General features: G+C 72.0%; 53 protein-coding genes (2 of these 53 only partly in view). 19 read left to right on the top strand and 34 right to left on the bottom strand.

Going from position 1 to position 55,904, the window contains the following annotated elements; genetic code table 11:
- The 4 genes in view from ACLJQF_RS33265 to ACLJQF_RS33280 are tightly spaced (at most 4 nt apart) and all read left to right on the top strand, a layout consistent with a single transcriptional unit that may run on beyond the window.
- Positions 1-121, top strand: partial view of a DUF6191 domain-containing protein gene (locus ACLJQF_RS33265; RefSeq protein ID WP_410614301.1) — the final stretch only. The gene continues 194 nt to the left of window position 1, outside the view; only the last 121 of its 315 coding nucleotides appear in the window; the start codon falls outside the window, past its left edge; its stop codon occupies positions 119-121.
- A gap of 4 nt (positions 122-125) precedes the next feature.
- Positions 126-1,199, top strand: a complete 1,074-nt coding sequence (locus tag ACLJQF_RS33270) for a precorrin-3B synthase (protein ID WP_410614302.1) — start codon at positions 126-128, stop codon at positions 1,197-1,199.
- On the top strand, positions 1,196-1,819 hold the full coding sequence (locus tag ACLJQF_RS33275; RefSeq protein ID WP_410614303.1) for a precorrin-8X methylmutase: 624 nt from the start codon (positions 1,196-1,198) through the stop codon (positions 1,817-1,819). The genes ACLJQF_RS33270 and ACLJQF_RS33275 overlap by 4 nt, the downstream gene beginning before the upstream one ends.
- On the top strand, positions 1,816-3,318 hold the full coding sequence (locus tag ACLJQF_RS33280; RefSeq protein ID WP_410614304.1) for a precorrin-2 C(20)-methyltransferase: 1,503 nt from the start codon (positions 1,816-1,818) through the stop codon (positions 3,316-3,318). The genes ACLJQF_RS33275 and ACLJQF_RS33280 overlap by 4 nt, the downstream gene beginning before the upstream one ends.
- Positions 3,319-3,378: 60 nt before the next feature.
- Here ACLJQF_RS33280 and ACLJQF_RS33285 read toward each other — a convergent pair whose 3' ends face one another.
- Genes ACLJQF_RS33285 through cbiE form a run of 6 tightly spaced genes read right to left on the bottom strand, consistent with a single transcriptional unit; the run spans position 3,379 to position 10,873 of the window.
- Positions 3,379-6,471, bottom strand: coding sequence for an arabinosyltransferase domain-containing protein (locus tag ACLJQF_RS33285; RefSeq protein ID WP_410614305.1), 3,093 nt, complete (start codon positions 6,469-6,471; stop codon positions 3,379-3,381).
- Positions 6,472-6,489: 18 nt separating this feature from the next.
- The gene (gene bluB, locus ACLJQF_RS33290) at positions 6,490-7,149 is read right to left on the bottom strand and encodes a 5,6-dimethylbenzimidazole synthase (RefSeq protein WP_410614306.1); all 660 of its coding nucleotides are present in this window, start codon (positions 7,147-7,149) and stop codon (positions 6,490-6,492) included.
- Positions 7,146-7,865 carry a cobalt-precorrin-6A reductase gene (locus tag ACLJQF_RS33295; RefSeq protein ID WP_410614307.1) on the bottom strand — a complete coding sequence of 240 codons (720 nt, stop codon included), beginning with the start codon at positions 7,863-7,865 and terminating at the stop codon, positions 7,146-7,148. The genes bluB and ACLJQF_RS33295 overlap by 4 nt, the downstream gene beginning before the upstream one ends.
- Complete coding sequence (locus ACLJQF_RS33300) at positions 7,862-8,878, bottom strand: Gfo/Idh/MocA family protein (RefSeq protein WP_410614308.1); 1,017 nt, start codon at positions 8,876-8,878, stop codon at positions 7,862-7,864. Before ACLJQF_RS33300 ends, ACLJQF_RS33295 begins: the two co-directional genes overlap by 4 nt.
- Positions 8,875-9,636 (bottom strand): precorrin-4 C(11)-methyltransferase, encoded by a 762-nt coding sequence (cobM, locus tag ACLJQF_RS33305; protein ID WP_410614309.1) that lies wholly within the window; start codon positions 9,634-9,636, stop codon positions 8,875-8,877. The genes ACLJQF_RS33300 and cobM overlap by 4 nt, the downstream gene beginning before the upstream one ends.
- A 52-nt stretch (positions 9,637-9,688) precedes the next feature.
- A complete protein-coding gene (gene cbiE, locus ACLJQF_RS33310) occupies positions 9,689-10,873 on the bottom strand; it encodes a precorrin-6y C5,15-methyltransferase (decarboxylating) subunit CbiE (protein WP_410614310.1) in 1,185 nt (394 codons plus the stop codon).
- A 67-nt stretch (positions 10,874-10,940) separates the two neighbouring features.
- Here cbiE and ACLJQF_RS33315 point away from each other — a divergent pair, with 67 nt between their 5' ends.
- The 5 genes from ACLJQF_RS33315 (at position 10,941) to ACLJQF_RS33335 (ending at position 16,327) form a co-directional block, all read left to right on the top strand.
- Positions 10,941-12,902, top strand: a complete 1,962-nt coding sequence (locus ACLJQF_RS33315; RefSeq protein WP_410614311.1) for a putative cobaltochelatase — start codon at positions 10,941-10,943, stop codon at positions 12,900-12,902.
- On the top strand, positions 12,902-13,516 hold the full coding sequence (gene cobO, locus ACLJQF_RS33320) for a cob(I)yrinic acid a,c-diamide adenosyltransferase (protein WP_410614312.1): 615 nt from the start codon (positions 12,902-12,904) through the stop codon (positions 13,514-13,516). Before ACLJQF_RS33315 ends, cobO begins: the two co-directional genes overlap by 1 nt.
- On the top strand, positions 13,510-14,847 hold the full coding sequence (locus ACLJQF_RS33325; RefSeq protein WP_410614313.1) for a cobyrinate a,c-diamide synthase: 1,338 nt from the start codon (positions 13,510-13,512) through the stop codon (positions 14,845-14,847). Before cobO ends, ACLJQF_RS33325 begins: the two co-directional genes overlap by 7 nt.
- A complete protein-coding gene (cobC, locus tag ACLJQF_RS33330; protein WP_410614314.1) occupies positions 14,834-15,889 on the top strand; it encodes an Rv2231c family pyridoxal phosphate-dependent protein CobC in 1,056 nt (351 codons plus the stop codon). Before ACLJQF_RS33325 ends, cobC begins: the two co-directional genes overlap by 14 nt.
- Positions 15,890-15,970: 81 nt before the next feature.
- Complete coding sequence (locus tag ACLJQF_RS33335; RefSeq protein ID WP_410614315.1) at positions 15,971-16,327, top strand: VOC family protein; 357 nt, start codon at positions 15,971-15,973, stop codon at positions 16,325-16,327.
- Here ACLJQF_RS33335 and ACLJQF_RS33340 read toward each other — a convergent pair.
- From ACLJQF_RS33340 to ACLJQF_RS33365, 6 genes are read right to left on the bottom strand one after another with little or no spacing between them, the layout of a single operon-like run.
- Complete coding sequence (locus tag ACLJQF_RS33340; RefSeq protein WP_410614316.1) at positions 16,311-17,006, bottom strand: helix-turn-helix transcriptional regulator; 696 nt, start codon at positions 17,004-17,006, stop codon at positions 16,311-16,313. The genes ACLJQF_RS33335 and ACLJQF_RS33340 overlap by 17 nt on opposite strands.
- A gap of 27 nt (positions 17,007-17,033) precedes the next feature.
- Entirely contained in the window at positions 17,034-17,513 is a 480-nt protein-coding gene (locus ACLJQF_RS33345) for a hypothetical protein (protein WP_410614317.1), read from the bottom strand.
- Positions 17,510-18,019 carry an RNA polymerase sigma factor gene (locus ACLJQF_RS33350; RefSeq protein WP_410614364.1) on the bottom strand — a complete coding sequence of 170 codons (510 nt, stop codon included), beginning with the start codon at positions 18,017-18,019 and terminating at the stop codon, positions 17,510-17,512. Before ACLJQF_RS33350 ends, ACLJQF_RS33345 begins: the two co-directional genes overlap by 4 nt.
- A gap of 14 nt (positions 18,020-18,033) precedes the next feature.
- A complete protein-coding gene (locus tag ACLJQF_RS33355; protein ID WP_410614318.1) occupies positions 18,034-18,777 on the bottom strand; it encodes an adenosylcobinamide-GDP ribazoletransferase in 744 nt (247 codons plus the stop codon).
- Positions 18,774-19,787 (bottom strand): nicotinate-nucleotide--dimethylbenzimidazole phosphoribosyltransferase, encoded by a 1,014-nt coding sequence (gene cobT / locus ACLJQF_RS33360; RefSeq protein WP_410614319.1) that lies wholly within the window; start codon positions 19,785-19,787, stop codon positions 18,774-18,776. The genes ACLJQF_RS33355 and cobT overlap by 4 nt, the downstream gene beginning before the upstream one ends.
- 13 nt (positions 19,788-19,800) lie before the next feature.
- Complete coding sequence (locus ACLJQF_RS33365; protein ID WP_410614320.1) at positions 19,801-20,442, bottom strand: bifunctional adenosylcobinamide kinase/adenosylcobinamide-phosphate guanylyltransferase; 642 nt, start codon at positions 20,440-20,442, stop codon at positions 19,801-19,803.
- A gap of 36 nt (positions 20,443-20,478) precedes the next feature.
- Here ACLJQF_RS33365 and ACLJQF_RS33370 point away from each other — a divergent pair, with 36 nt between their 5' ends.
- Complete coding sequence (locus ACLJQF_RS33370; RefSeq protein ID WP_410614321.1) at positions 20,479-21,402, top strand: cobalamin biosynthesis protein; 924 nt, start codon at positions 20,479-20,481, stop codon at positions 21,400-21,402.
- Positions 21,399-22,880, top strand: coding sequence for a cobyric acid synthase (locus ACLJQF_RS33375; protein ID WP_410614322.1), 1,482 nt, complete (start codon positions 21,399-21,401; stop codon positions 22,878-22,880). The genes ACLJQF_RS33370 and ACLJQF_RS33375 overlap by 4 nt, the downstream gene beginning before the upstream one ends.
- 156 nt (positions 22,881-23,036) lie before the next feature.
- Here ACLJQF_RS33375 and ACLJQF_RS33380 read toward each other — a convergent pair whose 3' ends face one another.
- Entirely contained in the window at positions 23,037-23,786 is a 750-nt protein-coding gene (locus tag ACLJQF_RS33380; protein ID WP_410614323.1) for a CbtA family protein, read from the bottom strand.
- A gap of 18 nt (positions 23,787-23,804) precedes the next feature.
- On the bottom strand, positions 23,805-24,014 hold the full coding sequence (locus tag ACLJQF_RS33385) for a CbtB domain-containing protein (protein ID WP_410614324.1): 210 nt from the start codon (positions 24,012-24,014) through the stop codon (positions 23,805-23,807).
- Between the two features lie 194 nt (positions 24,015-24,208).
- Between ACLJQF_RS33385 and ACLJQF_RS33390 the strand changes: the two genes are divergently transcribed.
- A complete protein-coding gene (locus ACLJQF_RS33390) occupies positions 24,209-25,105 on the top strand; it encodes an ROK family protein (protein ID WP_410614365.1) in 897 nt (298 codons plus the stop codon).
- A 40-nt stretch (positions 25,106-25,145) separates the two neighbouring features.
- Here ACLJQF_RS33390 and ACLJQF_RS33395 read toward each other — a convergent pair whose 3' ends face one another.
- Both ACLJQF_RS33395 and ACLJQF_RS33400 read right to left on the bottom strand, forming a co-directional pair.
- Positions 25,146-26,543 (bottom strand): Dyp-type peroxidase, encoded by a 1,398-nt coding sequence (locus tag ACLJQF_RS33395; protein WP_410614325.1) that lies wholly within the window; start codon positions 26,541-26,543, stop codon positions 25,146-25,148.
- A gap of 222 nt (positions 26,544-26,765) precedes the next feature.
- Entirely contained in the window at positions 26,766-27,338 is a 573-nt protein-coding gene (locus ACLJQF_RS33400; RefSeq protein ID WP_410614326.1) for a TetR/AcrR family transcriptional regulator, read from the bottom strand.
- Positions 27,339-27,420: 82 nt separating this feature from the next.
- Between ACLJQF_RS33400 and ACLJQF_RS33405 the strand changes: the two genes are divergently transcribed.
- Positions 27,421-28,293 (top strand): SDR family oxidoreductase, encoded by an 873-nt coding sequence (locus ACLJQF_RS33405; protein WP_410614327.1) that lies wholly within the window; start codon positions 27,421-27,423, stop codon positions 28,291-28,293.
- 58 nt (positions 28,294-28,351) lie between these two features.
- On the opposite strand, the gene ACLJQF_RS33410 is transcribed toward ACLJQF_RS33405, so the two are convergent.
- Both ACLJQF_RS33410 and gltB read right to left on the bottom strand, forming a co-directional pair.
- Positions 28,352-29,800, bottom strand: coding sequence for a glutamate synthase subunit beta (locus ACLJQF_RS33410; RefSeq protein WP_410614328.1), 1,449 nt, complete (start codon positions 29,798-29,800; stop codon positions 28,352-28,354).
- On the bottom strand, positions 29,793-34,364 hold the full coding sequence (gene gltB / locus ACLJQF_RS33415; RefSeq protein WP_410614329.1) for a glutamate synthase large subunit: 4,572 nt from the start codon (positions 34,362-34,364) through the stop codon (positions 29,793-29,795). Before gltB ends, ACLJQF_RS33410 begins: the two co-directional genes overlap by 8 nt.
- A gap of 536 nt (positions 34,365-34,900) precedes the next feature.
- Here gltB and ACLJQF_RS33420 point away from each other — a divergent pair.
- Both ACLJQF_RS33420 and ACLJQF_RS33425 read left to right on the top strand, forming a co-directional pair.
- Positions 34,901-35,530 carry a YigZ family protein gene (locus ACLJQF_RS33420; RefSeq protein ID WP_410614330.1) on the top strand — a complete coding sequence of 210 codons (630 nt, stop codon included), beginning with the start codon at positions 34,901-34,903 and terminating at the stop codon, positions 35,528-35,530.
- Between the two features lie 354 nt (positions 35,531-35,884).
- Complete coding sequence (locus ACLJQF_RS33425) at positions 35,885-38,587, top strand: GH92 family glycosyl hydrolase (RefSeq protein ID WP_410614331.1); 2,703 nt, start codon at positions 35,885-35,887, stop codon at positions 38,585-38,587.
- On the opposite strand, the gene ACLJQF_RS33430 is transcribed toward ACLJQF_RS33425, so the two are convergent.
- The 3 genes from ACLJQF_RS33430 to ACLJQF_RS33440 form a co-directional block, all read right to left on the bottom strand.
- Positions 38,578-39,177: a GNAT family N-acetyltransferase gene (locus ACLJQF_RS33430; protein ID WP_410614332.1), complete on the bottom strand. Its 600-nt coding sequence runs from the start codon at positions 39,175-39,177 to the stop codon at positions 38,578-38,580. The genes ACLJQF_RS33425 and ACLJQF_RS33430 overlap by 10 nt on opposite strands.
- Before the next feature lie 40 nt (positions 39,178-39,217).
- Positions 39,218-39,475: a hypothetical protein gene (locus ACLJQF_RS33435; RefSeq protein ID WP_410614333.1), complete on the bottom strand. Its 258-nt coding sequence runs from the start codon at positions 39,473-39,475 to the stop codon at positions 39,218-39,220.
- Positions 39,476-39,597: 122 nt separating this feature from the next.
- On the bottom strand, positions 39,598-40,059 hold the full coding sequence (locus ACLJQF_RS33440; RefSeq protein WP_410614366.1) for an Lrp/AsnC family transcriptional regulator: 462 nt from the start codon (positions 40,057-40,059) through the stop codon (positions 39,598-39,600).
- 80 nt (positions 40,060-40,139) lie between these two features.
- Between ACLJQF_RS33440 and ACLJQF_RS33445 the strand changes: the two genes are divergently transcribed.
- Entirely contained in the window at positions 40,140-41,201 is a 1,062-nt protein-coding gene (locus tag ACLJQF_RS33445; RefSeq protein WP_410614334.1) for a Glu/Leu/Phe/Val dehydrogenase dimerization domain-containing protein, read from the top strand.
- Here the strand turns inward: ACLJQF_RS33445 and ACLJQF_RS33450 are convergent.
- The 8 genes from ACLJQF_RS33450 to ACLJQF_RS33485 all read right to left on the bottom strand — a co-directional run bounded on the left by ACLJQF_RS33450 (position 41,143) and on the right by ACLJQF_RS33485 (position 48,707).
- Complete coding sequence (locus ACLJQF_RS33450) at positions 41,143-42,393, bottom strand: ABC transporter substrate-binding protein (protein ID WP_410614335.1); 1,251 nt, start codon at positions 42,391-42,393, stop codon at positions 41,143-41,145. The two genes, ACLJQF_RS33445 and ACLJQF_RS33450, sit on opposite strands and share 59 nt — an antisense overlap.
- Positions 42,390-43,547 carry a branched-chain amino acid ABC transporter permease gene (locus tag ACLJQF_RS33455; RefSeq protein ID WP_410614336.1) on the bottom strand — a complete coding sequence of 386 codons (1,158 nt, stop codon included), beginning with the start codon at positions 43,545-43,547 and terminating at the stop codon, positions 42,390-42,392. The genes ACLJQF_RS33450 and ACLJQF_RS33455 overlap by 4 nt, the downstream gene beginning before the upstream one ends.
- Positions 43,540-44,418: a branched-chain amino acid ABC transporter permease gene (locus ACLJQF_RS33460; RefSeq protein WP_410614337.1), complete on the bottom strand. Its 879-nt coding sequence runs from the start codon at positions 44,416-44,418 to the stop codon at positions 43,540-43,542. The genes ACLJQF_RS33455 and ACLJQF_RS33460 overlap by 8 nt, the downstream gene beginning before the upstream one ends.
- Positions 44,415-45,188 carry an ABC transporter ATP-binding protein gene (locus ACLJQF_RS33465; protein WP_410614338.1) on the bottom strand — a complete coding sequence of 258 codons (774 nt, stop codon included), beginning with the start codon at positions 45,186-45,188 and terminating at the stop codon, positions 44,415-44,417. The genes ACLJQF_RS33460 and ACLJQF_RS33465 overlap by 4 nt, the downstream gene beginning before the upstream one ends.
- Positions 45,185-45,994, bottom strand: a complete 810-nt coding sequence (locus ACLJQF_RS33470) for an ABC transporter ATP-binding protein (RefSeq protein ID WP_410614339.1) — start codon at positions 45,992-45,994, stop codon at positions 45,185-45,187. The genes ACLJQF_RS33465 and ACLJQF_RS33470 overlap by 4 nt, the downstream gene beginning before the upstream one ends.
- Positions 45,995-46,112: 118 nt before the next feature.
- Positions 46,113-46,934 carry a PHP domain-containing protein gene (locus ACLJQF_RS33475; protein WP_410614340.1) on the bottom strand — a complete coding sequence of 274 codons (822 nt, stop codon included), beginning with the start codon at positions 46,932-46,934 and terminating at the stop codon, positions 46,113-46,115.
- A 13-nt stretch (positions 46,935-46,947) separates the two neighbouring features.
- The gene (locus ACLJQF_RS33480) at positions 46,948-47,571 is read right to left on the bottom strand and encodes a response regulator (protein ID WP_410614341.1); all 624 of its coding nucleotides are present in this window, start codon (positions 47,569-47,571) and stop codon (positions 46,948-46,950) included.
- Positions 47,568-48,707, bottom strand: a complete 1,140-nt coding sequence (locus ACLJQF_RS33485; RefSeq protein WP_410614342.1) for a GAF domain-containing protein — start codon at positions 48,705-48,707, stop codon at positions 47,568-47,570. The genes ACLJQF_RS33480 and ACLJQF_RS33485 overlap by 4 nt, the downstream gene beginning before the upstream one ends.
- Before the next feature lie 84 nt (positions 48,708-48,791).
- Here ACLJQF_RS33485 and ACLJQF_RS33490 point away from each other — a divergent pair, with 84 nt between their 5' ends.
- Positions 48,792-51,527 (top strand): FAD-binding and (Fe-S)-binding domain-containing protein, encoded by a 2,736-nt coding sequence (locus tag ACLJQF_RS33490; protein WP_410614343.1) that lies wholly within the window; start codon positions 48,792-48,794, stop codon positions 51,525-51,527.
- Positions 51,528-51,607: 80 nt separating this feature from the next.
- On the opposite strand, the gene ACLJQF_RS33495 is transcribed toward ACLJQF_RS33490, so the two are convergent.
- The 4 genes from ACLJQF_RS33495 to ACLJQF_RS33510 are packed head-to-tail and all read right to left on the bottom strand — an operon-like array spanning position 51,608 to position 54,135.
- The gene (locus tag ACLJQF_RS33495) at positions 51,608-52,171 is read right to left on the bottom strand and encodes a TetR family transcriptional regulator (protein ID WP_410614344.1); all 564 of its coding nucleotides are present in this window, start codon (positions 52,169-52,171) and stop codon (positions 51,608-51,610) included.
- A gap of 41 nt (positions 52,172-52,212) precedes the next feature.
- Positions 52,213-52,410, bottom strand: coding sequence for a ferredoxin (locus tag ACLJQF_RS33500; protein ID WP_410614345.1), 198 nt, complete (start codon positions 52,408-52,410; stop codon positions 52,213-52,215).
- Between the two features lie 4 nt (positions 52,411-52,414).
- Positions 52,415-53,629: a cytochrome P450 gene (locus ACLJQF_RS33505; protein ID WP_410614346.1), complete on the bottom strand. Its 1,215-nt coding sequence runs from the start codon at positions 53,627-53,629 to the stop codon at positions 52,415-52,417.
- Entirely contained in the window at positions 53,626-54,135 is a 510-nt protein-coding gene (locus tag ACLJQF_RS33510) for a PadR family transcriptional regulator (RefSeq protein ID WP_410614347.1), read from the bottom strand. Before ACLJQF_RS33510 ends, ACLJQF_RS33505 begins: the two co-directional genes overlap by 4 nt.
- A gap of 115 nt (positions 54,136-54,250) precedes the next feature.
- Between ACLJQF_RS33510 and ACLJQF_RS33515 the strand changes: the two genes are divergently transcribed.
- Positions 54,251-55,441 carry a cytochrome P450 gene (locus ACLJQF_RS33515; protein ID WP_410614348.1) on the top strand — a complete coding sequence of 397 codons (1,191 nt, stop codon included), beginning with the start codon at positions 54,251-54,253 and terminating at the stop codon, positions 55,439-55,441.
- On the top strand, positions 55,435-55,659 hold the full coding sequence (locus ACLJQF_RS33520; protein ID WP_410614349.1) for a ferredoxin: 225 nt from the start codon (positions 55,435-55,437) through the stop codon (positions 55,657-55,659). The genes ACLJQF_RS33515 and ACLJQF_RS33520 overlap by 7 nt, the downstream gene beginning before the upstream one ends.
- A 7-nt stretch (positions 55,660-55,666) precedes the next feature.
- Here the strand turns inward: ACLJQF_RS33520 and mtnA are convergent, their stop codons facing one another.
- A protein-coding gene (gene mtnA / locus ACLJQF_RS33525; protein ID WP_410614350.1) for an S-methyl-5-thioribose-1-phosphate isomerase crosses the window boundary here: on the bottom strand, positions 55,667-55,904 show its 3' end. Its footprint extends 728 nt past the window's final position; the window shows 238 of its 966 coding nt (coding positions 729-966); its start codon lies beyond the right edge, outside the window — the gene reads right to left on this strand; it ends in the stop codon at positions 55,667-55,669.

A 55,904-nucleotide genomic window follows, 5' to 3' on the forward strand; every position in this document is an offset into this window, starting at 1 on the left:
GCTCGTCGAGCAGGACGCCGAAGGCGCGCCACCCTGGCGTGACGTGGACCTGGACGCCGGCACCGCCCGGATCCGCCCGCGTTCGGACCCGCCGGAGCCGCAGAACCGCCAGCTACAGTGACCCCATGCCGACCCCAGCACGCGTGCGAGCCGACGCGTGCCCCGGTGTTTTCGCACCCCACGACGCCGCGGACGGGCCGTTGGCCCGGGTACGGCTGCCCGGCGGCACGATTTCCGCAGTGCAGCTGCGCGCGCTGGCCGACGCGGCCGAGGCGTGCGGCGACGGCGATCTCCACCTCACCTCGCGCGGCAACGTCCAGCTGCGTGGCGTCACCAGGCCCGGCCTGGCGGCCCGGCTGACCGACGCGGGCCTGCTGCCGTCGCCGTCGCACGAACGGGTCCGGAACGTCCTCGCGTCGCCGTTGAGCGGCGTGCGCGGCGGCCTCGCCGACGTCCGCGGCCTGGCGGCTGCGCTGGACCGGGTGCTGTGTTCGACGCCGGAGCTGGCGGACCTGCCCGGGAGGTTCCTCTTCGCCTTCGACGACGGCCGTGGCGACGTCGCCGGCGAAGGCGCCGACGTCTGCTGGCGGGCGACCGGCTCCTCCGGGGGAACGCTGCTGCTCGCGGGCGGCGACACCGGACGGCGGGTGGCCCGCGCCGACGCTGTGGCGACGCTGGCCGAGGTCGCGCTCGACTTCCTCCGCGTGCGCGGGTCGGCTTGGCGGGTCGCGGAACTCGACGACCCGGCTTGGCGCGGGACGCCGGTCCCGCGGGCCGGCGTCGAGGTTCCGGCCGGGCTTCTTGAACGCGACGGCGGCTTCGCGGCCGGTGTCGTGCCGCGCTTCGGGCACCTGTCCGCAGCGCAGGCGCGGGCCTTGGCGGAGTACGGGACGGCGCTGGTCACGCCGTGGAAGTCCGTGGTCCTGCCGGACGTGCCCGCCGACGTCTTCGAGCGGCTGGGGTTCGGCGGTGTCCCGTTGGGGACCACCGCGTGCATCGGCCGTCCGGGCTGCGCGAAGTCGCGCGCCGACGTCCGGGCCGACGCGGTGTTCCGGCCGGGCCTGCGCGCGCACTTCTCGGGCTGCGAACGGCGGTGCGGGAAGCCGTCGCAGTCCCATGTGGACGTTGTCGCCGAGGCGGGGGGCTACCGCATCGACGGCCGCTGGGTGCCGCTCGACGAGAGGGAAGGGAACCTGTGATCGACTACCTGCGGGACGGTGCCGAGATCTACCGGCACTCGTTCGCCACGATCCGCGAGGAGGCGGACCTGGCGATCCTGCCCGACGACGTGGCGGGGTGCGCGGTCCGGATGATCCACGCCTGCGGCATGGTCGATCTGGTCGACGACCTGCGCTACACGCTCGACGTCGTCGAGTCCGGTCGCGCCGCGCTGGAAGCCGGCGCGCCGATCCTGTGCGACGCGCGGATGATCGCCAGCGGCGTCACCCGCCGCCGCCTGCCCGCGGCCAACGAGGTGCTCTGCACGCTCTCGGACCCCAGCGTGCCTGCGCTGGCCGAACGCATGGGCACCACGCGCTCGGCCGCGGCGCTGGAACTGTGGCGCGACAAGCTGCCCGGTTCGGTCGTGGCGATCGGCAACGCGCCGACGGCGCTGTTCCGCCTGCTGGAGATCCTCGACGAAGGCGTCGGCGCACCCGCGGCGATCATCGGCGTCCCGGTCGGCTTCGTCGGCGCCGTGGAGTCCAAAGTGGAGCTGGCGAAGCGGGCCCCGGCACCGTACCTGGTGGTGCACGGACGGCGTGGCGGCAGCGCGATGGCCGTCGCGGCGATCAACGCACTCGCGAGCGCCGAAGAATGACCGGCACCCTGTACGGCGTCGGGCTCGGCCCCGGCGACCCGGAACTGATGACGGTCAAGGCGGCGCGCCTGATTTCCGAAGCGTCGGTGATCGCGTACCACTGCGCGCGGCACGGCCGGAGCATCGCGCGCTCGGTCGCCGAGCCGTACCTGCGCGAGGGACAGATCGAGGAGAAGCTGGTCTACCCGGTCACCACCGAGACGACCGACCACCCGGGCGGGTACGAGGGCGCGATCGCCGACTTCTACGAGCTGAGCGCGAAGCGCCTGGCCGAGCACCTCGACGCGGGCCGCGACGTGGTCCTGCTCTGCGAAGGCGACCCGTTCTTCTACGGCTCGTACATGTACATGCACGAACGCCTTTCCGGCCGCTTCGAGGCGGTGGTCGTCCCGGGCGTGACGTCGGTGAGCGCGGCGTCGTCGGTCTTCGGCCGCCCACTGGTCCAGCGCGACGAGGTGCTGACGGTGCTCCCGGGCACGCTCCCGGCCCCCGAGCTGGCCCGCCGTCTCGCGGACACCGACGCGGCGGCGGTCCTGAAGCTGGGCCGGACGTTCTCGGCGGTGCGGGAAGCGTTCGCGGAGGCGGGAAAGCTGGACGACGCCGTCTACGTCGAACGTGCGACGTGGGGGCAGCAGCGGGTCGAGCCGCTGGCATCGGTCGACCCTTCGACGGTGCCGTACTTCTCGCTGGCGTTGCTGCCTTCGCCGGGTTACGCGGCACGCCAGTCTTCGCCTGCTCCTTCTCCTGCTGCTACTGCTGCTTCGGAGCCTTCGGGCGGCGAGGTCGTCGTCGTGGGTCTCGGTCCGGCTGGTCCGGAGTGGCTGACGCCCGAGGCAGCAGTGGAACTTTCGGCCGCGGAGCACATCGTCGGGTACGGCCCGTATGTCGCGCGGGTGCCGCAGAAGGCAGGTCAGCAGCGGCACGCGTCGGGCAATCGGGTGGAGGCGGACCGGGCGCGCGAGGCGTTGTCCCTGGCGTTGGGGGGCGCTCGCGTGGCCGTGGTGTCGTCGGGCGACCCCGGGGTGTTCGCGATGGCGTCGGCGGTGCTGGAGCAGGTCGCCGCGGGCCACGGCACCGGCGTCCGCGTCCGGATCGTCCCGGGCGTGACGGCGGCCCAGGCGGCGGCGTCCCGGGTGGGAGCGCCGCTGGGTCACGACTACTGCGTGCTCTCGCTGTCGGATCGGTTGAAGCCGTGGGAGATCATCGAGAAGCGCCTGGATGCGGCGGGCGCGGCGGACCTGGTGCTGGCGCTGTACAACCCGGCCTCGCGGTCCCGGACGACGCAGCTCGCCGACGCCCGTGACGTCCTCCTCCGCCACCGCGCCCCGGCGACCCCGGTGGTGGTCGCGCGGGACGTCGGCGGCCCGGAGGAGGACATCCGCGTCACGACCCTGGGCGACCTCGATCCGTCCACAGTAGACATGCGCTGCCTGCTGATCGTGGGTTCGTCGCGAACCCGCGCGGACAACGGCATCGTCTGGACCCCCCGCAGCTACTGAAGTTCGTGAAGGCCACCTTGAGGAAGTTGTAGTTCCTCAAGGTGGCCTTCACGAACTGGGTCAGCGGGTCGGGTCCTTGCCGTTCGGCTGGCGTGGGCCCGGGCCTGGGGACCACCAGCCCGGGACTGTTTTCTCCCCGCGGATCACCGTGGGGGCGATGCCCTCGGTGAACGGCTCGATCTGCAGCAGCTGGCCCCACGACTGGCTCGGCTGGCCGATCAGGTAGCTCGGCACCTCGGGCTCCTCGGCCAGCTCTTCCAGCCAGCCGATCGGGCCGCCGTTGGTCGAGGACGCCCACTGGGCCTCGTCCGCCAGGCCGCCCGCCGTGATGCGGTAGTCCGGGACCTGGGAGATCCCGTCGTGGGACGTCACCGGCTGGACGCACGGGTACACGAACGACGCCGGCCAGTCCACGTACACCGGCTTCGAGCCGATGCGGTCCGTCAGCGTCGTGAACGTCGGTACGCGCGGGGCCGACGCGGCGATCCAGCCGTCTTCGGTCAGGTCGTTGTCGACGATGTTGATGCGGACCGCGTTCGTCTCCGGCGGGAGGTCGCGCAGGTTGATGCGGGTGTCGTTCCAGCCACCCGTGCCCGAGCCCGGCGGGAGCATGAACTGGCTGCGCAGCACCTTCACGCCGTCCGGGGTGTCGACGCCGTAGTCGAGGCTGACCGACGTCGGGCGCCGGGGCGCACCGGCCGTGGCCACCACGACCTGGCCGTCCGCCGGCTTCTCCGTCAGCGCGTACCAGTCGCTGCGCAGCCGCCCGGCGCGCGTCTCCGGGTCCAGGTAGCTCGACCACATCGGCACCCGGTCCGGGGTGAACCCGTGCGGCGGTTCGGCCAGCGGGTCCTTGTCGTCGACCGGGCGGGTGTGGAAACCGGTCTGGACGCGGCCGTTGTCCTGGTCGGGGTTCGGCAGCGGCGAGTCCGTCTCCTTGGGCTTCTCCGCGACGGTCCGCTGCTCGGCCTGCGGGCGCAGGATGCTCGTCGCCGCGTCGCGCTCGACCATCACGTGGTCGGAGAGGTTGCAGCTCTTGCCGAACAGGTGCCCGATGTTGGCCGCGCCCAGGCTGTAGCTGCCGGCCTGGTTGTGGATCGCCCACGCCATCGTGACGAACTCGCCACCCGCCACCAGGCCGCAGACCACCACCAGCGACAGCGACCCGCGCCGCAGCGCACGCAGCCGGCCTTCCTGGGGTTGGTCCGGCAGGCCCGGCCGGTGCGCGCGGACGTTCTCGACGAACGCGTAGATCCCGGCGACGGCGGCCGCCACCAGCAGGATCGTGGACAGGCCGATGCCGCCGATCGACGGCGCCACGTTCGTCCACTGGACGCCGAGACGCGAGACGAACCAGTACGTGTTGGGCCCGGTCGCCGCCAGCGCGCCGACGACCAGCAGCCCGGCGAGGAAGGCCGCGCGGTTGCGTTTGGACCGCAGCACGGTCGAGCTGGTCGCGAGCGCGGTCAGCGCCGCCATCGACGCGCCGACCGCGGCGAACGCGCCGAAGTGGTGCGTCCACTTCGTCGGCGTCAGGGCCAGCAGCAGGAAGAACAACGCCGTCGTGCCGATCAGCCGCCGCGCGGGGCCGAGCGACGCGCCCTGGATACGGCCGCGGCGCAGCAGCATCACCAGGCAGGTGGCCGTACACAGCACGACCAGCAACACCGGGAACCGGCGTGGCGCCGAACCGTCCGGAAGGTCGGCGAACAACAGCTGGTAGCGCGCGAGTTCCTGGAACCACGACAGGTTCGGGCCGACCTGCGTGCGGATCCGCGTCGCCTCCTGGACCGTGGCGAAGGTCTGGTCGGCGAACACCACGACCAGCACCAGGAGCCCGGCCGCGGCGACCGGCGCGAGCACCGGCAGCCAGCCGTTCTCGGTGGCGCGCTGACGGATCAGCTTGAACAGCGGGCGCGCGGCGACCAGGTACGGCGCCACCGCGATCAGCCCGGTCGGCGTCGCGGCCAGGGTGAACCCGGCCGCGGTCAGGCCGAGGCACAGGGGCAGCAGCCGCCGGGTCACGAGGGTGCGTTCGACGGCGCAGATCGCCAGCAGCGAGCCGAGCGCGGCGACCGGTTCGGGCCGGACGCCGTTGTTGTAAGGCATCCACCAGACCAGGAAGACCGTCGCCGCCGCCCAGCTGGCCGGGCGGCTGGTGCGGACCTGGGCGCCGAGGCGCGGCATGACCTCGCGGCTGATCAGCAGCCAGCTCAGGACACCGAGCAGAAACGACGGCAGCCGAATCCACGGCGGCACCACGCTGACGTGCGCCATCAGCTCGAAGACGTGGTAGAACCAGCCGAACGGCGCCTCGGCGACGCCGAACCAGCGGTGGTAGTTCGTCAGGTAGCCGGTCGACTCGGTGACCCGGGCCATCGTGAGGATGTAGCCGTCGTCCGAGGTCACCGGCCCGATGAAGACCCACGCGCCGAGTGCGACGATCACCGTCGCGTCCCGCGCCGTCAGCCGCCACCAGCCGACCGGCGCCCAGCGCGGCGCGCGTCTCGCGAAGCCGGAGTCGCGGCGCCACACCGCGATCAGGCAGCCGATCAGCGACAGCACGGCGAGCACGCCGACGACGATCTTCAGCGCGGTCGGCGACGTCTGGTACCGCGTGTCCGGCACGATCGAGACGTGCATCCCGGCGATCGGGTCCTTGAGCGAGTTGATCGAGGAGTAGATGCCGACGACGCGGGGCCGGACGTCGCCGCCGGCGTGGAAGATCGGCGTCCCGGCGACGGCGAGGGTCATCTGCGTCGCGTCGACGTCCAGCTCGACATCGCACTTCTCGGCGGGCAGCGGCTGCTGGGCGATCTGCTGGCCCTGGCTCGAGGCCAGCAGCACGCCGTTGTCGACGCGCAGCTGCAGGCCGACGCCGTTGCCGGCCTTCGGGTCGGTGCGGCCGTCCGGCACGGTGGCGAACAGCAGGCCGGGGCCGTTCGTGCGGGCGTCGACCGAGCGGATGGTCGCGCACGGAACCTCAGCCCGCAGGTCCTGGGCCCAGTACCCGGTCAAGGGCGCGTTGACGGAGCGGGTGTCGCTGCCGGTCGGCCAGACGACCTCCGCCGTGTCCTGCACCACCGGCAGGAAGGGGAAAGCCAGCGCGCACAAGGCCGAGAGCAGCCCCAGCGCTACGGCAATCAGACGCATCGGCGCAACGCTAACGGGTCAGACGTCGGCGGCTGACGCAGCCCCCGGGTCACGCGGGGTGAACCGCCCGTGGTGCACCGCCGCGGCCAGAGGACGGCGACGGCGCCAACCGTGGCGCTCCAGGTCCGGTACGGTCTCCAGCTTGCCGACCGGCCCGGCGCAGAGCCACGCGACCGGCCGGACGCCGTCCGGGATGCCGAGCAGCTCGCTCAGGAACGGCTCGCGGTAGAAGCTGACCCAGCCGACGCCCAGCCCTTCCGCGGTCGCGGCGAGCCAGAGGTTCTGGATCGCGAGGCACACCGAGTAGAGGCCGGCGTCGGCGATGGCGTGCCGGCCGAGTACGTCGGGCGCGCCCCGCGCCGGGTCGTAGGTGACGACGATGCCGAGGCTCGCCTCGAGGATGCCCTCGATCTTGATGTTCGCGAAGGTGCTCGCGCGGTCTTCGCCGAGCTGTCCGGCGAAGACCTCACGCTCGTCGTGGACGTGCTTGGCGAACTTCTCGCGCGTCGCGACGTCGTCGACCAGCACGAAGTCCCACGGCTGGGTGAGCCCGACACTCGGCGCGGCGTGCGCGGCCTCGAGGATCCGCGTCAGCGTGGCTTCGGGGATCGGCTCGCCGGTGAATTCGCCGCGGACGTCCCGCCGCTTGCGCAGGACTTCGTAGAACTCTTCGATCATCGGTGCAGGACCCATTCGACGGCTTCGGGGACGGTTTCGGCGGTCGCCGTGCGCGGCCGGGCCGGCCGCCGGATCACGACGACGGGCTTGCCGAGCTCGCGGGCCGCGGTCAGCTTCGCGCTGGTCTGCGCGCCGCCGGAGTCCTTGGTGACCAGGACGTCGACCCGGCCGAGCAGCGCGCGCTCGGCGGCCACCTCGTACGGCCCGCGGGCGAGGAGGAGTTCGTGGTGCCGCGGCAGCGGCGGCTCGGGCGGGTCGACGCAGCGGATGAGGAACCACAGGTCGTCAAGGTGCGCGAAGGCCGGGAGACCCTGGCGGCCGCTGGTGAGGAACACGCGTTTGCCCAGTCCGGGGAGTTGCCGGGCGGCGTCGGCGAGGTCGTCGGCCCAGTGCCAGACGTCCTCGGGGCCCGGTCGCCAGCCGGGCCGCGCGAGCCGGAGCAGGGGCGTTTTCGTCAGCTCGGCCGCTTCCGCCGCGTTCGCGCCGATGCGTTCGGCGAAGGGGTGGGTCGCGTCCACGACGGCGTCGATCCGGTTCTCGCGCAGGTACCGGGCGAGGCCCTCCGGGCCACCGAAGCCGCCTACGCGTACTTCGCCGACGGGGAGCCTCGGTCGTGCGACGCGTCCCGCCAGCGAAGAGACAACGGGCACGTCGCGCGCGGAGAGCGTTTCGGCGAGCTGCCGGGCTTCGCCGGTCCCGCCGAGGATGAGGATCACGAAGAACGTCCGTAGCCGACGGCTTCGCGCCAGCGGTCCAGCGTACGCAGGTTGGCGAGGGTCTCCGCCCAGGTCAGCTCGGGCGCCTGCCGGTCATCGACGTGCGCGGCAACGTGGTCCGCTTCGCGCGCGAAGACGCCCTGCGTCGCTTCGACCTCGATGACCTCCGGCTCGCCGCCGGCCGGGGTCAGGATGATCTGCGAGACGCCGGGGTCGCGCAGCGGGTGGATCCACGCGGGCTGCGGGATGTGGATCTGCCCGCCCGAGCCGAAGACGCGGATGCCGTCCTCGCGGGTCAGCCGGATCCCGCACGAGATCGTCGCGAGGATGTCCCCGGGCAGGCGCAGCAGGCCGGTCGCCCACTCGTCGACGCCGGTGGCGGACAGGTGCGCCATCCCGCTGACCTCGGTCGGTTCGACGACGTCCTGCCCGGTCGCGGCCTGCGCGACCAGCCGCGCCAGCGACGTGCAGTAGCAGCCGACGTCCAGGATCCCGCCGCCGCCGAGCGCCGGATCGCTCAGCCGGGCGGTCTCCTCCGGGTTGCTGTCGAAGGAGAAGGTCGTGTCCACCGCGCGGACCTCGCCGATCGCACCGGACGAGATCAGCTCGGCCAGCCGCCGCGTCTGCGGGTGCAGCCGGTACATGAACGCCTCCATCAGGAAGACGTCGTGCGCCCGGGCCGCGGCGATCACCTCCTCGGCGTCGGCCGCGGTGATCGTCAGCGGCTTCTCGCACAGCACGTGCTTCCCAGCTTCGGCGGCGGCGATGGCCCACTGCTTGTGCAGCGCGTGCGGCGTCGAGACGTACACGGCGTCGATGTCCGGGTCGGCGAGCAGATCTTCGTAGCTGCCGTACGTCTTCGGGATGTCGAAGCGCGTGGCGAAGTCCCGCGCCCGGTCGGCGTCCCGTGCGGCGACGGCGCCGAGGACGCCGTGTTTGCTTTCGTCGACGCCCGCGGCGAAGTGGGCGGCGATCGTCCCGGCGGCCAACAGGCCCCAGCGCAGTTCCGTCACAACGACTCCGGTTGGTTCGCCCGGTCACGGGCACTCGAGTAGAGGAAGCTGTCGGGGAAGTTCGTGGCCGCGAGCACCCGCCCGACGAAGATGGTGGCAGCGCGCGTCATCCCGGCTTCGCGGACCAGCGCGGGCAGCTCGCCGAGCACCCCGCGCACGACGGTTTCCCCGGCCTGGCTCGCGAGCGCGACGACGGCGACGGGACAGTCTTCGCCGTAGTGCGGCCGCAGTTCCTCGGTCACCCGCTCGACGTGGTTGACGGCGAGGTGCAGCGCGAGCGTGGCTCCGGTCGCGGCGAAGGCGGCGAGGGTCTCCCCGGGCGGCATCTTCGTGGAGCGCGCCTGGACCCGGGTGATCACCAGGCTCTGCCCGATTTCGGGCACGGTGAGCTCCCGCTTCAGCGCGGCGGCCGAAGCGGCGAAGGCGGGCACGCCGGGGACGACCTCGAAGGGAACGCCGGCCGCATCGAGCCGTCGCACCTGCTCGGCGACGGCGCTGTAGAGCGACGGATCCCCCGAGCACAGCCGCGCGACCTCGTGCCCGGCACGGTGGGCCTCGACCAGCTTCGCGACGATCTGCTCGAGGCTGAGGTCCGCCGTGTCGACGAGCTCGGCCCCGGGCGGGCAGTACGCGAGCAGATCGGGCGGGGTCATGCTGCCGGGGTAGAGGCAGACACCGCAGCGGGCGAGCAGGTCCCGCCCCCGCACGGTGATGAGGTCGGCGGCCCCGGGCCCGGCGCCGATGAAGTGCACGGTCATCGGCAGCTCCCCGGGCACGGCCGGCCGGCCGGTGACCGCCGGTAGAGCCCGGTCATCGGCTGCTCCACTGCGTCACGACCCGCGCCGGGGTCCAACCCGTGAAGCCGCCCAGCGGGGCCGCCTTCTCCACGCCGATCCGCAGCAGCTCCCCTCCGTGCTCCTCATACGCCCTCGCCAGGACCTGCTCGGCCTCCAGCGTCACCCCGTGCGCCACCACCCGTGCGCCGGTGGCCACGCACGCGTCCAGTACGCCCGGCGCCGTCACGCCGCCTCCGATGAAGACCGCGTCCGGTGCGGGCAGCGCGCTCAGCGCTTCCGGTGCTTCCCCCGCCACCACCTCCAGTTCCGGTACTCCCAGGTCCAATGCGTTCCGGCCGATCCGCTCGGCTCGCTCCGCGGAGCGCTCGATCGCGATCGCGCGGTTCAGCCCGTTCAACCGTGACCACTCGATGCCGACGCTGCCCGCGCCCGCGCCGACGTCCCACAACAGCTCGCCGGGACTCGGCGCGAGGCGGGCCAGCGCCGACACTCGCAGGTCGCGCTTGGTCAGCTGCCCGTCGTGGGCGTACACGTCGTCCGGGATGCCGATCAGTGGCAGTGCCGGACCCGCGCACTCCATCGCGAACACCGTCAGCGGTCCGGGATCGCCGGCCCAGCCGTCGGAGACGCGCTCGTCGGGCCCGCCCAGGTTCTCCAACGCGATCAGTTCGCTCTCGCCATAACCCCGCACGGTGAGCAGGGAGCGCAAAGCGGGCGCGTCGGCACCCAGGACGAGCACTCGCCGGCGCGGCGCCAGAACCCGGGCGACGCGGGCCGACGACCGGCCGACGATGGTGACCACCTCGGTCTCCTCGGCGGACCAGCCCAGCCGTGCCCGGGCCAGTGTCACCGAAGAGACCGCGGGCAGCGCCTCGACCTCGTATCCATGGGCCACCAATGTAGAACCCACCCCCGACAAAAACGGATCGCCGCTGGCCAGGACACAGATCCGGGCGCCTTCGTGCTCGGCGATGACCGCGTCCAGCCCCGGCAGCAACGGCGTCGGCCACGCCTGCGCCGGGACCTCCTCGGGCAGGTACGCCAGCTGCCGGGGTGCCCCCAGCACGATGTCGGCGGCGAGCACCACGGCTCTCGCCTGTTCCGCCAGGCCGGGCCAGCCGTCGGCCCCGATCCCGACCACGGTCAGACGGTTGGCGGAGCCCGCTTCCGCCGCGGATCGACGTGATTCTTCGCGCACGATTTCCCACCCTAAGCGAGGCGGGCGCTGTGCGATGATCGGCCGGTCGCCGACCTCAGGAGCGCTGTTGAAGCCGTACCCGTTCACCGCCGTCGTCGGGCTGCCGGACCTGCGCCTGGCGCTGGTCCTCTCGTCGATCTCGCCCGCTGTCGGCGGGGTGCTGGTGCGCGGTGAAAAGGGCACCGCGAAGTCGACCATGGTCCGCGCGCTGGCGGGCCTCCTGCCCGGCGTCGACGTCGTCGACGGCTGCCGGTTCTCCTGCGATCCGGCGGCTCCCGACCCGCTCTGCCCGGACGGCCCGCACGACGGTGCGAAGAGCCACCGGCGGCCCGCGAAGCTGGTCGAACTCCCCGTCGGCGCCGCCGAAGACCGCGTCATCGGCTCCCTGCACCTGGAACGCGCGCTCGCCGAAGGCGTCACGGACTTCCAGCCCGGCCTGCTGGCCGCCGCGCACCGCGGGCTGCTCTACGTCGACGAGGTCAACCTGCTGCACGACCACCTCGTCGACACCCTCCTGGACGCCGCCGCGATGGGCCGCGCGACCGTGGAGCGCGAAGGGGTTTCGGTCTCGCACGCGGCGCGGTTCGTGCTGATCGGCACCATGAACCCCGAAGAGGGCGAGCTGCGGCCGCAGCTGCTGGACCGGTTCGGGCTGACCGTCGAGGTCGCCTCCAGCCGCGATCCGGAGCAGCGCGTCGAGGTCGTCCGCCGTCGCCTGGCCTACGAAGCCGATCCCGACGCCTTCGCCGCGCAGTACGCGGACGAAGATGCGCAACTCGCTGCGGACATCGAGGCGGCACAACGGCTTCTGCCCGCCGTCAAGCTCCCCGACGAGTCGCTGCGTCAGATCGCCGAGGTCTGCGCCTCCTTCGAGGTCGACGGCATGCGCGCGGACATCGTCACCGCGCGGACGGCGGTCGCGCACGCGGCCTGGGCCGGCCGCGACGAGGTGACCACCGAGGACGTCCGCGTCGCCGCGCGGCTCGCCCTGCCGCACCGGCGCCGCCGCAACCCGTTCGACGCGCCGGGTATCTCCGAAGAGCAGCTGGAGCAGGCGCTCCAGGACGCCCAACCCGACCCGGGGCCCGAGGACGACGGCCCTGGCTCAGGCTCGACGCCCGAGGATGCCCCGCAGGAAGCCCCGCAAGAGGTTCCGCAAGGTGACGCGCCGGAGGGCCAGGCCCAGCAGTCCCAGGGTGGCGGGCAGCAGAAGACGGTGGGCGCCGGCGAGACGTTCAAGGCCCGCGTCTTCCGCGTGAAGGGCATGGGCGAAGGCGAGCGCGGCCGCCGTTCGCGCGCGATCACCGACAGCGGCCGGACCATCGGCGTCCAGCCCGCCAGCGTCCGCGAAGGCCGGCCCCACCTGGTCGCGACCGTCAAAGCCGCGGCGCCGCACCAGAAAGCCCGCGGCCGCACCGGCGCCGGGCTGAAGCTGCGGCCGGAAGACGTCCGCTACGCACTGCGCGAAGGCCGCGAAGGCAACCTCGTCCTGTTCTGCGTCGACGCGTCCGGCTCGATGGGCGCGAAGGCCCGGATGCGCGAGGTCAAGTCCGCCGTCCTCTCCTTGCTGCTCGACGCCTACCAGCGCCGCGACAAGGTCGGGCTCGTCACCTTCCGCGGCGACGCCGCCGAACTCGCGCTGCCGCCGACGATCAGCGTCGACGCGGCCGCGTCCCGCCTCGAAGGCCTGCCGACCGGCGGCCGGACGCCTCTCGCCGAAGGACTCCTGGAGGCGGCGCGCGTGCTGCGGGTCGAGGAGATCCGCGATCCCCGGCGCCGTCCGCTGCTCGTCGTCGTCACCGACGGCCGCGCCACCAGCGGTCCCGACGCCGTCGCGCGCGCCCGGGCCGCGGCCGGGCTCCTGGCCGGCGTCACGACGATCGTCATGGACTGCGAGAGCGGCAGGATGCGGCTCGGCCTCGCCGCCGACCTCGCCGTCCACCTCGGCGCGGAACACGTCCCCCTCGCCGACGTCGCCGCCGAATCGCTGGCGGCGGCCGTCCGCTCCCGGACCGGAAAGGCTGCCTGATGCCGCAGGGAAAACCGTCGGCGGTGCCGGTGGACGGCCTGACCACGCGCCAGCGCCGCAACCGGCCGCTGCTCGCCGTGCACACCGGCGAGATGAAGGGCAAGTCGACGGCCGCGTTCGGGATGGCGCTGCGTGCCTGGAACCAGGGCTGGTCGATCGGCGTGTTCCAGTTCGTCAAGTCGGCGAAGTGGCGCGTCGGCGAGGAAGCCGCGTTCCGCGCGCTGGGCAAGCTGCACGACGACACCGGCCAGGGCGGGCCGGTCGAGTGGCACAAGATGGGCGAAGGCTGGAGCTGGGCGCGCAAGTCCGGCACCGACGAGGACCACGCGGAGAACGCGCGCGAAGGCTGGGCGGAGATCAAGCGCCGGCTCGCCGCCGAGACGCACGACTTCTACGTCCTGGACGAGTTCTCCTACCTGCTCAAGTGGGGCTGGCTCGAAGTCGACGACGTGGTGTCGACCTTGGTTTCGCGGCCCGGGCACCAGCACGTCGTCATCACCGGCCGGTACGCGCCGCCGGAGCTCGTCGAGGCCGCCGACCTGGTCGCCGAGATGACCAAGGTCAAGCACCCGATGGACGCCGGTCAGAAGGGTCAGCGGGGGATCGAGTGGTAGCGCGGGTGGTCGTCGCCGCGCCCGGTTCCGGGCACGGCAAGACCACGATCGCCGCCGGGCTGATGGCGGCGCTGCGCGCGGCCGGTCACCGGGTGTCCGGGCACAAGGTCGGGCCGGACTTCATCGATCCGGGCTACCACGCGCTCGCCACCGGGCGGCCCGCGCGCAACCTGGACCCGTTCCTGCAGGGCGAAGATCGGCTGGCGCCCTTGTTGCGGCACGGTTCCGCCGGCGCCGGCATCGCCGTGATCGAGGGCGTGATGGGCCTGTTCGACGGGGCGCTGGGCACCGAGGGGTACGCGTCGACCGCCCACGTGGCCCGGGTCTTGGACGCGCCGGTGGTGCTGGTCGTCGACGCCTCGGCCGCTTCCCGCAGCGTCGCCGCGACCGTGCTCGGCTTCGCCCACTACGACAACCGCGTGCGGCTCGCCGGTGTCATCCTCAACAAGCTCGGTTCACAGCGGCACCTCGACGAGATCGCGTCCGCGCTGGAAGCCACCGGCGTCCCGCTGCTGGGAGCGTTGTACCGCAACGAAGAGATCCACGCGCCGAGCCGGCACCTCGGGCTCGTCCCGGCGGCGGAACGGGCCGCGGAAGCGCAGAACGTGCTGCCCGCGCTGGCCGCGTGGGTACGCGACGGCGTCGATGTCGAAGCAATCGTCCGGATCGCTTCCGGGGCACCGCGGCTTTCGGTTCCGTCGTGGGAGCCGTCCGGTGTGGATGGTCCGCCGGTGACGATCGCCGCCGCCGGCGGGCCGGCGTTCACCTTCCGGTACACCGAGAACATCGAGCTGCTGGCGGCGTGCGGCGTCGAGGTCGTGGACGTCGACCCGTTGCGGGACCAGGCCCTGCCCGACGGGTGCGCCGGCCTGTACTTCGGCGGCGGATTTCCCGAGGTGCACGCGGCCGAGCTGTCGGCGAACACGGCGTTGCGTTCTGCGGTGGCTTCGGCCATTCAAGCTGGGATGCCGGTGAGCGCGGAATGCGCGGGGCTGCTGTACCTGTGCCAGTCGCTGGACGGCGTGCCCATGGTCGGCGCGGTGCCCGCGGACGCCAAGATGACCGCCCGCGGCAAGCTCGGCTACCGGCGCGCGGTCGCTGTCGAGGACAACCTGCTGGCGACGGCGGGGCAGCGCGTCACCGGGCACGAGTTCCACCGCACCGAGGTGACGCCGTCGCACGGAGCCTCGGCCGCGTGGGGCTGGGATCGGCAGCTCGACGGCTTCGCGTCGCCGACGCTGCACGCGTCCTACCTGCACGTCCACTGGGCCGGGTATCCCGAACTGGCCCACCGGTTCGCCGCGCGGGTCCGGGCCTATGGCTGTGTCTGATTCCGCCTCCGCGGGAGGGAGTACGTCGGCGGGCTATGACCTGCACCACCACGGCGACCGCGAAGTGGGTCCGGGGCTGGTCGACCTCGCGGTGAACGTCCGGTTGCCGCAGCCGCCTTCGTGGCTGCGGGAGGAACTGGCGTCCGCTCTGGACTCGCTGGCCGCCTATCCGTCCACTGTGGATGCTGTCGGCGCGGTGGCCGCGCGACACGGCCGTGATCCCTCGGAAGTGCTGGTCACGGCCGGTGCCGCCGAGGCGTTCACGCTGCTGGCTTCGGCTTTCCGGCCGCGCCACGCGGTGGTCGTGCACCCGCAGTTCACCGAGCCGGAGGCCGCGCTGCGGGCCGCGGGGCACGCGGTCTCGCGGGTGATCCTGTCCGAGGCGGACGGCTTCGTCCTCGATCCGGCGCTGGTCCCGGCCGACGCCGACCTGGTGTTCGTCGGCAATCCGACCAATCCGACATCGGTCCTGCATCCGGCGTCGTCGCTGCTTTCCCTCGCGCGCCCCGGCCGGCTGCTCGTGGTGGACGAGGCGTTCCTCGACGCGGTGCCCGGCGAGGTCGAGAGCCTGGCCACCGGTCATCCGGGTGTCGCGGTGCTGCGCAGCCTGACGAAGACGTGGGGGCTGGCCGGGCTGCGGGCGGGGTACGTGCTCGCTCCGGCGGACGTCGTCGAGCGGCTGCGGGCGGTGCAGGTGCCGTGGTCGGTGTCCACTTTGGCGGGCGTGGCGACGGTGGCGTGCTGCCGTCCGGCCGCTTTGGAGGAGGCGGAAAAGCTGGCGGTGGCCGCGGAGGCGGACCGCGAATACCTGGTGTCGGGCCTGGCTTCGCAGGGTGCCGGCGTGCTGGGCGATCCGCGTGGCCCGTTCGTGCTGGTGCGCGTTCCCGGCGGTGCCTCCCTGCGCGCGCGTCTGCGCGACGCGGGCTACGCGGTGCGGCGAGGGGACACTTTCCCCGGCCTCGGGCCGGACCACCTGCGGCTGGCGGTCCGCGACCGCGCGACGACGGACGCGTTCCTCGCGGCTTTTCGGGAAGTTTCGTAAACACCGACAGGGGGTTGTCGCCACGGCCGCCGAAACTGGGCGGAGCCGGGAAACGCCCGGCGTGGCAGCGAGAGGAACGACATGCCCCGCTTCAACGACGTCGCCTGGTTCGAGATCGGCACCGACGAGCCGGCCGCCGCCGAACGGTTCTACGGTGAGGTCTTCGGCTGGACGGTCGCGCAGGACAACGCGGCGAGCACCGATTCCGCCTACCGCGTCATCGACACCGGCGGCTCACGCGGTGGCCTGTCCACGGGCCCGGAGAACTACGCGATCTTCACCGTGCTGGTCGAGGACGTCGACGCCACCTGCCGCCAGGTCGAGAAAGCCGGCGGGCGGGTGCAGCGACCACCGAGCGTCAATCCGGTCGGCGTGACCTTCGCGCACCTGCTCGACCCGGCGGGCAACCACTTCTCGGTGTTCACCCCGCCACGGTGAGCTGATGGACCTCGCCGTACGGGATGTCGAGGTCCTCGGGCCGCAACTGCCGAAGCTTCGGCACCTCGGCGGTCACCGTGAAGGAGATGATCCGGTCGGTGCGGAACGCCCGGATCTCCTGGCGCAGGCGGCACCAGGCCACGAGGTACCAGTGCGTGGGCTTGCCGACGTAGCCGAGCGGCTCGATTTCCCGCCGGGTGACCGCGCCTGCGCGGTCGGCGTACCGGATGCGCAGGACGCGGCGGATGTTGAGCACGTGCGGCATCGGCGGGATGGGACCGGCGCCGAGCAGGTGGACACAGGCGGCGAGGTCCTGCGCCGCGGCCGTGTCCTCCCGTCGCATCGCGGCGACCAGCTTGCGCAGGGCCGAGCGCCCTTCCGCGCGGAACGGGGTGCCGTCCAGGTGTTTCAGCGCGAGTGCCATGGCGACGGCCTCGCCGGGTGTCAGGTTGACCGGCGGCATCGTGTGCGCCTTGTCGAGGCAGTACCCGCCGGTGCGGCCGGCCTCGGCGTAGATCGGCGTGCCGGCCTGCTGCAGGGCGCTGATGTCCCGTTCGACGGTGCGGACGCTGACCTCGAACCGGTCCGCGAGCCAGCGTGCGCTGCGTGGCCGCGGCGCGATGGCGCGCAGTTCTTCGACGAGGGCGTAGAGACGATCGGTTCGGTTCACCGGGATCACAGTAAGGAGGGGGTACGACAGTTTCGGTCAGTCGCAGAGTTGCTTGAACTCCGTCGCGCCGGGTCGCAGGCGGAACCGGACCTCGTGGCCGAGGTGGTCGCGGAAGACCGCGGCGACTGGTGAGGTGAGCGTTATCGTGCCTTCCTGGTACGGGTTGTCCCAGCCGGGCGGCGAGCTGCGGGCCGGCCCGATCAGCGGCGTCTCGGCCTCGTAGAACCGGTCGCCGATCTTCGCCTCGTCGACGCCGCAGTGCGTCAGGAGCGCGAAGTTCGGAAGCGTCACCGGGGTAGGCGCCGGAGCGAGCGTCGGTGTCGGCGCGGCGGGCGGTGCGGGCTCGGGCGGGGTGGCGGTGACGACGAGCACGCCGGCCACGAGCACCGTCGCGGCGGCCGCCAGCAGCGGGGCGGCCGGCCGTCGCCGGGGCGCGGGGAGCGGTGCGGGCCGGACGTCCACGGTGTCGGCGAAAGCGTGGAAGGCGCGGCGCAGGCGATCCTCGACGTCGGTCATCGGAGTTCTCCTTCCAGCTTTGCCAGCGCACGGGACGCGCAGGTCTTCACGGTGCCGCGCGAGACGCCGAGCGTGTCGGCGATCTCGGCTTCGGAAAGGCCGGCCCAGTACCGGAGCACGAGCACCTCGCGCTGCCGCCGCGGGAGCCGGCGCACGGCGGCCAGCACCTCGCGGTGCTCCTCGTCGAGCAGGACGCCGGTGTCCGCGGGCGGGACGTCGGGGTGGTCGCCGGGCCGGTGCCGCAGCCGTCGTGCCGCGCGCCGGTGCGCGGAGCGGGCACCGTTGACGACCGAGACGCGGAGGTAGCCGCCCGCGCCGGCCGGGTCGTCGAGCGGCCAGCGGCGGACGAGCGCGACGAAGGCGTCCTGCACGACGTCTTCGGCGAGCGCGCGGTCGCCGAGGAGCAGCACGGCCAGCCGGACCAGGCCGGGGCGGTGCGCGCGGAAGAGCTCCGCCGGGTCGACGGCGGTATCGGTGCCCAGGGTGACCTCCTTTACCAGGTACACGCCGGGCAACGGGCCTAGGTTGACAACGCGACCAGGGCGGCCGCGACGGCGGCTTCGACGCCGGCGCCGAGGACGTCGCCGGTGATGCCGCCGAGCCGTTTGGTGCACCGCCACAGGAGTGCGCCGGTGACGGCGTAGGCAAGGCCGACGGAAAGGGGGCCGCGCCACCACGGCAGCCCGGGCAGCAGCACGGCCAGCCCGGCGGCGGCCAGACCGACGGCGATCGCGGCGGCGCGGGGCACCGAGCCGGCGACGGTGGCGCCGAGCCCTTCCGGCCGGGCCGTCGGAACGCCCCGCGCACAGGCCATGGAGAGCGTGCAGCGGCCGACGAGCACGCCCGCGGCCGCCGTGACGGGATTGGCGGCGGTCAGGGCACCGACCTGGACCAGGAGAACCAGGACGAGGGTGGCAACCCCGGTGGGCCCGGAGTCGCCGCGGCGCATGACGTCGAGGGCCTTGGCGCGGTCGTAGGACGCGCCGAGGCCGTCGGCGGTGTCGGCAAGCCCGTCGAGGTGCAACCCCCGGCTGCCCAACGCAACGGCACCGAGGGCAAGCGCCGCGGTGGCGAGCGAGGGCAGCCCGGCGGCGGACCCGGCCCAGACGATCGCCCCGGCCGCAGCGGCCAGCGGAACAGCGGCAAGGGGCGCAAGGAGCATGGCGCGCCCGGCAACCCGCCGATCGATGACGCGCGGAGCGGGCACCGGCACGGTGGTCAGCGTCCCGACGGCCATCCGCGCGGCATCGACCCAGCGGCTCATGCCAGGTCGGCAAGCAGGCCCATGTCGGCCAGGATCGCGCGGGCCGCTCGCAGCGTCGGGACAGCCTGGACAGCCCCGCTGCCTTCGCCGAGCCGCAGGCCGAAGTCCAGGATCGGCTCCAGGCCCAGCGCCTTCAACGCGAACGCCTGCGAAGGCTCCGTCGAACGGTGCCCGGCCAGCCACCACTGCTCCGCGCCCGGCGCGATCTCCCGCGCCACCAACGCCGCCGCGCCGGAGAACACTCCGTCCAGCACCACCGGGATGCCGAGGACCGCGGCCTGGACCAGGAAGCCCGCCGTCGCCGCCATGCATGCGCTGCCCAGCGCCGTCAGGCGGTCGAACGGGTCCTCGACGCGGCCGGAAGTCCGGGACAAGGCCGCGGCCACCGCTTCCGTCTTCCGGGACAGCCCCGCCGCGTCGACCCCCGTTCCGGTGCCGACCACCTCCGTCGCCGGCAGGCCCAGGGAGGCCGCGACCAGCGCCGCGCACATCGCCGTGTTGCCGATTCCCATGTCGCCCGGGATCAGGACGTCCGCCTCGCGCTCCTCCAGGGCGATCGCGCGGCCCGCTTCGAACGCCGCCTGCGCCTCGCCCGGCAGCAACGCGTCCTCGACGTCGATCGAACCCGAACCGCGGCGGATCTTGTGCGCCGTCACCGAGGCCGGTACGTCCGCGCCGTCCCAGTCGACGCCGATGTCCGCGACCCGCACGCGCGCCCCGACCTGGGCGGCCAGCACGTTCACGCCGCTCTTGCCGGCCAGGAAGACCCGCACCATCGCCGCGGTCACCTCGCGCGGGTACGCCGAAAGGGCCGACACGCCGTGGTCGCCCGCGAAGACGACCACGCGGACGTCGTCCAGCGGACGCGGGGGCACGGCGCCGTGCGCCGCGGACAGCCAGGCCGCGATCTCCTCCAGCCTGCCCAGCGCACCGAGCGGCTTGACCAGGCCGTCGAGCCGCTCCAGCGCGGCGGTGCGGGCGGCGGGGTCGGGCACGGGTACGTCGAACACGGGCGCCTCCTGGCTACAGGTCGAGCGCCCGGCCCGCGACGACCAGCACGACCCGGTCGGCGTCGGCGGACACCCGGTTGTTGAGTGCGCCCAGCACATCACGGAACAGCCGTCCGGACGACGTTGCGGGCACCACACCGCTGCCGACCTCGTTGCTGACCGCGATCACCGGCACCCGCGCCGCGGCCCACGCGGCCAGGAAGTCCTCGAGCCGGTCGTCGAGGCGGTGCTCCCAGCCCGGCTTCTGCCGCCACGCGCCGACGTCGTCGAGCACGCGGGACAGCCAGGTGCCGAGGCAGTCGATCAGCAGGGGCTCGGTCGCCGTGCGCAGGATGCCGGCCAGGTCGGTGGTCTCGACGGTCTTCCAGTTCGCCGGCCGCCGCGCCTGGTGCGCGGCGACCCGCGCGGCCCATTCGGGGTCGTCTTCGCCCGCGGGCAGGCCGGGCGCGACGTAGACGAGGTGCGGGTAGTGGGCGACGAGCCGCTCGGCGTGCCGTGACTTCCCCGAGCGGACGCCGCCGAGGACCAGCACCTTGCCTTCGTCGCGCCCGTACCGGCGGAGGGCGCGAGCCAGGGTTTCGAGATACCCGGCGAGCCGGTGCGTCAGCCCCGCCGACGGACGTTTCTTCGCGGAGGCGGCATCAGACACAGTCATACCCGGCATTGTGGTGCACGCGCTACCGTGCGCCACGTGCCACTCCGTCTAGGGACAACCGCGGCCGGACTCGTGACCGGATACGTAACCGACGCTCTGTTCGGTGACCCTCGAACGGGCCATCCGGTCGCCTTGTTCGGTACCGCCGCGGCTCGTCTGGAACACCGTCTGTGGGCCGACTCGAAGCCGCGCGGAGCCGCGTACGCAGCACTGTGCACCTTCGGCGCCGTAGGTCTCGGCGTCGCCCTTCAGACGGCGACCCGGCGACGTCCGTTCGCGCGCTTCGCCTTCACCGCAGCGTCCACGTGGGTTGTGCTCGGCGGACGCGGCCTCGCCGCCGAAGGCACCGAAATGGCCCGCCTGCTCGAAGCGGGCGAAGTCCCCGAAGCGCGTCGGAGGCTCTCGCACCTCTGCGCGCGCGACGCGACGACGCTCGATTCCGCCGAGCTGGCCCGCGCGGCCACCGAGTCGATCGCCGAAAACACCTCGGACGCCGTGGTCGCGCCGCTGTTCTGGGGCGCCGTCGCCGGGATGCCGGGCCTGCTCGGCTACCGCGCGCTCAACACGCTCGACGCGATGGTCGGCTACCGCTCGCCCCGATACCGCCGCTTCGGCTGGGCCGCGGCGCGCGCCGACGACGTCGTCAACCTGGTGCCGTCGCGGATCGGGGCGGCGCTCACGGCGTTGTGCGCGGGCGGCCGGGCGCGGGAGTCCTGGCGAACGTGGCGCCGCGACGGCAGCCGGCACCCGAGCCCCAACGCGGGCCAGGTGGAAGCGGCGTTCGCGGGCGCGCTGGACGTCCGGTTCGGCGGGACGAACAGCTACGGCGGTGAAGCGGAGAGCCGGGCGCGGCTCGGGGACGGGCGCGACCCGGAACCGGTCGACCTGCGGCGCGCGGTCCGGTTGTCGCGTCGCGTGGGCGCCGCCGCGGTCGCGCTGGCGGCGGCGGTGGCCCGGTGAGCGGGCTGCTCGTCGCCGGGACGACGTCCGATGCCGGGAAGAGCCTGGTCACCGCCGGGATCTGCCGGTGGCTGGCGCGCCAAGGGGTGCGGGTGGCGCCGTTCAAGGCGCAGAACATGTCCAACAACTCCATGGTCTGCGCCGACGGGGCCGAGATCGGCCGTGCCCAGTGGGTGCAGGCGCGGGCCGCCGGCGTCGAACCCGAGGCGGCGATGAACCCGGTGCTGCTGAAGCCGGGCAGTGATCGGCGCAGTCACGTCGTCGCGCTCGGGAAGCCGTTCGGGACACTCGAAGCGGGGGAGTACGCCACCGGGCGGGCCGGGCTGGCCGAGATCGCCTTCGGCGCGTTCGAGGACCTCAGCGCGCGCTACGACGTCGTCGTCTGCGAAGGCGCCGGGAGCCCGGCGGAGATCAACCTGCGCGGCGGCGACTACGTCAACATGGGGCTCGCGCGGCGGTTCGGGCTGCCGGTGCTGGTCGTCGGCGACATCGACCGTGGTGGTGTGCTCGCGGCGATGTTCGGCACCCTCGCGTTGCTCTCGGCCGAGGACCAGGCTCTGGTCGCGGGCTGGGTGGTCAACAAGTTCCGCGGCGACGTCGGACTGCTGCGGCCGGGCCTGGACAGCCTCGAGAAGGTCACCGGACGGCCGGTGCTGGGCGTGCTGCCGTGGCTGGACCGGGTGTGGATCGACTCGGAGGACGCTCTCGCGGTGGCGGGCTGGCGCCGGGAAGTGCCCGGCGGCGGGCTCGGCGTGGCGGTCGTGCGGTTCCCGCGCGCGTCCAACGCCACCGACGTCGACGCGCTGGCCGCCGAACCCGGGGTCACGGTGACGCTCACCGCGGACCCGGACGTCGTCGCGGCGGCGGACGTCGTGGTGCTGCCCGGGTCGCGTGCCACCGTGGCCGATCTGGCCTGGCTGCGGGAGCGCGGGCTGGACACGGCGGTGACGGCCCGGGCCGCCGCGGGCCGTCCGGTCCTCGGCGTCTGCGGCGGGTACCAGATGCTCACCGAGTCCATTGTGGACGACATCGAGTCCGGCGCGGGCGAGGTGCCGGGCCTCGGCCTGCTGCCCGGGCGGGTGACGTTCGCCGCGGAAAAGGTGCTCGACCGGCCGGCGGGGACGTGGCGCGGCCATCCGGTGGCGGCCTACGAAATCCACCACGGCTCGGTGACCGCGACGACCCCGGCGGAGTCCTTTCTGGACGGTCAGTGCGCCGGGCCGGTCTGGGGCACGATGTGGCACGGCGCGTTCGAGAACGACGCCTTCCGTCGCGCGTGGCTCACCGAAGCGGCGGCGCAGGCGGGCGTCGGGTGGGCGCCCGCACCGGACGCGCCCGGGTTCGGCGAACTGCGTGAGGAGATGCTGGACAAGCTCGCGGACGCGGTCGGCGAGCACCTGGACACGGCGGCGCTGCGGACGTTGCTGGAGCGCGGGGCGCCGGCGGGTCTGCCGTTCGTGCCGCCGGGGGCGCCTTAGCTCAGCGGGAGAGCCGGGCCGTTTCGCGGGGAGGATGGCCGGCCCGCGGTCGCGCCCGGACGCTCCGGTGGATCAGCGCGGCGATGCCGAGGCCCACCCTGGCACCGCCGTCACCCCGCCCGACCCGGGACCGGGACGCGACCGCGAACCCTCCGGTCAGGCGGCGACCGCGGTCTTCCGGGTCAACGCCTTCTCCGCGAACGCGCCGAACGCCAGCCCCAGGGCCAGCCACAGCGTCACCTGGGTGCCGACCGACGCGGTCCGGAAGCTCCACAGTGTCGAGGCCGGGAACGTCGCCGGGACCTCGTCGACCACCGGCATCAGCCAGGCCACGACGCCGATCACCACGACGTAGCCCGCCGCCGCCAGGAGGAAGCCGTTCCAGGCGCCGAGGCGGTCCGCGAGCTTGCGGCCGAACACCGTCGCGAAGATGCCGACGAGCAGTGACACCGCGACGAAGCCGAAGTACAGCTCGGTCCGGGAGCCGATCGTGCCCGGCTGGCCCACCGCGGGCGGGTTGGCCGGGTACTTCAGGAACGGCACCAGGAACACCACGGTGAACGCGCCGGTCGTGAGCAGCAGTGCCGTCACGCGCGGGCGCAGGGAGCCGAGCCGTCCCTGGGCGAACGCGAAGGCCAGCGAGAGCAGGCCGCCGATCGCGACGCCGTAGACGAGCACGCCGGTCAGCAACCCCAGCGTGCTCTGGATGTCGCGGGGGACGAGTTCTTCTTCGTGCGGTTCAGCGGGGGCGGAAGCGTCGTGGGAGTGCGCGTGGGCGCCGCCGGACTCCTCGAGCCCGATGGCGGTGTTCACCGACGGCTCACCGAACGCGTAGGCGAACCCGAACGCGAGCACACCGGCGATCAGGCCCGCGAGCATGCCGCGGACCAGCAAGGTCTTCATCATGGGAGCGCGTGCCGCCGATCAGTGGCAGGGGAAGGCCAGCAGGTGCCGGCCGTCGTGCACGAACTCGTGGACGTACATGTTCGCGAACACCGCGGTCGCGCCCTGCTCGGCGCTCACGAAGTACACCGCGATCAGGGCGAGGAGCACGACGAACACCGCCCACGGCACGATCTCACGGATCGGGATGCGGATCGGGAGCGGAACGGCGGGGGCTGCCGTCTGGGTCATGCGTGGCCTCCTCGGGCTTTCGCGGCCTCATCGGGGACTGCACGAAGGGATCCGGGTCTGGCTTCCCCCTCGTGGGGGTCACAGTGGCGCGACCGCGCGGACTTGCACCGCGTTCCGGAATCTCCTCGTCTGGCCGGTTGAGCGTAGGTCCGCCGTTTGGGCTGCGTCAATGTGACAATGCCGCGGTGACTCGAATGGTGGCTGCCCTCGACGTGGGCGGGACGACGATCAAGGCCGCGTTGCTCGACGAGCAGCTGCAGCCCAAGGCGGCACTGCGCGCGGAGACGGCCCGCAGCGCGGACGGGACGGCGCTGGCCGCGCAGACCGTGGACATCGTGGCCGCACTGGCCGAGCAGGCGGGGACCGGGCAGCCCGCCGCGGTGGGGGTGGTGGTGCCGGGCATCGTCGACGAGGCGACGCGCGTCTGCCACTTCTCGGCCAACCTCGACTGGCGCGAAGTGCCCTTCGGCGAGCTCCTGGAAGACCGGCTCGGGCTGCCGGTCGCGTTCGGGCACGACGTCACCGCGGGCGGCATCGCCGAGTTCCGGGTGGGCGCCGGGCGGGGCGCGACGAATGCGGCGTTCATCCCCGTCGGCACCGGGATCGCCGCCGCGCTGCTGCTCGACGGCCGGATCCACCGCGCGCACGGGCAGGCAGGCGAGGTCGGGCACATCGACGTCGGCCACGCCGGCAAGTGCGGCTGTGGCGCGACCGGCTGCCTGGAGGCCATCTCGTCGGCGGCCGCGATCGCCCGCCGCTACACCGAGCGCACCGGGCGCCCGGCCGATGGCGCGCGCGAGGTCGTGGAGCTGGCGCGCCGCGGTGACGAGGTCGCGGTCGTGGTGGTCCAGGACGCGCTCGACGGGCTCGGCCACGGCATCCGGACGCTGTTGACGCTGCTCGGCCCGGAGGTGATCGTCCTGGGTGGCGGCCTGTTCACGGCGGCCGACTACGTGCTGGAGCCGGTGCGCGAGTGGCTGGCCGCGCACCTGACGTTCCAGCGGATGCCGGAGCTGCGGATCGCCGAGCTGGGCGACGAAGCCGGGCGGCTGGGCGCCGGGTTGCTGGCCTTCGACCTGCTCAAAGCCTGAGACAGCCGGAGGCCGCCACCACGGTGGCCTCCGGCTCGCCTCAGAGTGCGCGCAGGAAGGCCAGCGACGGCATGAAGAAGTACTCGCCGCCCCGCAACGTCACCGACTGCGGCACCGGGCCGGCCGTCCGCTGCGCGGAGCCACCCCAGTCCACGGTGTAGTCCGACGACCCGCGCTGGCCCTGGCCGATCACCGGGTCCAGCCCCGGCGTGACGCCGTCGACGATCGGGAAGCCCGGGTTGTCCGCCCAGACCGACTGCGTGAACTCGAACTGGTTGCCCAGTCGTGAGTTGAAGGCCATGAACAGCAGCCCGACTCCGCCGCTCGGCCGCGCCGCGGGCGGCACGTCGGCGTTCGGGTCGTCCGGGCGCTCCCCGTACGTGACGCCCCGGCGGGCCATCAGGTGCCGCCGCTCGTCGGCCGGGTCCTCGGCGCCGCCGGAGCCGCGTGGGTTCGTCTTGCGGATGTGCGCCTGGAACGGGCACTTCAGCGCGGCGCGGTCGCTGTCGTAGGTGAAGTTGTTCGACACCGGGCTTTCCGCGCCGTCTTCCCGCTGGGTGGTCAGCGGCGTGCCGTCCTCGAACCGGCCGATGATCATCGCCCCGGCCCGGTCGCGAGCTTCGCCGGTGAGGCCGAGCGTGTCGGCCAGATCCGCTTCGGCCTGCTTGAACCGCCGGACGTTCTGTTCCAGTTTGCGGAAAACGAAATAGCTGCCGAAATGCACGCCGGGATCCGGCGCCGCGGTGTCGGGAACGAGCACCTGCTCGAGTGGTGACGCCGGGTTCCAGACGTTGATCCCGTCGGTGTTGTTCTTCTCCGCGTCGACGTCTTCGGTGAGGAACAGCGGCTGGCTGCGGCCGTCGACGTACCCGAAGTGCTCGATCCCCTCGCCGCGTGCGTTGACCCGACCGAGGCCGGTTTCCTCCGCGAGCACGGCGGCCGAGTCCGGCAGCAGGCCGAGGACTTCGTTGTGCCGCGCCGCCATCGCCTTGTCGGTGGCGTCCCCGACGAGCACGACGGCGTGGATTTCCCCGCGGTAGCCCGGATCGAACGTCGAGCGCGGCGGGTCGTTCAGCTGCCGCCGCGTATCCGGTGCCGTCATTCCGCGCAGGAACGCCTTGTCCTGCGGGAAGTTCTCGACGCCGAGAGCGCGGTAGCCGGCCGCGGTGAGGCCGACGCCGACGTACGGCGTTCCCCCGCCGGCCTCGGCCTTGAACGCGCCCACCTCGTCGAGGTGTGCCTTGGCGGACTTCATCTTCCCGGTGACCGAGACGAGGAAGGCGCGTGCCTCCGCCGCGTCGCCGAAGGCGAGGAACAGGGCGGACAGGTGGTCGCGGACGTGGGCCTTGAGGATGTTCGGCTGCAGTTCGCCGAGCATCGTCGCGGCATCGCCGGACGCCGTGGTCCAGGACAGCGTGGTGGACAGATCGATACTCATCCGGGTCCCCTCCCGTGTGAAAAAGCCCGCCTCTCGGCGGGCACCCGGCCGACCGGAATCCCCCCTCGGCCGACCGGGTCCCCTGAATACAGAGTGCAGTGCCGGAGGCGGGCGATGCCACTCGATTTCCGGTTTCACACGAAAGATTAAGTTGAGCGCGAAACAGTTTCCGTCCGGAAAGAATTCGCCGCCGAGGACGACCGGGGAATGCGCGGCGGTGGGTCAGCCGAGTGCGGTGGTGGCCGCCATCAGCTCGTCCAGGGCCTCGGCGACCAGGTCGGCGAACTCCCGCTCGCTGCCCGGCGCCACCCAGCGGGCGAAGCCCGTCGAGTACGCCAGGCCGCCGATCTCCGCCGCGAGGGCGGCCGTCGGGGCCGCGACTCCGCGCGCACGCAGGGCGTCGGCCATCGCGGCCCGCAACGTCGCGAGCTTCAGCAGCTCACGCTCGCGCAGGTCGCTGTGGCCGGCGATCACCGCTTTGATCAGGCGCGACCGGTCACGCCGCTGCGGCCCGAACGGGGTCGTCGCCGCCTGCAGGGCCGCGGCGACCGCCTCGATCGGGGTGGCCGGGGCCGGGGCGTCCGCGATCGCCTCGGCGAGGATGCGGCTCAACATCTCCTGGCCCGCGAAGAGCACTTCACGCTTGTCGCTGAAGTGACGGAAGAACGTCCGCTTCGTGAGCCCGGCCCGCTCCGCGATCTCGGCGACCGTGACGCTGTCGTACTCCCGCTCGCCGAACAGCTCGAGCGCGGCGTCGAGCAGCCGCACGCGCGTGTTCCCCTCCCAGCGGCTCATGGCCCCAGCCTAGGCGATGACACCTGGTGTCATCACGGTGCTATGGTGATGGCACCAGGTGTCATCATAAAGGGAGAAGATCATGCGTGTGTTCGTCACCGGCGCGTCCGGCTGGATCGGCCGGGCCCTCGTACCCGAACTCCTCGACGCGGGCCACTCGGTCGTCGGGCTCGCGAGGTCGGACGAGGCCGCCGGCGTCGTCACCGCCATGGGTGCGGACGTCCTCCGCGGCGACCTGACCGACCTCGGCGTCCTCCGAACCGGCGCGGAGAACGCCGACGGAGCCGTCCACCTCGCCTTCGGCCACGACTTCACCCGGATCGACGCCGCGATCCGGACCGACGCGGCCGCCGTCGACGTCATGACCTCGGTCCTGGCGGGCAAGCGTTTCGTCGTCGCCTCCGGGACGCCGATGGCGCCCGGGCGCCCGTCGACCGAGCGGGACGACACCGTCTTCCCGGGCCCGGTCGCCGGCCGGGCGGACATCGCCCGGGCCGTCCTCGAGTCGGCGGACCGCGGCGTCCGCGCGTCCCTCGTCCGGCTGCCGCGTTCGGTGCACGGCGAAGGTGACGCTCACGGGCTCATCGCGCGGCTGGTCGCCTTCGGGCGCGAGAAGGGCATCGCGGCGTACGTCGGCGACGGCACGCAGCGCTGGCCCGCGGTGCACGTCCTGGACGCCGCCCACCTGTTCCGGCTGGCGCTCGAGCAGGCCCCGGCGGGAGCCGTGCTGCACGCTGTCGGCGACGAAGGGGTGCGGATCCGCGACGTCGCCGAGGTGGCCGGCCGCCGCCTCGGGCTGCCGGTGCAGTCCGTAGCCGCCGAAGAACTGGGCTTCCTCGGCGGGATCCTGGCGCTCGACCAGCCGGCGTCCAGCGGCGTGACCCAGGAGCTGCTCGGCTGGCGGCCCACGCAGCCGGGGCTGCTGGACGACCTCGAAAAGGGGTACTACGGCTGAGCAGGTGGGACAGCGCCGGCGGAGGTGGCGACGATGACACCCCCGCCGGCGCCGGGTCTTATACGAGCGGCCGGTCCGTCGGCGCGATCGGGCGGGGCAGGACGTCCCGGCCGGTCAGGTACGCGTCGACGCCGGCCGCGGCGCTGCGGCCCTCGGCGATCGCCCAGACGATCAGGGACTGGCCGCGGCCCATGTCGCCGGCCACGAACACGTTGTCCAGGCTCGTCTTGAACGCCTTGTCACGCGCCACGTTGCCGCGCGCGTCCAGCTCGACGCCCAGGTCCTCGAGCAGGCCCTGCTTCTGCGGTCCGAGGAAACCCATCGCCAGCAGGACGAGCTGCGCCGGCAGCTCGCGTTCCGAGCCGGGCACCGGGACGAACTTGCCGCCCTCGTTGCGGACCTCGACCAGCTTCAAGGCGCGCACCCGGCCGGAGTCGTCGCCCAGGAACTCCTGCGTGTTCACCGCGTAGAGCCGCTCGCCGCCCTCTTCGTGCGCCGAGGAGACCCGGTAGATCATCGGGTACGTCGGCCACGGGTGCGCGTCCGAACGCAGTTCCGGTGGCTTGGGCATGATCTCCAGCTGCGTCACCGAACGCGCGCCCTGGCGGTGCGACGTCCCGACGCAGTCAGCGCCCGTGTCGCCGCCGCCGATCACCACGACGTCGAGGCCCGAGGCGTCGAACGGCGACTTCTCCAGCTCGCCCGAAGCGACCCGGTTCGCCGGCGGGAGGAACTCCATCGCCTGGTGGATGCCGGCCAGCTCCCGGCCGGGGATCGGCAGGTCGCGCCAGTCGGTCGCGCCGCCGGCCAGCACCACGGCGTCGTAGCCCAGAAGCTCGGAGACCGGCAGATCCACGCCGACGTTCACCGACGCCCGGAACTCCGTGCCCTCGGCGCGCATCTGGTCGAGGCGGCGGTCGAGGCGGGACTTCTCCATCTTGAACTCGGGGATGCCGTAGCGCAGCAGCCCGCCGATCTTGTCGGCCCGCTCGAGGACCACGACGCTGTGGCCCGCGCGCGTGAGCTGCTGCGCCGCGGCAAGACCCGACGGGCCGGACCCGACGACCGCGACCTTCTTGCCGGTGAGGGCCACCGGCAGCTGGGGCGTCACCCAGCCCTCGTCGAAGGCCCGGTCGATGATCGAGATCTCGACCCGCTTGATCGTCACCGGATCGTCGTTGATCCCGAGCACGCACGCCGTCTCGCACGGCGCGGGGCACAGGGTGCCGGTGAACTCCGGGAAGTTGTTGGTCGCGTGCAGCCGTTCGATCGCCTGCTGCCAGTCCTCGCGCCAGGTCAGGGTGTTCCACTCGGGGATGAGGTTCCCGAGCGGGCAGCCCTGGTGGCAGAACGGGATGCCGCAGTCCATGCACCGGCCGGCCTGCTTCTGCAGCTTCGTCGTGGCGAAGTCTTCGTAGACCTCTCGCCAGTCCATCAGCCGCAGGTCGACCGGACGCCGCTTCGGCTCTTCGCGGGTGGTGGTCAGAAAGCCCTTGGGGTCAGCCATGTGCGGCCTCCATGATCGCCTCGTTCACGTCGCGCCCATCGCGCTCGGCCTGCACCTGGGCGGCGAGCACGCGCTTGTAGTCCTTCGGCATGACCTTCCCGAAGCGGTCGACACCCGCGTCCCAGTCGGCCAGCAGTTCCCGCGCCACCGCGGATTCCGTTTCGTCGTAGTGCTTTTCCAGCGTTTCGCGCAGGAAGTCGGCGTCCTCGGAGTCGAGCGGGTCGATGTCGACCATCTCCGGGTTGACGCGGTGCGCGGGCAGGTCCAGCACGTAGGCGATGCCGCCGGACATGCCGGCCGCGAAGTTGCGCCCGATCGGCCCGAGCACGACCACCCGGCCGCCGGTCATGTACTCGCCGCCGTGGTCGCCGACGCCTTCGACGACGGCCAGCGCGCCCGAGTTGCGCACGCAGAACCGCTCGCCGACCTTGCCGCGGATGAAGATCTCGCCGCTCGTGGCGCCGTAGGCGATGACGTTGCCGGCGATGATGTGGTCCTCGGCGGCGATCCGCGCGTCCTTCGACGGGCGCACGATGAGCCGGCCGCCGGAGAGGCCCTTGCCGACGTAGTCGTTGCCGTCGCCGTAGAGCCGCAGCGTGATGCCCTTGGGCACGAACGCGCCGAACGACTGGCCCGCGGTGCCGGTGAAGGTGACGTCGATGGTGTCGTCCGGCAGGCCTTCGCCGCCCCACCGCTTGGTCAGCTCCGACCCGAGCATGGTGCCGACGGTCCGGTTGACGTTGCGGACGGGCAGTTCCAGCCGCACCTTGTCGCCGGAGTTCAACGCGCCCTCGGCGAGCTGGATCAGCGTGTTGTCGAGCGCCTTCTCCAGCCCGTGGTCCTGCCGCGTCTGCTGCAGCCGCAGCCCCGCGGGGGCAATCTCCGGCACGTGGAAGATCGGCGACAGGTCGAGCCCGGACGCCTTCCAGTGGTCGATCGCCTTGCGCTTGTCGAGGAACTCGGCGTGCCCGACGGCCTCGGCGATCGACCGGAAGCCCAGCTCCGCCAGGTACTCGCGCACTTCCTGGGCGATGAACTCGAAGAAGTTGACGACGTACTCGGCCTTGCCGCTGAACTTCTCACGCAGCTTCGGGTTCTGCGTCGCGACGCCCACCGGGCAGGTGTCGAGGTGGCAGACGCGCATCATGATGCAGCCCGACACCACCAGCGGCGCGGTCGCGAAGCCGAACTCCTCGGCGCCGAGCAGCGCCGCGATGATGACGTCGCGGCCGGTCTTGAGCTGGCCGTCGGTCTGCACCACGATCCGGTCGCGCAGCCGGTTGGCCAGCAGCGTCTGCTGCGTCTCGGCCAGGCCGAGCTCCCACGGGCCGCCGGCGTGCTTGATGGACGACAGCGGCGACGCGCCGGTCCCGCCGTCGTGACCGGAGATGAGCACGACGTCGGCGTGCGCCTTCGACACGCCCGCGGCGACCGTACCGACGCCGACCTCGGACACGAGCTTCACGTGGATGCGCGCGTTCGGGTTGGCGTTCTTGAGGTCGTGGATCAGCTGCGCCAGGTCCTCGATCGAGTAGATGTCGTGGTGCGGCGGGGGAGAGATGAGCCCCACGCCCGGCGTCGAGAACCGCGTCTTCGCGATCCACGGGTACACCTTCGCGCCGGGCAGCTGCCCACCTTCGCCGGGCTTCGCGCCCTGCGCCATCTTGATCTGGATGTCGTCGGCGTTGACGAGGTACTCGCTCGTGACGCCGAAGCGGCCGGAGGCGACCTGCTTCACGGCGCTACGCCGCTCCGGGTCGTACAGCCGCTCCGCGTCTTCGCCGCCCTCACCGGTGTTCGACTTCCCGCCGAGGCGGTTCATCGCGATGGCGAGCGTCTGGTGCATCTCCATCGAGATCGAGCCGTAGGAGATGGCGCCGGTGGCGAACCGCTTGACGATCTCCGAGATCGGTTCGACCTCCTCGATCGGCACCGGCGCCCGCTTGCCGTACTTGAAGTCGAACAGCCCGCGCAGCGTCAGCAGCTTCTCGGCCTGGTCGTCGACGGCCTTCGTGTACTCCTTGAAGACGTCGTACTTCCCGGCCCGCGTGGAGTGCTGCAGCTTGAACACCGTCTGCGGGTTGAACAGGTGCGGCTCGCCTTCGCGGCGCCACTGGTAGTCCGCGCCGGTCTCCAGCTCGCGGTGCGGCGCGTGGAACCCGTCGGCCGGGAACGCGTACTTGTGCCGCTTCGCGACCTCGTCGGCCAGCGTCTCGAAGCCGACGCCGCCGAGGCGGGACGTCGTGCCGGTGAAGCAGTTCTCGATGACCTCTTCGCCGAGCCCGATCGCCTCGAAGATCTGCGCGCCGGTGTAGGACGCGACGGTCGAAACACCCATCTTGGACATCGTCTTGCGGACGCCCTTGCCGAGCGCCTTGATCAAGTTCTGCGTCGCCTGCTTCGGCGTCACGCCGGGGATCAGGCCCTGGTGGGCCATTTCCTCGACGGTCGCCATCGCCAGGTACGGGTTCACCGCGGCGACGCCGTAGCCGATGAGCAACGCGATGTGGTGCACCTCGCGCGCGTCGCCGGCCTCGACGATGAGGCCGACCTGCGTGCGCGTCTTCTCGCGGACGAGGTGGTGGTGCACCGCGCCGGTCAGCAGCAGCGAGGGGATCGGCGCGTGGTGCTCGTCGACGCCGCGGTCGGACAGCACGATCAGCCGGGCGCCGTCCTCGATCGCCTCGGAAACCTCGGCGCGGATCTCGTCGAGCCGCTTGATCAGCGCCTCGCCGCCGCCGTGCACGTTGTACCGGCCGAGCACGGTGACCGCCTGGAACTCCGGCAGGTCGCCGTCGTCGTTGACGTGGACGAGCTTGGCGAGCTGGTCGTTGTCGAGCACCGGGAACGGCAGCGCGATCCGGCGGCAACTCGCGGCGTTGCCGTTCAGGAGGTTCGGCTCGGCGCCGATCTGCGCGCCGAGCGCGGTGACGAGCTCCTCGCGGATGGCGTCCAGCGGCGGGTTGGTCACCTGGGCGAACAGCTGGATGAAGTAGTCGAAGATCAGCCGGGGGCGGCTGGACAGCGTCGCGATGGGGGAGTCGTTGCCCATCGAGCCGATCGGCTCCGCGCCGGTGCGGGCCATCGGCTCGAGGATGGCTTCGAGTTCTTCCTCGGTGTAGCCGAACGACTGCTGGCGGCGGACGAGCGTGGCGTGCAGCGGGACCTCGCGGTCGCGCTCGGGCAGGTCCTCCAGGTGCACGAGACCGGCGTCGACCCATTCGTCGTACGGGTGGGCGGTGGCCAGTTCGGTCTTGACCTCTTCGTCCTCGATGATCCGGCCTTCGACGGTGTCCACGAGGAACATCCGGCCGGGTTCGAGGCGTCCCTTCCGGACGATCGTCGCCGGGTCGATGTCGAGCACGCCGACCTCGGAGGCCAGCACGACGAGGCCGTCGTCGGTCACCCAGTAACGGCCGGGGCGCAGGCCGTTGCGGTCGAGGACCGCCCCGATCTGCCTGCCGTCGGTGAAGGCGACCAGCGCCGGGCCGTCCCACGGTTCCATCAGCGTCGAGTGGAACTCGTAGAACGCGCGCCGCGCGGGGTCCATCTCCTGGTGGTTCTCCCAGGCCTCCGGGATCATCATCAGGACCGCGTGGGGCAGCGAGCGACCGCCGAGGTGCAGCAGCTCGAGGACCTCGTCGAAGCTCGCCGAGTCGCTGGCGCCGCGGGTGATCACCGGGTAGATCCGCTTGAGGTCACCCGGGACCAGGTCGGTTTCGAGGAGCGCCTCGCGGGCGTCCATCCAGTTGCGGTTGCCGCGCAACGTGTTGATCTCGCCGTTGTGCGCCACGTACCGGTACGGGTGGGCCAGCGGCCACGACGGGAACGTGTTGGTGGAGAAGCGGGAGTGCACCAGGCCGATCGCGCTGGTGACGCGCTCGTCGGTCAGGTCGGCGAAGAACCGCTCGACCTGGGGCTCGGTGAGCATTCCTTTGTAGACGATCGTGCGCGAGGAAAGGCTCGGGAAGTAGACGTCCTCTTCGACGAGCTCGTGCTCGGCGCGCTTGCGGACGCAGAACGCGCTGCGCTCGATGTGCAGCGGGTCCGAGTGCTCCGGCTTCGGGCGGCGCGCGGCGAGGAACAGCTGCGTGAAGTGCGGCATGGTCTCGGCCGCGGTCGGCCCGCAGTGCTCGGTGTGCACCGGCAGCTCGCGCCAGCCGAGGACGCGCATGTCCTCCTCGGCGGCGATGCGCTCGATGGTCGTCATGGCCCGGCCGCGGCGCTTTTCGTCCTGCGGCAGGAAAGCCGTGCCGACGGCGTAGGTGCCCGGCTCGGGAAGGTCGAAGTCCACGACCGCGCGGTAGAACTCGTCCGGGATCTGGATCAGCAGCCCGGCGCCGTCGCCGGTGTCCGGTTCGGCGCCACGAGCCCCGCGATGTTCCAGATTGCGCAACGCGACCAAAGCCTTGGCGACGATCGCATGATCTCGGCGCCCGGTCAGGTCGGCGACGAAGGCGACACCGCAGGCGTCGTGTTCGTAGTCGCTCCGGTAGAGGCCCGCGGCCTCGGCGTTGCTGAGCTGCTCCCCGGACGGGGGCAGGGAACTGGCACGGTGGGTCACGGCTGGCCGCCTCCCAAGGCGTTGGCGCGACCGGTACTCACTCCATCGAGTGGTTCAAGCTGAACCGGTTAACGAAGTGGTCCGGGACCGCGATAGTCAGTCGAGAACAGTTGCTGTTGTCGGCGTTGAGGTCAGTGCACGATGCCGCGAGGTATCGGCCGGGCTGCGAGCCCGGAAAAGCGGTCATCTGGGAGGCCGCACAACGCTGGGCAGCCGAACATGTCGGGTGCTGCGAGCGCGCACAGGTCGGCCACTGTGGTGGGGGCCGTCCGGAGCGCGCGGTGTTACTCCCGGGTTCGCCGGGTCTTATGACGATAGTGTGAATTCGCTGTTATCGACATACGTCGTTGCGCCCGGGTGGGAAATGCCACGCTTGCGTTGACGACACCCGGGGTAGTCCCATATGTCGGGCTGGGTCTCCCGCAGAGCGGGCTAATGTGCTCTCGACCTGCGGAAACGTTCGTCCGAAGTGGCCTGAGGCGGCTGTCGCACCCCGGGGACGGGGTGGGAAGCTGGGTGCATGGCGGACTGGTCCGATGACTGATCGTTATCTCTCCGTGGCTCGCGAAGGGGGCCACGAGATCGAGATCAAGCGCTCCCGGTTCCTCTGCGCGCTCGCCCCGGTGACGTCGGAAGAGGCCGCGCGCGAGTTCATCGCGGCTCGCCGCCGCGCGGATCCGGGTGCACGGCACCACTGTCACGCCTTCGTCCTCGGCCCGGACGGGCGGACGCAGCGCTCCAGCGACGACGGTGAGCCGGCGGGCACCGCGGGGACGCCGATGCTGGAAGTGCTGCGCCGTCGCGAGCTGACCGACACGGTCGCGGTGGTGACGCGGTACTTCGGCGGAGTCCTGCTGGGCGCGGGCGGGTTGATCCGCGCGTACGGCCAGTCCGTTTCGGACGCTCTGGAAGTTGTTGGTGTACTAGAACACCGGCGTCTCAGCCTCGTCGAGGTGGCGGTGAGCTACGACCGCGCGGGCCGGCTGGAGAACGATCTGCGCGCGTCGCCGTACCTCCTCCACGCGACCCGCTTCGACGACCGCGCCCGCTTCGAGATCGGCCTCGCCCCGGGCGAGGCCGAAACTTTCCATGGCTGGCTCGCCGACCTCACCGGCGGCGAAGCCACGACGACCCCGCTCGGCGACCACTGGATCACGGCACCCTGACATCGTGTCGACCCCCCAATCACGCGAGTTGACCCTTCAATCACGCGTGTTGACCTCTTCGGACACGGCGGTCCGTGCGTGGAGGGTCGACACGCGTGATCGCCGAGCCGACACGCGTGATTGAAGGGACGACACGAGCTGGGTGGGTTCGCTTGGTGCGCAACGAACTTTCGGCGCTTCCGTGAGCACACCCTTTCGTGGCACCATGTCGTGCCACCGAGTTCCGGTACCACTTCGATCCCCTGGACGTTGCCGGCGCGGTTCGCTGCGTGCTGACAACGTTGTCACCACCTGTTCTGCTTGCCCGACAACGTTGTCGCCCGGCGGAAGCGTGCGACAAGGAGGGAAGGTTCCATGTCCGGACCACTCGCCAGACGGTTGCGCGTTGCCGTGGTCGCCGCCGCCTTCGCCGGTGCGGGGCTCGCCGCTCCGGCCGCCGGCGCCGCGACGCTCGCCCTCACGCAGTACGTGAATCCCTTCATCGGCACCGACAACAGCAACTCGCCCAACCCGGTGCCCGGTGGCGCCGGCGGCAGCACGTATCCGGGTGCGGTCGTGCCGTTCGGGATGGTGCAGTTCAGCCCGGACACCCCGACCGCGTCGCCGTCCGGGTACCGCTACGGCGACAGCAGCATCGAGGAGTTCAGCCTCACCCACTTCAACGGCGCCGGCTGCGCCAACAACGAAGACCTCGGCCTGCTGCCGATCACCGGCGCGATCGGCACCTCGCCGGGCACCGGCTGGACCGGGTACGCGGGCAGCTACACCAAGGCGAACGAGTCGGCCGCCCCCGGCTACTACAAGAACAAGCTCGACAACTACAACACCACCGTCGAGCTGTCGGCCACCCAGCGGTCCGGCTTCATGAAGCTGACCTACCCCAACACGACGTCCGCGCGGCTGCTCGTCAACACCGGCCGCAGCGCCACCGGCAGCCGCAGCGGGTCCATCGGCATCAACGGCAGCCAGCTCACCGGTTCGGTGACCGGCGGCGGGTTCTGCGGCTCGTCGAAGACCTACCAGATCTACTACGTCATCCAGTTCGACCGCGCGCCCAGCGGGTTCGGCACCTGGCTCGGCGGCACCGTGACCGCCGGATCCACGAGCACCAGCGGCACGAACTCCGGCGGGTACGTCACCTTCGACACGTCGAGCAACGCCACCGTGCAGGCGAAGGTCGGCATTTCGTTCGTCAGCCAGGCCAACGCGCAGGCGAACCTCGCCGCGGAGAACCCCGGTTTCGACTTCGCCGGGGTCCGGGCCGCGGCCGACACGAGCTGGAACACCGTCCTCAACCGCGTCCAGGTGACCGGTGGGGCCGCCGCGGACCTGCAGAAGTTCTACACGGCGCTGTACCACGTCTTCCAGAACCCGAACATCGCCAGCGACACGAACGGCCAGTACCGCGGGTTCGACCAGGCGATCCACACCGCCTCCCACACCGTCTACCAGAACTACTCCGGCTGGGACATCTACCGCTCGTGGGCCGCGCTGATCGGGCTGGTCGCGCCGAACGAAGCGAGCGACATCGCGAAGTCGATGGTCCTGGACGGCCAGCAGGGTGGGTTGCTGCCCAAGTGGTCGCACAACAGCAACGAGCACTTCGTGATGACCGGCGACCCCGGGCCGATCATCGTCGGCAGCATGTACGCCTTCGGTGTCCGCGGGTTCGACACCGCGGCGGCCTTGACGCTGATGGACAAGAGCGCGAGCGGTGGCACCACGCAGGGGCAGGCGATCCGCGGCCGGGAAAGCGGCTACCTCAGCCGGCACTACGTCTACGAAGACCCGTCGGACTCGCTCGAGTACTCGGCGTCCGACTTCGCGGTGGCCCAGTTCGCGAAGGCCGTCGGCGACACCGCGAAGTACACCACCTACATGCAGCGCGCCCAGTGGTGGCAGAACGTGTTCGGCACCGACTCGGGCTACATCCAGCCGCGCGGCAGCACCGGCACGTGGGCGTGGCCGGTCGTGCCGTCGAGCAACAGCGGTTACACCGAGGGCAACCCGTCGCAGTACACCTGGATGGTGCCCTACAACTACCAGGGCCTGATCAACCTGATGGGCGGCCGCCAGACCGCCGTCCAGCGGCTGGACCACCACTTCACCCAGCTCAACGGCGGGCTCACCCAGCCGTACTTCTACATCGGCAACGAGCCCGAGCACGGCGTGCCGTGGGCGTACAACTACGCTGCCCACCCGCAGGGCACCAGCTCGGCCGTGCGGCGCGTGATGAACGAGTCGTTCACCACCGGCGCGGGCGGCCTGCCCGGCAACGACGACCTCGGCGCCACCTCGGCGTGGTACGTCTTCGCCGCGCTCGGGATGTACCCGGCCACCCCGGGTGCGGACGTCCTGGCCCTGCACGGCCCGCTGTTCCCGGCGGTCTCGATCATCCGTCCGAGCGGCACGATCCAGATCACCGGTACCGGCGCGGGCCAGGGCGCGCAGTACGTGCAGAACCTCAGCGTCAACGGGACCGCGACGACCAGGTCGTGGATCCGCTACGGCGACATCGCGGGCGCGTCGTCGCTGAACTACACGATGGGCGCGTCGCCGAGCGCCTGGGGCACGAGCACCGCGGACGTCCCGCCGTCGTACAACGACGGGTTCACGCCGCCGCCCGCCGCACCGGACCTCGGCACGAACCTGGCGCAAGGCAAGGCGGCCACCGGCTCGGCCAGTTGCAACTCGGCCGAGACCGCGGACAAGGCCGTGGACGGCAGCCTCGCGAACAACAGCAAGTTCTGCAGCACCGCCGCGACGAAGTTCCTGCAGGTCGACCTCGGGTCGGCGCAGAACGTGTCGTCGTTCGTGGTCAAGCACGCCGGCCTCGGCGGGGAGACCACCGGCTGGAACACCGGCGCGTTCACGATCCAGACGTCGACCGACGGCTCGAACTGGACGACGGTCGCTTCGGTGTCGGGTTCCCGGGCCGGCCGCACGTACAGTCCGATCACGACCCGATCGGCCCGGTACGTGAAGCTGAACCTCACCACGCCCGCCAACGACGGCAACGGCGCGGCGCGGATCTACGAGTTCGAGGTCTACCGCTGACCTGGCGGCTCGTGAGCGCCGGACGCGGCGCTCACGAGCCACTCCTCGCGGGTGATGCCGTACTCGACCTCGCCGTACTCGTCGCCCGGGGCCTGCTCGTGCTCCGGGAAGTCGGCGAAGTACGTGCGGAGCAGCTTCATCCCCACCTTTTCCATCACGCGCCGCGAGCCCTGGTTCACCACCATGGTGGACGCGGTCACGCGCCGGACCCCCAGTTCGGTGAAGCCCTTCGCGATCAGTGCCGCCGAGCCTTCGGTGCCGTAGCCCTTGCCCCAAGCCGCCTGGTGCAGGCGATACCCCAGCTCCGGCTCGTCCGGTGGATCATTCCGGCCCGGGCGGAAATGGAACCACCCCAGAAAATCGCCCGTGCTCTTCTCGATCGCCGCCCAGAACCCGTAACCGGGGAAACGCTCGTAGTAACCGAGGAACGCGGGAAGATCGAGCGTGACGATCTCGGTGCGGTCCGCGGGCCGTCCCCCATTGAGGTACTTCATGACGGCCGGGTCGTCGTAGAGCTCGAAGAGCGCGTCGGCGTCGTTCTCGGTGAACCGGCGGAGGATCAGCCGCTCGGTTTCGAGGAATACGTGCATCGAACGATGCTGTCAGTGACCCCAGAGGGTGGCAACACAATTACGCGGCGACGGCGAAGACCTCGCCCAGCGCCGCGGAGCCGGCCTCGGTCAGCACGGCGGCCACGCGCGTGCCGCACTTGCCGGGGAGTGCGGGTGCGATCAGGCCGAGCCGCGCGAGGCGGTGCACGGTGGACTGGTCGCAGCAGCTCAGGCCGTCGATGAACAGGTCGGGCTCGCAGCTGCAGCTGATCTCGGCGTGGCCCCCGGCCACGGCCCTCAATGTGGCCCGCTCACGGTGGTTCAGTTCCGTTGACATGGCGGTGCCTCCTTCCCGTCGTGCTCATTAGAACGCCTGGCACCGACATTTTCCGCCTTTGAGGGTGCGAACCCGGGTATTTCAGGGGAAAACTTAGGGGTGGCGTGTCGCGTCCATCAGGGTTACCCCGGTGGGAGCGGTTCAAGCGTCGTCTTCCGCAGGTGGCGGAAAACGATCGACGTCCGGAACCCGACGATCTCCCGGCGCAGGGCCAGCCGGTCGGCGAGGAAAGCGTGCAGGGTGTCGATGTCCGGCGTCGTGACTTCGATCAGGAAATCGTCACTCCCCGCGGTCACGTACACCGAAAGCACTTCGGGCAGTTCCGAGATCGAGCGCTGGAACTCGTCGATCACCGCCCGGCTCAGCGGCCGCACCTGCGCCGCGACGAGCGCCCGGACGCCGCGGTTGAGGCTCGCCAGGTCGATGTCGGCGTGGTAGCCGCGGATGACGCCGCGTTCGCGCAGCAGCCGGATGCGTTCGAGGCACGTCGAGGGCGCGATGCCGACCTTCCGGGCGATCTCCCGGTTGGTCTGGCGAGCGTCTTCCTGCAACAACCGCACGATCGCCGAATCAAGTTCGTCCAGCACCGGGGCCTCCGTAGTCTCGCCGAATTTCGTTCGGTGGTCGGCCTGGACCACCGACTGTCAGTCTAACTTCGGCGCCCATGACCGCACATGAGCAGCTCGTAGTCCGGCGAGGCCGTCGATCCGGAATCGCCACGATGGTCGCGATCCATTCGACCACGCTCGGCCCCGCCGCCGGCGGTTGCCGCTTCAAGCCCTACGCGACGCTCGAAGAAGCCATCGGGGACGTCCTGCGCCTGTCGGAAGCCATGACGGCGAAGTGCGCCGTCGCCGGGCTGGCGTTCGGTGGCGGCAAGAGCGTCATCGCGCCCGAGCCGGGTCGTGTCCTCTCGCCCGAAGAGCGCCGGGCCGTCCTGCTCGACCACGCCGACCTGGTCGCCGAGTTCGGCGGTCGCTACCAGGCCGGTCCGGACGTGGGCACCGGCCCGGCCGACATGCTGGTGCTCCGCGAAGCCTCGCCGTACGCGTTCTGCACGCCCGAATCCGCGGGCGGAACCGGTTCCTCCAGCGGACCGACCGCCGTCGGCGTGCTCGCCGCGCTGCGGGCCGCGGTCGGCACGCCGGACATGACCGGACGCCGGGTGGTGATCAGCGGCTACGGCTCGGTGGGTGCCCACCTCGCGGCGAGCCTCCGGGTCGCGGGCGCCGAGGTCGTCGTCTCGGACATCGACCCGGAGAAGCGCGCCGACGCCGAAAAAGGCGGCCTGACCTGGGTGGAGCCCGAGAAGGCGCTCACCTTGACCGCCGACGTCGTCATCCCGGCGGCGGTCGGCGGCGTGCTGAGCCCGGAGACGGTGACCCGGCTCGACACCCCGCTGGTCGTCGGCCCGGCCAACAACCAGCTGACCGATGACGCCGTCGCGGCCGACCTCGCCGCCCGCGGCATCCGGTGGATCCCGGACTACGTGGCGAGCGCGGGCGGGATCCTGTACACACTTTCGCGCGAGGCCGAGGGGCTGGACCACGCAAGCGCGCTCGCCCGCGTCGAGACGATCGGACGGACCGTCGAGGACCTCCTCGCCGCCGCGAAGGCCAACGCGACCACCCCGCTGCACGAGGCGGCCGCGCTGGTGCGGCGACGGCTCACTTCTGGTGCGGGGCCACGTACTCCTTCGCCTCGGGCGCCTCGAACAACGGCTTGACGTACTTGACGCCGCCCTCGGCGGAGGCGTCCGGGGTGGCCGCGTACACCTGGCGCGTCGCCGGCGTCCCCGGCTTGGAGAAGTCGAGCGCCGCGACCAGGTTGTCCGTGCTCGCCGACGTCGTCTGCTTCAGGGCCGCGGCGATGCCGTCGCGGGTGAGGTCCTTGTTGTCGCACGCCTTCTTCAGCACCGCGCCCCACACTTCGCCGACCGCGTAGCCGTAGGGGACACCGCCGTTCGGCGTTTCCTTGTAGGCGGCCTTGAACTTCGCCGCGACGTCCTTGGCCTTCGGCAGGTCGGCCGAGAACGGCACGCTGCTGGCGACGATCGTGAGCTTGTCCAGGGCGCTCGCCGCGGGGCTCTTCAGCAGCGCCGGGTCGAACGTCGGGTTGTTGCCCAGCACCGGCACGTTCAGCCCGAGCGCCTTGTTGGCCCCGACCGTCGAGCCGGTCTGGGTCGGCGTGGTCGTCAGCACGATCGCCTTGACCCCGGCGCCCTTGAGGCCGGTGACGACGTTGGTCAGGTCGCTGTCGGTCGAGGTGATCTTGACTTCCTTGAGCGTCAGGTTGTGCTTCTTGGCGTAGAACTGCGAGCCGCGCAGGCCGTTCTTGCCGTACTCGCCGTCGATGTAGATGTGCCCGATCGGGTCGCCGTCCTTGAGCTGACCCTGCTCCTGCAGGTACGACAGGCCGTCGATGATCTCCAGGTCGTAGGTGGTGCCGACGATCATCACGTACGGGTTGTCGAGCAGCTCGGACGACCACGACGCGGGCGCGGCGGTGGTCTTGTCCGAAGCCAGGTTCTGCTTCAGCGCGGCCACCACCGGCGAACCCAGCAGCTGCACGAACCCGAGCACCTTCGGCTCGATCTGCGGGTACAGCGTCTTCGCCGTGTCGGCCTTGTAGCCGTGGTCGACCTCCTCGAGCTTCACCTGGCGCCCGCACACCCCGCCGGCGGCGTTGAAGTCCTTGGCCCACAGCTCGTTGCCCTGCGTGACGCCCAGGCCGAGGTTCTTGAACACGCCGGACTTGTCGGTCATCACCCCGAGCGTCACCTCGGTCGCCGTCACCCCCTTGCCGGTCTTGACGCCGGAGCTGTCCGGCCCCGACGAGCCCGAGTCGCCCGCCTTCGTGCTGCACGCCGAGAGCGCGAGGACGGCCACCAGCGCCGCCGCCAGGTGTGTGCGTTTCATGATTCCTCCGGTGGTTGACGGCGGGAACGGGTGAGCCGGCGGCCGATCGCGGCGAGCCCGCCCGGCTCGAACAGCACGACCAGGATGATCGCGGCGCCGTAGACGAACGAGCTGACCAGGATCGGGGTCAGCGCGCCGTCGCCGGTGCCGGAGAACCAGCCGAGGTCGGCCGAGTACAGGGCGAGGACCTGCGGCAGGCCGTTGACGATCAGCGCGCCGACCAGCGCGCCGGGGACCGAGCCGAGGCCGCCGATGATGACCATCGCCAGGTAGGCGATCGACACGTTGATGCCGTAGGTGCCGTACTCGCTCTCGTCCGGCTTGAGGATGTCGAACCACAGCACGGTCATCGCGCCGGCCAGCCCGCCGTAGGCCGACGAGACGGCGAACGCGCCCGCCTTGGCCCGCAGCACGCTGACGCCCATCACCGCGGCCGCGGCCTCGTTGTCCCGCACCGCCCGCCACGAGCGTCCGACGCGGCCGCGGACCGCCCCGCGGGCGATGACGAACGCGAGCACGGTGAGCAGCAGGAACAGGTACCACATCCGCTCGGCCTGCCGGATCGGCACGCCGAGGGCGGTGATTTCCGGACCGTCGTTGGTGAACGGGAACCCGAACAGGGAGAACGGGGCCGGTGCGCGCCCGGTCGACGTCCCACCGGTCAGTTCTTCCGCGGACTGTCCGAAGTAGAGTCCCAGGAACACCAGCGCCAGTGACGCGACGCCGAGGTAGATCCCGCGCAGCCGCCCGGCCACCGGCGCGAAGGCCAGCCCGAGCAGGGCCGCGACGGCCACCGCACCCAGCAGCGAGAGCCCCGGGTCGAGGCCGAAGCCGACCACGCGCTCGTCGCCGGTGGGGCCGGCGAGGACGCTGTAGGCGGTGCCGCCGGCGAGCAGGAAGAACGCGTGGGCCAGGGAAAGCTGCCCGGCCTGGCCGACCACCAGGGTCAGCCCGATCGCGCCGACCCCGCCGATCATCATGTACTGCCCGGCCTTCAGCCAGGCCGCGTCGAGGTAGAGCGGCAGGGCGAGCAGGACGACGAGCAGCGCGAGCCAGGCCGCGGTCCGCACCAGCTTGGCCGGATTCCGGCGCGGCCGCGGGGACGCCTCGGCGGCGGGCGGGCTGTCCACTTCGGACACGGCTTGGTCAGACACGCGTTCGCTCCCTCGTGCCGAACAGCCCCGAAGGCCGCACCACCAGGACCACCAGCATCACCAGGAAGACCGCGCTCTTGGAGAAGTCGAACGAGACGTACTGGGCCGACAGCGCTTCCACGAGCCCGACGACCAGGCCGCCGACCACCGCACCCGCCGTCGAGTCGAGGCCGCCGAGGATCGCCGCGGGGAACGCGGCCAGCGCGATCGAGTGCGTCCCGCGCGAAAGTCCCGCGCCGGAGAAGTCCTGCGTCGCGATGAAGAGCACGGCCACCCCGGCGAGCAGCCCGGCGACCACCCACGCGGTCGCGGTGACGCGGGAGCTGCGGATGCCCATCAGCGCGGCGGCCTCGCGGTTCTCCGCCTGGGCCCGCATGGCCACGCCCCAGTTCGAGTACTTGAAGGCCAGCCAGAACGCCGTGATCAGCACCGCGGCCACCACGAGCGCGACCAGTTGCGTGCGGAACAGCGTGATCCCGCCCAGCTGGAACGGCTTCGCGTCCCAGGCGTCGCCGAGGAAGGGCAGCGTGACGCCGAGGCGGCGCACGATCTCCTCGGTGACGATGACGTCGACGCCGATGGTGAGCAGGGCCAGGCTGTTCGCGTCGGCGTGCCGGGAGCGCGACAGCAGCAGCCGCTCCACCAGCAGGCCGAGCAGCCCGGCCGAGACGATGCCGACGAGCGACGCGCCGGCCCAGCCCAGCGCGTCCTTCGTCACCACGACGAGGTAGCCGCCGAAGAGCACCAGCGAGCCGTGCGCGAAGTTGACCACCTCGGTGGCCTTGAAGATGACCACGAACCCCAGCGCCAGCAACGCGAACACCGCGCCCTTGCCGAGGCCGTTCACCACGAGCTGCAGAAATGTGTTCACGCCGCCTCCGTGCCCAGGTAGGCCTTGATGACGTCCGGGTCGGACTGGACCTGCGCCGGGGTGCCGTCGGCGATGCGCCTGCCGAAATCGAGCACCGTGACGCGGTCGGCGATGCCCATCACCAGGCCCATGTCGTGCTCGACGAGCAGGATCGAGATCCCCAGCTCCGCGCGGATCCCGCTGATCGTGCCGGCCAGCTCGGCGGTCTCGGCCGCGTTCATCCCGGCCGCGGGCTCGTCGAGCAGGAGCAGCACCGGTTCGACGGCCAGCGCGCGGGCGAGGTCGACGCGCTTGACGACGCCGTAGGGCAGCGCGCCCACGGGTGCGTCGACGACCGCGTCGAGCCCGAGGAACGCGCAGATCTCGCGGGCGCGCTCGGCGTGCCGGCGTTCGGCGCGCACCGTCCACGGCAGCCGCAGCCCGACCTCGAGGAACCCGCCGCGGGTCAGCGCGTGCCGGCCCAGCATGACGTTGTCCAGCACGGTCGAGCCGGCCGACAGCGCGGCGTTCTGGAACGAGCGCCCGACGCCGAGGCGGGCCAGCTTGTGCGGCGCGAGCCCGGTGAGGTCGGTGTCCCCGAGCCGCACGCGGCCGGCGTTCGCCCGGTAAAGGCCGCTGATCACGTTGAAGCAGCTGGACTTCCCGGCGCCGTTCGGCCCGATCAGCGCGTGCAGCGAGCCGGGGGCGACGGTGAAGCTCACTTCGTCGAGGGCGCGGATCCCGCCGAACCGCAGGGAGAGGTCCTCGACGCGCAGCTCCGGCGGCGTCATCCGCCCCACCTCGACAGGCTCCGGCCGGCCAGGCTCTTGCGCGCGGTCTCCGCCTCGGCCTCGGCGGTTTCCTGCGACTCGGCGTGCCCGCCGAGGTAGAGCCGCTGGACGTCCTGGCTGGCGGCGAGCTCGGCCGCCGTCCCGGCCAGCGCCACCCGGCCGACTTCCAGCACCACGGCGTGGTCGGCGACGTTCAGCGCCATCACGGCGTTCTGCTCGACCAGCACCACGGCGGTGCCCTGGTCGTGGATCTCGCGGATGGTCCGGCCGATCTGCTCGACGATCTTCGGCGCGAGCCCCAGCGACGGCTCGTCGAGCAGCAGCAGCTTCGGCGCGGACATCAGCGCCCGGCCGATGGCCAGCATCTGCTGCTCGCCGCCGGACAGCAGGCCGGCGCGCTGCTTGGCGCGTTCGGTGAGCACCGGGAACAGCTCGCCGACCCGCTTGCGTGCGTCCGTGCGTTCAGCTGTGGTCCGGGCCCCGATGCCGCCGGCCCGCAGGTTCTCCTCGACGGTCATCCGTGCGAAGATCTGCCGCCCCTCGGGCACGCCGACGACGCCGAGCCGCACGATCCGGGCGGGGTCGAGCCGGCCGAGCGCCTGGCCGTCGTAGCGGATCTCGCCGTCGTCGATCGAGCCCCGGTGCATCCGGAGGGTGCCGGAGACGGCCCGGAGCAGGGTGGACTTCCCGGCCCCGTTGCTGCCCAGCACGGCCAGCACGCCGTCGGCGGAGACGTCGAGGTCGACCCCGTGCAGGGCGGCCGTCGACCGGCCGTACCGCACCCGCAGACCACGCACGGTCAGCACGAACTCACTCCAGGGCGCAAGACGCCTCCTCCGCTCGTGTGACGTGAGTCACGGTCGGTGGCGGTCATCCTGCGATCAGCGGGAGTGATCCGATACCCCCACGTGGAGAGGTAAGCGGCTACGAAACGGACACGGCGGACTCCCGGAGAGCCGCGAAGACCTCGGGGGAAGTCGTGTGTTCGCCGAGGCGGACCGGCTTGCGGTCACCGTGGAAGTCACTCGACCCCGTCGCGAGCAATCCCAGGTCGGCGGCCACTTCGCGCAGCCGGTCGCGGACCTGGAGTGGCTGCTCCGGGTGGTCGGCTTCGATCCCGGAGAGCCCGGCTGAAGCGAGCGCGGCCAGCTGTGTGTCGGAGACTGCAGCGCGCCGCTTGACCGAACGCGGATGGGCCAGCACCGCGACACCCCCGGCCGCGCGGACCAGCGCGATCGCATCCACAGTGGACAGCACGTGCTTGGGGACGTCGGCGCGGCCGCCATCGGCGATCCAGTCGGACGTGAAGGCGTCGGTGATGCCCACCGCGGCCAGCGCCGCGGCGATGTGCGGCCGGCCCAGCGGTGCGCCCGCGGCGATCGCCTCGACCTGCGCCAGGGTGATCGGCGCGCCGAGTTCCCGGCAGCGCTGCACCATCCGCACTCCGCGCCGGACGCGGTCGGTGCGGATCAGCTCCAGCTCGGCGGCCAGCGGCGCGAACAGCGGGTCGACGAACAGGCCGAGCAGGTGCACCTCGTCGGCGTCGTCGAGGCGGCAGGAGATCTCGACGCCGGGGACGATCTCGACCTCGGCGGAGGCCGCGGAAGCGGCGGCCAGGCCCGCGAAGGTGTCGTGGTCGGTGAGGGCGAGCACCGTCAGCCCGGCTTCGGCGGCCAGCTGAGGCAGCGAAGCGGGCGGCGTCGTCCCGTCGGAGGCCGTGCTGTGCGCGTGCAGGTCGATCGTCACCCGGGGGAGGATCTCACAGCAGCCCGGCCTCGCTGGCCTTGCCGATGGCCTCGACGCGGTTGCGCGCGCCCAGCTTGTGCAGGGCCGACTGCAGGTACGTCTTCACCGTGTTCCGCGCCAGGCCCGTCGACTCCGCGATCTCCGGGTTCGTCTGGCCCTGGGCGGCCAGCCGCAGCACCTCGTACTCGCGGCGGGTCAGGCCGCTGCGGGCCAGCGCGTCCGAGCGCTGCCCGGCGTCCGGGAGGATCCGCGGGTCGACGACGCGCTCGCCGCGCAACACCCGGCGCAACTCGGTCACCAGCTGGGCACCGGCGGCGTCCTTGAGCAGGCAGCCGTGCGCGCCCGACTCCAGCGCGGCCAGCACGCCCTGGTGGTCGCCGTGGGCGGTGAACACCACGATCTTGCCCTCGGGGTGCACCCGCCGCAGCTCGGTGACGACCTCGGGCGCGAGCATGTCCGGCAGCCGCAGGTCGAGCAGGATCAGGTCGGGGGTCAGCGACGCCACCCGCTCGATCGCCAGCCGCCCGGACTCCGCCGAGCCGATCACGCTCAGGCACGGGTCCGAGCGCAGCAGCAGCGTGACGCCGTCGCGGACCACCGGGTGGTCGTCGACGACGAAGACGGTCGCGTGGGTCACGGCCGCACCAGCGGCACCCACGCGCGCAGGGTGCAGCCGTCGTCGTCGTCCCGGACCAGGCTGACCCGGCCGCCGAGCCGCGCGGCACGCCCGGTCAGCGTGCGCAGGCCCATGCCCGTGCCGGGGACGGCGTCGGTGCCCGTGCCGTCGTCCGCGACGACCACCTGGACGCCGTCGTCGCTGGGCAGCAGGCTGACGATCACCGAGGACGCCCGTGCGTGCTTTTCGACGTTGAGCAGGCCCTCGCGGACCGCGGCCACCAGCAGCGCGGTGCGTTCGGCGTCCAGCGGCGGCACCGCCGCGAGCTGCACGAACCGGGCCGGGACGCCGCAGCGCGCCTGGAACGAGCGGCAGTGCTCGGCCAGCTCGACCGGCAGCGCCCGCTCCGGGCTGCACTCCGACAGCGCCAGCAGCGACTCCCGCAACGCGCCCGCCGCCGCCGAGACGTCGCCTTCCAGCCGCCGCAGCCGCGCCTCCAGGCCGGGGTTACCGTGCAGGTCCTCGTGCAGGTCGCGCACCTGGACGCCGATGGAGAACAGCAGCGCGCCGACCGAGTCGTGCAGCGCGCTCTGCATCCGCAGGCGCTCGCCGGCCACCGCGGCCGTGCGGTCGGTCTCGGCCACCTTCGCCAGGTGCAGCGCCGCACCGGCCTGGCAGGCGACCTCCTCCATCCGCCGGACGGCGTCGTCGCCGAAGTCGGCGGGCTCGCGCATGGCGGCGTAGGCGATGGCGACGGTCTCGCCACGCGCGACGATCGGGAGGGCGATCATCGCGGCCAGGCCCTCGCCGCGGACCTGGGCGTCGAACTGGTGGGTGATCGCCGGCGAGCTGACGTAGTCGGTGACCCGCACCGGCCGGCCCAGCGCCAGCACCCGCCCGCCGATGCCCTGGCCGGCGGGCACTTCGAGGTCCTGCAGCGCGTCGGTGCGGTTGCCGGACATCCAGCGGATCACGGCCAGGCCCGGCTCGGTCAGCTCGCCGACGAACGCGGCCTTCGCGCCGACCGTCTCCCGGATCAGGCGCGCGGTTCCGTGCAGCGCGGCGACCCGGTCGAGCGTGCCGAGCAGCTTTTCGCGCTCGCGCAGCAGCTCGCCCAGCACCGCGCTGTACTCGGCAACGTGCTCCTTTGCCGTCACTCGATCACGATGGCACACCGGGTGTGGTTCCGGACATACCCGGCTGGAGAGGTACGGCGGCGTCCGGGCGGCTTGAATGGGGGTGTGGAGATCCTCACCGACGCCGCCACGCTCGCGCTGTACACGACCGACGCGTCCAACTACCGCCACGTGCCGCGCGGCGTGGTGCTGCCGCGGACCGTCGACGACGTCGTCGCGGCGGTCGCTTCCGCGCGCGATCGTGATCTGCCGGTGATCGCCCGGGGCGGTGGCACGAGCGTCGCCGGGAACGCGTGCGGCCCGGGGCTGGTCATCGACACCTCGCGCCACCTCGGCGGGGTGCTCTCGCTGGATCCGGACGCCCGGCTCGCGCGGGTGCTGCCCGGCACGGTGCTGGACGACCTGCAGGCGGTCGCGGCCCCGCACGGGCTGCGGTTCGGGCCGGACCCGTCGACGCACAGCCGCTGCACGATCGGTGGGATGATCGGCAACAACGCGTGCGGCTCGCACTCGGTGGCGTGGGGGCGCACGGTCGACGTCGTCCGCTCGCTGGAGGTCCTGCTCTACGACGGCACCCGGCTGCGGGTGGGGCCGGACGAGCCCGCCGAAGGCCGGATCTTCGACGAGCTGCGCGCGCTGGTGCGGGACAACCTTTCGGTGCTGCGCAAGGAACTCTCGACGTGGCCGCGTCGCGTGTCGGGCTACGGGCTCGAACACCTGTTGCCGGAGAACGGCTTCGACGTCGCCAAGGCGCTGGTCGGGTCGGAGGGCACCTGCGTGACGATCCTGGAGGCGACGGTTTCGCTCGCCCGGCTCCCGGACCGCAAGGTGCTCGCCGTGCTGGGCTTCCCGTCCGACATCGCCGCGGCCGACGCGGTGCCGTCGATCCTGCCGTGGTCGCCGCTGACCGTCGAAGGCGTGGACGCCGAGCTGGTCGCGATGCTCCCCGGGCGAGCCGGTGACCTGCCGCCGGGCGGCGCGTGGCTGTTCGTCGAGCTGGCCGGCGACGACCCGGCCTCGCGGGCCCGGGCGCTGGCGGCGTCGCTGGAGCTCACCGGCTTCGCGATCGTCGACGACCCGGCCGCGCAACGCGGACTGTGGCGCATCCGCGAGGAGGGCGCCGGGCTCGCGACCCGGCTCGCGGACGGCTCGGAAGCCTGGCCGGGCTGGGAGGACGCCGCCGTCCCGCCCGAGCGGCTCGGCGCGTACCTGCGCGAGTTCAAGGAGCTCATGCGCGCGCACGGGCGCCGCAGCGTCGTCTACGGCCACTACGGCGAAGGCTGCCTGCACCTGCGGCTGGACTTCGATCTGCTGTCCACGTCCGGCGTGGCGGACTTCCGGCGGTTCCTGGAGGAGGCCGCGGACCTCGTCGCCGCGCACGGCGGTTCATTGTCCGGCGAGCACGGCGACGGCCAGGCGCGCTCCGAGCTGCTGTCCCGCATGTACAGCCCGGAGATGCTGGACGTCTTCGCGCGGTTCAAGGCGATCTTCGACCCGGCGGGCCGGATGAACCCCGGCATCCTGGTCGCGCCGCGGCCGGTCGACGCGGACCTGCGCGTGCGGTCGACGTCGAAGTCCGTTGAGGACAGTGTCTTCCTCGGATACCCGGAGGACCGCGGGAATTTCGGCCAGGCGATGCGGCGCTGCGTCGGGGTCGGGAAGTGCCGCAACACCAGCGGCGGCGGCGTGATGTGCCCGAGCTACCGGGCCACCCGCGAGGAACGGCATTCGACGCGCGGGCGCGCGCACCTGCTGGCGGAGATGATCAACGGCGAGGTCGTCACCGATGGCTGGCGCTCCACCGAGGTCCGCGACGCCCTCGATCTGTGCCTGTCCTGCAAGGGGTGCCTGTCGGACTGCCCGGTCGACGTCGACATGGCGACGTACAAGGCCGAGTTCCTGCACCAGCACTACCGGCGGCGGCTGCGTCCGGCGTCGCACTACTCGATGGGCTGGCTGCCGCTGTGGTTGCGGCTCAGCGCTTTCGCTCCCCGCCTGGCCAATCTGATGGGCCGGTCTCGGGTGGCGGGCTTGGTGAAACGGCTCGGCGGGATCGCGCCGGAACGTGACCTGCCGTCGTTTGCTTCTTCCCCGTTCACTTCATCGCGCGCGGACCTTCGGCGGAAGGCCTCGGGGGAGCGCCGGGTGGTGCTGTGGCCGGACTCGTTCAACAACTACCTGACGCCTTCGGTGCTCGACGCGGCCCATGAGGTGCTCTCCGCGGCGGGTTACGACGTCGTGCTGCCGGACCGCGGAGTCTGTTGTGGACTGACGTGGGTGTCGACGGGCCAGCTCGGCGTGGCGCGTCGCGTCCTGGACCGGACGCTTTCCGTGCTGGCCCCGTATCTGGAGGACGGCTACGAGGTCGCGGGCCTGGAACCGAGCTGCACGGCGCTGTTCCGCGGCGACCTGCCCGCGCTGATGCCGGGCGACGAGCGTGCTTCGCTGCTGGCTTCCCGGACGTTCACGTTCGCCGAGCTGCTGGAGCGGGCGCCGATCCCGTTCGCCGCCCTCGACGTCGACGCGATCACGCAGGTGCACTGCCACCAGCACGCGGTGCTGGGCTTCGGCGCCGACGAGGCCGCGCTGGCGGCCGCGGGCGTCCGCAACACGACGCTCGACTCCGGATGTTGCGGCCTGGCGGGCAACTTCGGCTTCGAGCGCGGCCACTACGACGTCTCGAAGGCGGTGGCCGAGGACCGGATGCTGCCCGCGATCCGCGCGGCCGCCCCGGAGACGCTGGTGGTGTCGGACGGCTTCAGCTGCCGGACGCAGATCGCCCAGGAGTCCGGGCGACAGCCGGTGCACCTCGCGGAACTGCTGCGCCGCGCCTTGCCTTGACAGGTCTGCCGCAGCTGTCGTGAGTGGTAATTAGGGTTCTAACCCTAATTACCACTCACGACCGGCCGCGGCAGACCTTGCTACTCGGCGCGCTCCAGCAGCGTCCGGACGGCGGTGAGGACGAGCCGGACGATGTCGTCGGGGTCGGCACCGGCCAGGGGCTGCTTGCCGGTGAGTTCACGGACCACCCCGATGCCCATCAGCCAGGCCAGCGCGAGGTCGGCGCGCAGCTCGGCGTCCGGGGCGTCGGTCAGTGTGGCCAGGATCCGGGCGTACTCCTGGCCGACTTCCTCGCGAAGCACGGCCCCGACGTCGCCGCTGCCCGAGGAGCGCAGGTACGTCTCCAGCGTCCGGTTCCGGTCGCCTCCCGGCGCGAGCAAGCTGCGCAGCGACGCGCTGAGCAGCTGCTCCGGCGGGTGGGCTTCGAGGTGCTCGCGCCCGCTGCGGGCGATGACCTCTTCGAACAGCGCTTCCTTGCTGCCGAAGTACCGGAAGAGCAGCGCCTGGTTGACCCCGGCCAGGTCGGCGATGTCCCGCACGGTCGTCCGGTCGAACCCGCGCTCGGCGAACAGCTTCGCGCCGGCGTCGAGCAACGCCTGGCGCGTCGCGGCCGCGTCCCGCTTCCGGCCCGGCTGTTCGGTCACCGGTGAAGGTTAACCGCCTGCCCGGGCCGGAGCGCGGCGGCTTACCCGCCGGACAGGCGGATCGCGGCGGCCGGACAGGTCAGTTCCGCCTGCCGGACCGCGTCCTCTTGCTCGGCGGGCGGCTCGGCGGTGAGCAGGACGACCGTGCCGTCGTCCTCGTTCTGGTCGAACGTCTCCGGCGCCAGCAGCACGCACTGGCCGGACGAGACGCAGCTTCCCGTGTCGACGGTGATCTTCATCGGGTCACCACTCCACCGGAACGCGCTCGACGCCGCCGGCCACGCGGTTGGTGCGCACCGGGATCTCGTCGAGCCCGACGGCGAGCCGCAGGCCGGGGAAGCGGCGGAACAGCTTGGGGAACACCGTCCGCAACTCGGTCCGGGCGAGGTTCGCGCCGATGCAGACGTGCGCGCCGGTGCCGAAGGCGAGGTGCACGTTCGGCGTCCGGTCCGGGTCGAACCCGTCCGGGTCGGCGAACACCGAGGCGTCCCGGTTGGCCGCGTCGCTGGAGATCAGCACGGCGTCGCCGCGCATGATCCGCGTCCCGGCGATCTCGACGTCCGCGTGCGCGTACCGCAGGAGGCCGGTGCCGCTGGTGGCGGTCAGCCGCAGGATCTCCTCGACGGTCTGGTTCACCTCGCCCTCCGGGTCGGCGGCGAAGCGGTCGCGGCGGGCGGTGTCGGTGAGCAGGAACAGCGTGCCCATCGCAATGCGCGTCGACGTCGTCTCGTGGCCGGCGAACAGCAGGCCCGTCGCCATCCGGGCGAGGTCGTCGTCGCTGAAGGTCGGGTCGTCCGCCTGCACCGCGACCATGTCGGAGATGACGTCGGGCTGCGGGTCCGTGCGCTTGGCGTCGGCCAGTGCGGTCATGTAGGCCTTGAACTCCGTCATCGCCGCCTGGGCGTCCTCACCGCCGTCCATCACCGCGATCCGCTCGGACAGCCCGCGGAAGTGTTCCCGGTCGGCGTAGGGCACGCCGAGCAGTTCGCAGATCACCAGCACCGGCAGGGGGAACGCGAGGAAGTCGGTGAGGTCGACCGGCTCGCCGGGATTCGCGTCGCGTGCGGCCTGCAGCTCGTCGAGGCAGCGGTCGGTCAGCTCCGCGATGCGGTCGCCGAGGGCGCGCATGCGCGGCGCGGAGAACGCGGGCGCCAGCATCCGGCGCATCCGCTTGTGCTCGCGCTCCTCGGTTTCGAAGTCACCGCTCGGGCCGTCCTGCAGCGCGGCGTAGGAGATCCGCGACGCTTGTTCCGGCGCCGGGTGCGAGCGGCCGAAGCGGCGGTCGCGGAAGACCTCCTTGGCCTCCTCGTACGACGTCACCAGCCAGGCCGGATCGCCGGCCGGGGTGAGCACCCGGGTCACCGGCGCCTCCCGGCGGAGGGCCGCGTAATCCGGGGCGATGGCGAGCGCGTCCGCGCGGGTGAAGGGGAGGCGGGGCGTCTCTTCGGTGGTGGTCATGCGTTTTCCCTCGGATCGGTGGTGAGGCCGGCGAGCCAGCGGAGTTCGGCGTCGAACTTCCCGAGCACGTGGCGCAGGGCGGCGCGGCTCCACGGATCGGCCTGCCCGGCGGCGAGCCCGGTGAGCCGGCCTCGCTCGGCGAGCAGCGCGTTCTTGCGGACTTCGAGGACGCGTGCTCGTTCTTCCGGTTGTAGCCAGGCGAAGTTCCCGACGCGGGCCAGGAACTCCGGCTCGTTGAGGGCCAGCTCGCCCGGGAAGTCCGCGAGCATGTCGTGCAGCAGCTCCCGCCCGACCTCGGTGATCGTGTAGACGTGCCGCGGCGGTTTGGCCTCCTGCTCCTCGGCGCTGCGGCTCACCGCGCCCGCGTCGACGAAGCGCCGCAGGGTCGGGTAGAGCGAGTTGTTGGACAAGGTGTGGCCCGTCGATGCCTCCACCGCCTTGCGGAGTTCGTAGCCGTGCATCGGCTCGACGGCCAGCTTCGACAGCAGCAGGATTTCGATCCACACCTAGGTCACCGTAACCTAGACTTCGGTGACTGGGCAATGGCGGATCGTGACAGGTGGAGAGAAACTGTGTAGCGTTGTAAGCAGATGCTTACAACCGGAGCACGGGGGTTCCCAGATGACCGCCACCCACATCGAACCGCTTGCGTACCCCTTCAACGAGGAGGCCGGGCTCGACCTGAACGAGGCGTACGCCGCCGCGCGGGACGCCGACGGCATGGTCCGGGTGAAGATGACCTACGGCGAGCCGGCGTGGCTGGCCACCCGCTACGCCGATGCCCGGCTGGTGCTGGGCGACCGCCGGTTCTCCCGGGCGATGGAGAAGGAAAAGGACGCCCCGCGCCGCTCGCCGGTGATGCGCGACGGCGGCATCCTGCAGATGGACCCGCCCGACCACACGCGGCTGCGGACGCTGGTCGCGAAGGCGTTCACCATGCGCCGCGTCGAGCTGCTGCGGCCGCGCGTCGCCTCACTCGCGGCCGGCCTGATCGCGGACCTGAAGGAGGCCGGCGCGCCCGCCGACCTCGTCGACGCCTACGCGTTGCCGATCCCGGTCGCGGTGATCTGCGAGCTGCTCGGCGTCCCGGTCGCCGACCGGCCGAAGTTCCGCGTGTGGAGCGACGCGGCGCTGTCCACGAGCGGGCTGACGCCGGAGGAGTTCGAGCGCAACCAGGAAGACCTGCGCGACTACATGCGCGGGCTGATCGCCGAACACCGCGCGCGGCCGCAGGACGACCTGATGACGGCGCTGATCGAGGCCCGCGACGTCCGCGACCGGCTGACCGAGCTGGAGCTGGTCGACCTGTGCGTCGGCATCCTCGTCGCCGGGCACGAGACGACCGCGAGCCAGATCCCGAACTTCGTCTACGCACTGCTGGACCAGCGCGCGCAGTGGGAGCGGCTGTGCGCCGACCCGGACCTGGTCCCGGCGGCGGTCGAGGAGCTGCTGCGGTTCGTGCCGCTCGGCGCCGGCGCGGGATTCGCCCGCTACGCCACGGAGGACGTGCAGGTCGGCGGCGTGCTCGTCCGGGCGGGTGAGCCGGTGCTGGTGGCGATCGGCGCGGCCAACCGCGACGGGCTCCAGTTCGGCGACGCGGAGAAGCTGAGCTTCGACCGCCCGGAGAACCACCACCTGGGCTTCGGCCACGGCGTCCACCACTGCCTGGGCGCGCCCCTGGCCCGGCTGGAGCTGCAGGAGGCACTGCGCGCGTTGGTCACCGAGCTGCCGGGGCTGCACCTCGCCGGCGATATCGTGTGGAAGACGCAGATGCTCGTCCGCGGACCGCGGTCGATGCCGATCGGATGGTGATGATGAGCTGGGACGTGAAGGTCGACGAACACACCTGCATCGGATCGGGGATGTGCGCGGCCCTGATGCCGGAGGTGTTCGCCCTCGACGGCGCGGTGGCCCACCCGGTGACGCCCGTGGTGGAGGCCGACGAGACGGTCCTGGACGTGGCGGACTCCTGCCCGGCCATGGCGATCACGGTGACCGACGGTGGCCGGGAGATCGGGCCGCGTCCCTAGGGTGTTGTCAGGGCTCGAACCGGCCGTGTTCGGTGACCACGGCCGTGACGAGTGCGAACGGGGTGACGTCGAAGGCGGGGTTGAAGACGCCCGCGTCCGGCGGGGTGATCGGTACCCCGGCGTAGGCGGTGAGCTCTCCGGCGTCGCGTTCCTCGATGGCGATCCGCGTGCCGTCCGCGAGCCTCGTGTCTACTGTGGACGAAGGGGCGACCACGACGAACGGCACGCCGTGGTGTTTCGCGGCG

The sequence above is a fragment of the Amycolatopsis sp. lyj-109 genome (assembly GCF_046548995.1).
Classification (GTDB): Bacteria; Actinomycetota; Actinomycetes; order Mycobacteriales; family Pseudonocardiaceae; genus Amycolatopsis.

What these genes read in the sequence shown, in the direction of transcription:
- ACLJQF_RS33270 (WP_410614302.1), top strand. Translation starts at nt 126, where the DNA reads ATGCCGACCCCAGCACGCGTGCGAGCCGACGCGTGCCCCGGTGTTTTC.
- ACLJQF_RS33280 (WP_410614304.1), top strand. Translation starts at nt 1,816, where the DNA reads ATGACCGGCACCCTGTACGGCGTCGGGCTCGGCCCCGGCGACCCGGAA.
- ACLJQF_RS33285 (WP_410614305.1), bottom strand. Translation starts at nt 6,471, where the DNA reads ATGCGTCTGATTGCCGTAGCGCTGGGGCTGCTCTCGGCCTTGTGCGCG.
- bluB (WP_410614306.1), bottom strand. Translation starts at nt 7,149, where the DNA reads ATGATCGAAGAGTTCTACGAAGTCCTGCGCAAGCGGCGGGACGTCCGC.
- cobM (WP_410614309.1), bottom strand. Translation starts at nt 9,636, where the DNA reads ATGACCGTGCACTTCATCGGCGCCGGGCCCGGGGCCGCCGACCTCATC.
- cobO (WP_410614312.1), top strand. Translation starts at nt 12,902, where the DNA reads ATGCCGCAGGGAAAACCGTCGGCGGTGCCGGTGGACGGCCTGACCACG.
- cobC (WP_410614314.1), top strand. Translation starts at nt 14,834, where the DNA reads ATGGCTGTGTCTGATTCCGCCTCCGCGGGAGGGAGTACGTCGGCGGGC.
- ACLJQF_RS33335 (WP_410614315.1), top strand. Translation starts at nt 15,971, where the DNA reads ATGCCCCGCTTCAACGACGTCGCCTGGTTCGAGATCGGCACCGACGAG.
- ACLJQF_RS33345 (WP_410614317.1), bottom strand. Translation starts at nt 17,513, where the DNA reads ATGACCGACGTCGAGGATCGCCTGCGCCGCGCCTTCCACGCTTTCGCC.
- ACLJQF_RS33355 (WP_410614318.1), bottom strand. Translation starts at nt 18,777, where the DNA reads ATGAGCCGCTGGGTCGATGCCGCGCGGATGGCCGTCGGGACGCTGACC.
- ACLJQF_RS33365 (WP_410614320.1), bottom strand. Translation starts at nt 20,442, where the DNA reads ATGACTGTGTCTGATGCCGCCTCCGCGAAGAAACGTCCGTCGGCGGGG.
- ACLJQF_RS33380 (WP_410614323.1), bottom strand. Translation starts at nt 23,786, where the DNA reads ATGATGAAGACCTTGCTGGTCCGCGGCATGCTCGCGGGCCTGATCGCC.
- ACLJQF_RS33385 (WP_410614324.1), bottom strand. Translation starts at nt 24,014, where the DNA reads ATGACCCAGACGGCAGCCCCCGCCGTTCCGCTCCCGATCCGCATCCCG.
- ACLJQF_RS33390 (WP_410614365.1), top strand. Translation starts at nt 24,209, where the DNA reads ATGGTGGCTGCCCTCGACGTGGGCGGGACGACGATCAAGGCCGCGTTG.
- ACLJQF_RS33395 (WP_410614325.1), bottom strand. Translation starts at nt 26,543, where the DNA reads ATGAGTATCGATCTGTCCACCACGCTGTCCTGGACCACGGCGTCCGGC.
- ACLJQF_RS33400 (WP_410614326.1), bottom strand. Translation starts at nt 27,338, where the DNA reads ATGAGCCGCTGGGAGGGGAACACGCGCGTGCGGCTGCTCGACGCCGCG.
- ACLJQF_RS33405 (WP_410614327.1), top strand. Translation starts at nt 27,421, where the DNA reads ATGCGTGTGTTCGTCACCGGCGCGTCCGGCTGGATCGGCCGGGCCCTC.
- ACLJQF_RS33410 (WP_410614328.1), bottom strand. Translation starts at nt 29,800, where the DNA reads ATGGCTGACCCCAAGGGCTTTCTGACCACCACCCGCGAAGAGCCGAAG.
- ACLJQF_RS33420 (WP_410614330.1), top strand. Translation starts at nt 34,901, where the DNA reads ATGACTGATCGTTATCTCTCCGTGGCTCGCGAAGGGGGCCACGAGATC.
- ACLJQF_RS33425 (WP_410614331.1), top strand. Translation starts at nt 35,885, where the DNA reads ATGTCCGGACCACTCGCCAGACGGTTGCGCGTTGCCGTGGTCGCCGCC.
- ACLJQF_RS33430 (WP_410614332.1), bottom strand. Translation starts at nt 39,177, where the DNA reads ATGCACGTATTCCTCGAAACCGAGCGGCTGATCCTCCGCCGGTTCACC.
- ACLJQF_RS33435 (WP_410614333.1), bottom strand. Translation starts at nt 39,475, where the DNA reads ATGTCAACGGAACTGAACCACCGTGAGCGGGCCACATTGAGGGCCGTG.
- ACLJQF_RS33445 (WP_410614334.1), top strand. Translation starts at nt 40,140, where the DNA reads ATGACCGCACATGAGCAGCTCGTAGTCCGGCGAGGCCGTCGATCCGGA.
- ACLJQF_RS33450 (WP_410614335.1), bottom strand. Translation starts at nt 42,393, where the DNA reads ATGAAACGCACACACCTGGCGGCGGCGCTGGTGGCCGTCCTCGCGCTC.
- ACLJQF_RS33465 (WP_410614338.1), bottom strand. Translation starts at nt 45,188, where the DNA reads ATGACGCCGCCGGAGCTGCGCGTCGAGGACCTCTCCCTGCGGTTCGGC.
- ACLJQF_RS33500 (WP_410614345.1), bottom strand. Translation starts at nt 52,410, where the DNA reads ATGAAGATCACCGTCGACACGGGAAGCTGCGTCTCGTCCGGCCAGTGC.
- ACLJQF_RS33505 (WP_410614346.1), bottom strand. Translation starts at nt 53,629, where the DNA reads ATGACCACCACCGAAGAGACGCCCCGCCTCCCCTTCACCCGCGCGGAC.
- ACLJQF_RS33515 (WP_410614348.1), top strand. Translation starts at nt 54,251, where the DNA reads ATGACCGCCACCCACATCGAACCGCTTGCGTACCCCTTCAACGAGGAG.
- ACLJQF_RS33520 (WP_410614349.1), top strand. Translation starts at nt 55,435, where the DNA reads ATGGTGATGATGAGCTGGGACGTGAAGGTCGACGAACACACCTGCATC.